General features: G+C 72.1%; 49 protein-coding genes, 1 tRNA gene and 1 pseudogene (2 of these 51 only partly in view). 30 read left to right on the top strand and 21 right to left on the bottom strand.

Annotated features, from left to right (window positions below):
• From Cs7R123_RS10935 to Cs7R123_RS10920, 4 genes are all read left to right on the top strand, one after another.
• Positions 1–867, top strand: partial view of an LLM class flavin-dependent oxidoreductase gene (locus Cs7R123_RS10935; RefSeq protein ID WP_212825720.1) — the 3' portion only. Its footprint begins 27 nt before the window's first position; the window shows 867 of its 894 coding nt (coding positions 28–894); its start codon lies off the left edge, out of view; its stop codon occupies positions 865–867.
• Between the two features lie 55 nt (positions 868–922).
• Positions 923–2,356 carry a pyruvate kinase gene (pyk, locus tag Cs7R123_RS10930; protein ID WP_212825718.1) on the top strand — a complete coding sequence of 478 codons (1,434 nt, stop codon included), beginning with the start codon at positions 923–925 and terminating at the stop codon, positions 2,354–2,356.
• A 34-nt stretch (positions 2,357–2,390) separates the two neighbouring features.
• Complete coding sequence (locus Cs7R123_RS10925; protein WP_212825716.1) at positions 2,391–3,269, top strand: acyl-CoA thioesterase II; 879 nt, start codon at positions 2,391–2,393, stop codon at positions 3,267–3,269.
• 357 nt (positions 3,270–3,626) lie between these two features.
• Positions 3,627–4,061 (top strand): Rrf2 family transcriptional regulator, encoded by a 435-nt coding sequence (locus Cs7R123_RS10920; protein ID WP_212825714.1) that lies wholly within the window; start codon positions 3,627–3,629, stop codon positions 4,059–4,061.
• A gap of 134 nt (positions 4,062–4,195) precedes the next feature.
• Here Cs7R123_RS10920 and Cs7R123_RS10915 read toward each other — a convergent pair whose 3' ends face one another.
• Positions 4,196–4,945 (bottom strand): transcriptional regulator, encoded by a 750-nt coding sequence (locus tag Cs7R123_RS10915; RefSeq protein WP_212825712.1) that lies wholly within the window; start codon positions 4,943–4,945, stop codon positions 4,196–4,198.
• Between the two features lie 32 nt (positions 4,946–4,977).
• Positions 4,978–5,060: transfer RNA gene (locus tag Cs7R123_RS10910), tRNA-Leu, on the bottom strand.
• 71 nt (positions 5,061–5,131) lie between these two features.
• Between Cs7R123_RS10910 and Cs7R123_RS10905 the strand changes: the two genes are divergently transcribed.
• The 12 genes from Cs7R123_RS10905 (at position 5,132) to polA (ending at position 18,124) form a co-directional block, all read left to right on the top strand.
• The gene (locus tag Cs7R123_RS10905; RefSeq protein WP_212825710.1) at positions 5,132–5,746 is read left to right on the top strand and encodes an ANTAR domain-containing response regulator; all 615 of its coding nucleotides are present in this window, start codon (positions 5,132–5,134) and stop codon (positions 5,744–5,746) included.
• Between the two features lie 32 nt (positions 5,747–5,778).
• Positions 5,779–7,044 carry a hypothetical protein gene (locus Cs7R123_RS10900; RefSeq protein ID WP_212825708.1) on the top strand — a complete coding sequence of 422 codons (1,266 nt, stop codon included), beginning with the start codon at positions 5,779–5,781 and terminating at the stop codon, positions 7,042–7,044.
• A 199-nt stretch (positions 7,045–7,243) separates the two neighbouring features.
• Positions 7,244–8,407: a branched-chain amino acid ABC transporter substrate-binding protein gene (locus tag Cs7R123_RS10895; protein ID WP_212825706.1), complete on the top strand. Its 1,164-nt coding sequence runs from the start codon at positions 7,244–7,246 to the stop codon at positions 8,405–8,407.
• A gap of 105 nt (positions 8,408–8,512) precedes the next feature.
• A complete protein-coding gene (locus Cs7R123_RS10890) occupies positions 8,513–9,463 on the top strand; it encodes a branched-chain amino acid ABC transporter permease (RefSeq protein WP_212825704.1) in 951 nt (316 codons plus the stop codon).
• Positions 9,460–10,629 carry a branched-chain amino acid ABC transporter permease gene (locus Cs7R123_RS10885; RefSeq protein ID WP_212825702.1) on the top strand — a complete coding sequence of 390 codons (1,170 nt, stop codon included), beginning with the start codon at positions 9,460–9,462 and terminating at the stop codon, positions 10,627–10,629. The genes Cs7R123_RS10890 and Cs7R123_RS10885 overlap by 4 nt, the downstream gene beginning before the upstream one ends.
• On the top strand, positions 10,622–11,401 hold the full coding sequence (locus tag Cs7R123_RS10880; protein WP_212825700.1) for an ABC transporter ATP-binding protein: 780 nt from the start codon (positions 10,622–10,624) through the stop codon (positions 11,399–11,401). The genes Cs7R123_RS10885 and Cs7R123_RS10880 overlap by 8 nt, the downstream gene beginning before the upstream one ends.
• Complete coding sequence (locus Cs7R123_RS10875; RefSeq protein WP_212825698.1) at positions 11,391–12,101, top strand: ABC transporter ATP-binding protein; 711 nt, start codon at positions 11,391–11,393, stop codon at positions 12,099–12,101. Before Cs7R123_RS10880 ends, Cs7R123_RS10875 begins: the two co-directional genes overlap by 11 nt.
• A gap of 119 nt (positions 12,102–12,220) precedes the next feature.
• The gene (locus Cs7R123_RS10870; protein ID WP_244871753.1) at positions 12,221–13,099 is read left to right on the top strand and encodes an ABC transporter substrate-binding protein; all 879 of its coding nucleotides are present in this window, start codon (positions 12,221–12,223) and stop codon (positions 13,097–13,099) included.
• A 6-nt stretch (positions 13,100–13,105) separates the two neighbouring features.
• Positions 13,106–14,089, top strand: coding sequence for an amino acid ABC transporter permease (locus tag Cs7R123_RS10865; RefSeq protein ID WP_212825697.1), 984 nt, complete (start codon positions 13,106–13,108; stop codon positions 14,087–14,089).
• Positions 14,090–14,124: 35 nt separating this feature from the next.
• Complete coding sequence (locus Cs7R123_RS10860) at positions 14,125–14,877, top strand: amino acid ABC transporter ATP-binding protein (protein ID WP_212829076.1); 753 nt, start codon at positions 14,125–14,127, stop codon at positions 14,875–14,877.
• Between the two features lie 144 nt (positions 14,878–15,021).
• Positions 15,022–15,417 carry a PPOX class F420-dependent oxidoreductase gene (locus Cs7R123_RS10855; RefSeq protein WP_212825695.1) on the top strand — a complete coding sequence of 132 codons (396 nt, stop codon included), beginning with the start codon at positions 15,022–15,024 and terminating at the stop codon, positions 15,415–15,417.
• A gap of 37 nt (positions 15,418–15,454) precedes the next feature.
• Positions 15,455–18,124: a DNA polymerase I gene (polA, locus tag Cs7R123_RS10850; protein WP_212825693.1), complete on the top strand. Its 2,670-nt coding sequence runs from the start codon at positions 15,455–15,457 to the stop codon at positions 18,122–18,124.
• A 284-nt stretch (positions 18,125–18,408) separates the two neighbouring features.
• Here the strand turns inward: polA and Cs7R123_RS10845 are convergent, their stop codons facing one another.
• The 4 genes from Cs7R123_RS10845 to Cs7R123_RS10830 all read right to left on the bottom strand — a co-directional run bounded on the left by Cs7R123_RS10845 (position 18,409) and on the right by Cs7R123_RS10830 (position 24,294).
• On the bottom strand, positions 18,409–18,912 hold the full coding sequence (locus tag Cs7R123_RS10845; protein WP_244871752.1) for a gluconokinase: 504 nt from the start codon (positions 18,910–18,912) through the stop codon (positions 18,409–18,411).
• A 142-nt stretch (positions 18,913–19,054) separates the two neighbouring features.
• Complete coding sequence (locus Cs7R123_RS10840) at positions 19,055–20,518, bottom strand: amino acid permease (protein ID WP_244871751.1); 1,464 nt, start codon at positions 20,516–20,518, stop codon at positions 19,055–19,057.
• 116 nt (positions 20,519–20,634) lie between these two features.
• Positions 20,635–23,316 (bottom strand): alanine--tRNA ligase, encoded by a 2,682-nt coding sequence (alaS, locus tag Cs7R123_RS10835; RefSeq protein ID WP_212825691.1) that lies wholly within the window; start codon positions 23,314–23,316, stop codon positions 20,635–20,637.
• 141 nt (positions 23,317–23,457) lie between these two features.
• Positions 23,458–24,294: a class I SAM-dependent methyltransferase gene (locus Cs7R123_RS10830; RefSeq protein ID WP_374706986.1), complete on the bottom strand. Its 837-nt coding sequence runs from the start codon at positions 24,292–24,294 to the stop codon at positions 23,458–23,460.
• 491 nt (positions 24,295–24,785) lie between these two features.
• On the opposite strand from Cs7R123_RS10830, the gene rpsA reads away from it, so the two are divergent.
• Both rpsA and coaE read left to right on the top strand, forming a co-directional pair.
• Positions 24,786–26,267, top strand: coding sequence for a 30S ribosomal protein S1 (rpsA, locus tag Cs7R123_RS10825; RefSeq protein WP_212825688.1), 1,482 nt, complete (start codon positions 24,786–24,788; stop codon positions 26,265–26,267).
• 88 nt (positions 26,268–26,355) lie between these two features.
• Positions 26,356–26,940, top strand: a pseudogene (gene coaE, locus Cs7R123_RS10820) (dephospho-CoA kinase); the annotation flags it as partial.
• A gap of 202 nt (positions 26,941–27,142) precedes the next feature.
• On the opposite strand, the gene Cs7R123_RS10815 reads toward coaE, so the two are convergent.
• Positions 27,143–28,756 (bottom strand): hypothetical protein, encoded by a 1,614-nt coding sequence (locus Cs7R123_RS10815; RefSeq protein WP_212825684.1) that lies wholly within the window; start codon positions 28,754–28,756, stop codon positions 27,143–27,145.
• A gap of 617 nt (positions 28,757–29,373) precedes the next feature.
• On the opposite strand from Cs7R123_RS10815, the gene uvrB reads away from it, so the two are divergent.
• On the top strand, positions 29,374–31,518 hold the full coding sequence (gene uvrB, locus Cs7R123_RS10810) for an excinuclease ABC subunit UvrB (protein ID WP_212825682.1): 2,145 nt from the start codon (positions 29,374–29,376) through the stop codon (positions 31,516–31,518).
• Positions 31,519–31,584: 66 nt separating this feature from the next.
• Here uvrB and Cs7R123_RS10805 read toward each other — a convergent pair whose 3' ends face one another.
• From Cs7R123_RS10805 to Cs7R123_RS10790, 4 genes are read right to left on the bottom strand one after another with little or no spacing between them, the layout of a single operon-like run.
• A complete protein-coding gene (locus Cs7R123_RS10805) occupies positions 31,585–32,220 on the bottom strand; it encodes a hemerythrin domain-containing protein (protein ID WP_212825680.1) in 636 nt (211 codons plus the stop codon).
• Between the two features lie 39 nt (positions 32,221–32,259).
• Complete coding sequence (locus tag Cs7R123_RS10800; RefSeq protein ID WP_212825678.1) at positions 32,260–32,907, bottom strand: DUF2238 domain-containing protein; 648 nt, start codon at positions 32,905–32,907, stop codon at positions 32,260–32,262.
• A gap of 49 nt (positions 32,908–32,956) precedes the next feature.
• The gene (locus Cs7R123_RS10795) at positions 32,957–33,697 is read right to left on the bottom strand and encodes an alpha/beta hydrolase (protein WP_212825676.1); all 741 of its coding nucleotides are present in this window, start codon (positions 33,695–33,697) and stop codon (positions 32,957–32,959) included.
• Positions 33,697–33,993 carry an antibiotic biosynthesis monooxygenase gene (locus tag Cs7R123_RS10790; RefSeq protein WP_212825674.1) on the bottom strand — a complete coding sequence of 99 codons (297 nt, stop codon included), beginning with the start codon at positions 33,991–33,993 and terminating at the stop codon, positions 33,697–33,699. The genes Cs7R123_RS10795 and Cs7R123_RS10790 overlap by 1 nt, the downstream gene beginning before the upstream one ends.
• Positions 33,994–34,049: 56 nt before the next feature.
• On the opposite strand from Cs7R123_RS10790, the gene pnuC reads away from it, so the two are divergent.
• From pnuC to Cs7R123_RS10775, 3 genes are all read left to right on the top strand, one after another.
• Positions 34,050–34,685, top strand: coding sequence for a nicotinamide riboside transporter PnuC (gene pnuC, locus Cs7R123_RS10785; RefSeq protein WP_212825672.1), 636 nt, complete (start codon positions 34,050–34,052; stop codon positions 34,683–34,685).
• The gene (locus Cs7R123_RS40710; RefSeq protein WP_280517288.1) at positions 34,682–35,761 is read left to right on the top strand and encodes an AAA family ATPase; all 1,080 of its coding nucleotides are present in this window, start codon (positions 34,682–34,684) and stop codon (positions 35,759–35,761) included. The genes pnuC and Cs7R123_RS40710 overlap by 4 nt, the downstream gene beginning before the upstream one ends.
• A 237-nt stretch (positions 35,762–35,998) precedes the next feature.
• A complete protein-coding gene (locus tag Cs7R123_RS10775) occupies positions 35,999–37,003 on the top strand; it encodes a TerC family protein (protein ID WP_212825670.1) in 1,005 nt (334 codons plus the stop codon).
• Here the strand turns inward: Cs7R123_RS10775 and Cs7R123_RS10770 are convergent.
• The 3 genes from Cs7R123_RS10770 to Cs7R123_RS10760 form a co-directional block, all read right to left on the bottom strand.
• Complete coding sequence (locus Cs7R123_RS10770; RefSeq protein ID WP_212825668.1) at positions 36,987–37,721, bottom strand: C40 family peptidase; 735 nt, start codon at positions 37,719–37,721, stop codon at positions 36,987–36,989. The genes Cs7R123_RS10775 and Cs7R123_RS10770 overlap by 17 nt on opposite strands.
• A gap of 25 nt (positions 37,722–37,746) precedes the next feature.
• The gene (locus Cs7R123_RS10765; protein ID WP_212825666.1) at positions 37,747–38,823 is read right to left on the bottom strand and encodes a mandelate racemase/muconate lactonizing enzyme family protein; all 1,077 of its coding nucleotides are present in this window, start codon (positions 38,821–38,823) and stop codon (positions 37,747–37,749) included.
• 107 nt (positions 38,824–38,930) lie between these two features.
• The gene (locus tag Cs7R123_RS10760) at positions 38,931–39,761 is read right to left on the bottom strand and encodes a serine hydrolase (protein ID WP_212825664.1); all 831 of its coding nucleotides are present in this window, start codon (positions 39,759–39,761) and stop codon (positions 38,931–38,933) included.
• A gap of 61 nt (positions 39,762–39,822) precedes the next feature.
• On the opposite strand from Cs7R123_RS10760, the gene Cs7R123_RS10755 reads away from it, so the two are divergent.
• The gene (locus Cs7R123_RS10755; RefSeq protein WP_212825662.1) at positions 39,823–40,290 is read left to right on the top strand and encodes a hypothetical protein; all 468 of its coding nucleotides are present in this window, start codon (positions 39,823–39,825) and stop codon (positions 40,288–40,290) included.
• A gap of 94 nt (positions 40,291–40,384) precedes the next feature.
• Here the strand turns inward: Cs7R123_RS10755 and Cs7R123_RS10750 are convergent, their stop codons facing one another.
• The 3 genes from Cs7R123_RS10750 to typA all read right to left on the bottom strand — a co-directional run bounded on the left by Cs7R123_RS10750 (position 40,385) and on the right by typA (position 43,958).
• Positions 40,385–41,278: an IS982 family transposase gene (locus Cs7R123_RS10750; protein ID WP_212825660.1), complete on the bottom strand. Its 894-nt coding sequence runs from the start codon at positions 41,276–41,278 to the stop codon at positions 40,385–40,387.
• A 76-nt stretch (positions 41,279–41,354) separates the two neighbouring features.
• The gene (locus tag Cs7R123_RS10745; protein ID WP_212825657.1) at positions 41,355–42,020 is read right to left on the bottom strand and encodes a lysoplasmalogenase; all 666 of its coding nucleotides are present in this window, start codon (positions 42,018–42,020) and stop codon (positions 41,355–41,357) included.
• Positions 42,021–42,095: 75 nt separating this feature from the next.
• Positions 42,096–43,958 carry a translational GTPase TypA gene (gene typA, locus Cs7R123_RS10740; RefSeq protein WP_212825655.1) on the bottom strand — a complete coding sequence of 621 codons (1,863 nt, stop codon included), beginning with the start codon at positions 43,956–43,958 and terminating at the stop codon, positions 42,096–42,098.
• Positions 43,959–44,090: 132 nt separating this feature from the next.
• Between typA and Cs7R123_RS10735 the strand changes: the two genes are divergently transcribed.
• The 4 genes from Cs7R123_RS10735 (at position 44,091) to Cs7R123_RS10720 (ending at position 52,693) form a co-directional block, all read left to right on the top strand.
• A complete protein-coding gene (locus Cs7R123_RS10735) occupies positions 44,091–45,197 on the top strand; it encodes a glucosaminidase domain-containing protein (protein ID WP_212825653.1) in 1,107 nt (368 codons plus the stop codon).
• 664 nt (positions 45,198–45,861) lie between these two features.
• Positions 45,862–48,903, top strand: a complete 3,042-nt coding sequence (locus Cs7R123_RS10730; protein ID WP_212825651.1) for a hypothetical protein — start codon at positions 45,862–45,864, stop codon at positions 48,901–48,903.
• The gene (locus Cs7R123_RS10725; RefSeq protein WP_212825649.1) at positions 48,900–51,863 is read left to right on the top strand and encodes a hypothetical protein; all 2,964 of its coding nucleotides are present in this window, start codon (positions 48,900–48,902) and stop codon (positions 51,861–51,863) included. Before Cs7R123_RS10730 ends, Cs7R123_RS10725 begins: the two co-directional genes overlap by 4 nt.
• Positions 51,860–52,693, top strand: a complete 834-nt coding sequence (locus tag Cs7R123_RS10720; protein ID WP_212825647.1) for an ABC transporter ATP-binding protein — start codon at positions 51,860–51,862, stop codon at positions 52,691–52,693. The genes Cs7R123_RS10725 and Cs7R123_RS10720 overlap by 4 nt, the downstream gene beginning before the upstream one ends.
• Here Cs7R123_RS10720 and Cs7R123_RS10715 read toward each other — a convergent pair.
• Genes Cs7R123_RS10715 through Cs7R123_RS10705 form a run of 3 tightly spaced genes read right to left on the bottom strand, consistent with a single transcriptional unit; the run spans position 52,665 to position 54,431 of the window.
• On the bottom strand, positions 52,665–53,315 hold the full coding sequence (locus Cs7R123_RS10715; protein WP_244871750.1) for a nucleotidyltransferase domain-containing protein: 651 nt from the start codon (positions 53,313–53,315) through the stop codon (positions 52,665–52,667). The genes Cs7R123_RS10720 and Cs7R123_RS10715 overlap by 29 nt on opposite strands.
• A gap of 32 nt (positions 53,316–53,347) precedes the next feature.
• Positions 53,348–53,554, bottom strand: coding sequence for a DUF397 domain-containing protein (locus Cs7R123_RS10710; RefSeq protein ID WP_212825645.1), 207 nt, complete (start codon positions 53,552–53,554; stop codon positions 53,348–53,350).
• A gap of 19 nt (positions 53,555–53,573) precedes the next feature.
• The gene (locus tag Cs7R123_RS10705; RefSeq protein WP_212825643.1) at positions 53,574–54,431 is read right to left on the bottom strand and encodes a helix-turn-helix transcriptional regulator; all 858 of its coding nucleotides are present in this window, start codon (positions 54,429–54,431) and stop codon (positions 53,574–53,576) included.
• Between the two features lie 188 nt (positions 54,432–54,619).
• Here Cs7R123_RS10705 and Cs7R123_RS10700 point away from each other — a divergent pair, with 188 nt between their 5' ends.
• On the top strand, positions 54,620–54,817 hold the full coding sequence (locus tag Cs7R123_RS10700; protein ID WP_212825641.1) for a hypothetical protein: 198 nt from the start codon (positions 54,620–54,622) through the stop codon (positions 54,815–54,817).
• 186 nt (positions 54,818–55,003) lie between these two features.
• Positions 55,004–56,065, top strand: a complete 1,062-nt coding sequence (rsgA, locus tag Cs7R123_RS10695) for a ribosome small subunit-dependent GTPase A (protein ID WP_212825639.1) — start codon at positions 55,004–55,006, stop codon at positions 56,063–56,065.
• A gap of 40 nt (positions 56,066–56,105) precedes the next feature.
• Here the strand turns inward: rsgA and Cs7R123_RS10690 are convergent, their stop codons facing one another.
• A complete protein-coding gene (locus Cs7R123_RS10690) occupies positions 56,106–56,777 on the bottom strand; it encodes a hypothetical protein (protein ID WP_212825637.1) in 672 nt (223 codons plus the stop codon).
• A gap of 409 nt (positions 56,778–57,186) precedes the next feature.
• Here Cs7R123_RS10690 and uvrA point away from each other — a divergent pair, with 409 nt between their 5' ends.
• Positions 57,187–57,671, top strand: partial view of an excinuclease ABC subunit UvrA gene (gene uvrA, locus Cs7R123_RS10685; RefSeq protein WP_212825635.1) — the start only. It continues 2,425 nt past the right edge of the window; the window shows 485 of its 2,910 coding nt (coding positions 1–485); its start codon is at positions 57,187–57,189; its stop codon lies beyond the right edge, outside the window.

Here is a 57,671-nt window from a genome sequence, read left to right as displayed (position 1 = left end):
ATCTACCCCTGGCGCGAGGGCCGCCACATCTGGCGCGAGGCCGAGGACCTGGGGTTCCACGCGGCGTACACCTACGATCACCTGTCCTGGCGGGACTTCCGGTTCGGGCCGTGGTTCGGGGCCGTACCCACCCTGACCGCCGCCGCGGCCGCGACCGGGCGGCTGCGCCTGGGCACCATGGTCACCTCGCCCAACTTCCGCCACCCGGTCACCCTGGCCAAGGACCTGATCGCCCTCGACGACGTCTCCGACGGCCGGATCACCGTCGGCATCGGGGCGGGCGGCATCGGCTTCGACGCCACCGTGCTCGGGCAGGAGCCCTGGTCCACCGCCGAGCGCACCGAGCGGTTCGAGGAGTTCGTGCCGCTGCTGGACCGGCTGCTCACCGACCCGGTCACCACCCACCACGGCAAGCACTACAGCGCGTACGAGGCCCGCATGGTGCCGGGATGCGTGCAGCGGCCGAGGCTGCCGCTGGCCGTCGCCGCCACCGGCCCGCGCGGCCTGGCCCTGGCCGCCGCCCACGGGCAGGCCTGGATCACCACCGGCCCGGCCCGCAAGGGCGACGAGACCGACCCGGCCGAGATCCCGGGCATCCTCGCCGGGCAGCTCGCGGCGCTGGACCGGGCGTGCGCGGCGGTCGGGCGCGACAGCGCCGAATTGTCCAAGATCTTGCTCACCGGATTCACTCAGGAAGCACCTTTGGAGTCGGTCGACGCATTCACCGACTTCGCCGGACGGTACGCCGAAATGGGCTTCGACGAGATCGTCGTGCACCGTCCCGTGCCCGGGACCTGCTTCGATGCCGGACAGGGCGTCTGGGGGAAACTTCCGTCCGCGGTGAGCGCGATACCCCGAAATTGTTGAGACAGTGTTGCCCCGTTGCAACGTAAGTCACATCGGAGGACTAGGCTTGCCGGTCGTGACACGCCGCGCAAAGATCGTCTGCACTCTCGGTCCGGCCACCTGGTCTCCCGAGCGCCTCCGGGGGCTCATCGAGGCCGGCATGGACGTCGCCCGCATGAACTTCAGCCACGGCTCCCACGCCGACCACGAGCAGGCCTACCTGCGCGTGCGCGAGGCGTCGGCGGCGGCCGGCAAGGCTGTGGCGACGCTGGCCGACCTCCAGGGTCCGAAGATCAGACTTGGCAAGTTCGCGGACGGCGCCGTCGAATGGCGTACAGGTGACAGTGTTGTCATCACCAGCGACGACATCCTCGGCACCGCCGACCGCGTCTCCTGTACCTACCGCAAGCTCCCGGCCGAGGTCAAGGTCGGCGACCGCCTGCTCATCGACGACGGCAAGGTCGCCGTCGAGGTGACCGGCGTCGACGGGCCCGACATCCGCTGCCTCGTCGTCGAGGGCGGACCGGTCTCCAACCACAAGGGCGTCTCGCTGCCGAACGTCGCCGTCTCGGTGCCCGCGATGTCCGAGAAGGACGCGGAGGACCTGCGCTTCGCGCTCGAACTCGGCGTCGACCTGATCGCGCTGTCGTTCGTGCGCTCGCCCGAGGACATCAAGCTCGTCCACGCGATCATGCACGAGGTCGGCGTCGTCCGCCCCGTCATCGCGAAGATCGAGAAGCCCGAGGCGGTCGACAACCTCGAAGCCATCGTCGACGCCTTCGACGGCCTCATGGTCGCCCGCGGCGACCTCGGCGTCGAGATGCCGCTCGACCAGGTCCCCCTGGTCCAGAAGCGCGCCGTCCAGCTCGGCCGGGAATACGCCAAGCCGGTCATCGTGGCCACGCAGATGCTCGACTCCATGATCGAGAACTCGCGCCCGACCCGCGCCGAGGCCTCCGACGTCGCCAACGCCGTCCTCGACGGCGCCGACGCGGTCATGCTCTCCGGCGAGACCAGCGTCGGCAAGTACCCGGTGCTCACCGTCTCCACCATGGCGAAGATCATCGCCACCACGGAGGCCGGCCAGCTCTCGGTGCCCCGCCTGCAGCACGACCCCCGCACCCGCGGCGGCGCGCTCACCGTGGCCGCGTCCCAGATCGCCCGCGCCGTCGGCGCCAAGGCCCTGGTCGCGTTCACCGTCACCGGCGACACCGTGCACCGGCTCGCCCGCCTGCACTGCGAACTGCCCCTGCTGGCCTTCACCCCCGAGCGGGCGACGCGTGACCAGCTCGCGCTCTCCTGGGGCGTGGAGACCTTCCTGATGCCGTTCGTGCACCACACCGACGACATGTTCCGCCAGGTCGACGAGCAGCTGCTCAGCCTCGGCCGCGCCAACGTCGGCGACTACGTCGTCGTCGTGGCGGGCAGCCCGCCCGGCACCCCCGGCTCGACCAACACCCTGCGCGTGCACCAGCTCGGCTCGCTCGCCGTGCCGAACCGGAGCGCGTGAACACCCGCCACCAGCTCAACCTAAGCTCAGTGCCATGACTGAGCCCCTGACCGGCCAGGCCGCCGTCGACAGCCTGGTCGAGCTGCTGGACCTGGCCCCGGTGGACGACCTCGTCTTCCGGGGCCAGAACCCTCCCGTCGGCCCGCCCCGCATCTACGGCGGCCAGGTCGCCGCCCAGGCCCTCACCGCCGCCGGGCGCACCGTCGACCCCGCCCGCACCGTGCACTCGCTGCACGGATACTTCGTGCGCGCCGGGGACATGACCGAACCCGTCGACTACCACGTCGAGCGCATCCGCGACGGCCGCTCCTTCTCCGTCCGCCGCTCCGTGGCCAGGCAGCGCGGCAAGGAGATCTTCGTCATGTCCGCCTCGTTCCAGGTACGCGAGGAAGGGCTCGACCACCACGACCCCGCCCCCGACGACGTGCCCGGCCCCGACCAGGTGCCGACCATGACCGACCGGCTCGCGCCATACCCGGAGCGCCTCGGCATCTGGAAGCTCATCCCGCGGCCCATGGACGTCCGCTACCTCGGCGAACCCGGCTGGGTCCGCCCCGGCACCCGCGAAGCCGACCCGCGGCAGCGCGTCTGGATGCGCCTGGACGGCAAACTGCCCGACGACCCGCTGCTGCACGCCTGCGCCCTGACCTACATGTCCGACCTCACCCTGCTCGACGCCGTGCTGTCCGTGCACGGCGAGGTGTGGGGACCCGGCGGCGTCATCGGCGCCAGCCTCGACCACGCGCTGTGGTTCCACCGGCCCTTCCGCGCCGACGAGTGGTTCCTGTACGACTGCGCCAGCCCGTCCGCCTCCGGCTCGCGCGGCCTGGCCACCGGCCGCATGTTCACCCGCGACGGCCGGCACATCGCCACCGCGGTCCAGGAGGGCCTGCTCCGCCGCGTCGGCGGCTGACATCCGCGCTGCCCGGCGGACCGGTGCGGCTCGCCGCCGCCCCGCCGGGCGGTTCGCGCCGTGCGGGGCGGGGCTCGCGCCGGGCGAGGCGCCGTGCGGCTCGCGCTGGGCGGGCGGGGCGGGCGGGGCGAAGATCGCGCTTTCCGGTCCGAAAGCGCAGCCTGACCTGACCCGCCGACCGCAGACGCCGATCTTCGCAGCGGGGCCCGCGAGCATCGGCGTTGGAGATCGCGGGTTTCGGTCATGGGGTGCCGTCGAGGGGCATTTGTTAACCGGAAGCGGCGATCAAGACCGGCGGCGGGGCGGTCGGGCAGCAACGCGGTGGGGGAGGTGATCTTTTTGAGCGATAATCGCGTCATGCGACTTTCCGCCCGCGTCGACTACGCGCTGCGCGCCGCCATCGAACTCGCGACCGGCGGCGGCGCGCCGATCACCGCCGAGCGCATCGCCCGCGCGCAGGAGATCCCGCCGAAGTTCTGCGAGAGCATCCTGCTGCAGCTGCGGCGCGGCGGCATCGTCTTCGCCCAGCGCGGGCCCGAAGGCGGATACTGGCTGGCCCGGCCTGCCGAGCAGATCACGCTCGTCGACGTCATCGAGGTCATCGACGGTCCGCTGGGCTCGCCGCGGGCGGGCGGCGCCGACACCCCGCTCGGCGCGGCGGCGGCGTTGCAGCAGGTGTGGGGTGCGGTCGAGGAGTCCGAGCGGCACATCCTCACCCAGGTCACCATCGCTCACGTGGTCTCCGGCGTCCTGCCGGAGGCGGTCACCCGCTTCAACCCGGCCGTGGTCTGACCCGCCGCCGCCCCGGCCTCCGCTAGGGCGAACGTCTTGTTAAATCCATGGGAAATCATGCCGGTCGAGGTGCGGGGCTGGGTTCCTAGGACGGTGTACGGGATGTGTGCCGCGCCTCGGATCAGGCGGCCTGGTCAGGACTTCGGGCCGACGTGCAGGTCCAGGTGGGCGACGGCGTCGCGGCGGGCCACCGACAGGCTGTTGCGGCGGTTGGGGCGCCACGCGATGCCGAGCCGGTCCAGGGCCGCGCCGCACAGGGCGAGGATGTCGGCGGACTCGTTGGCCAGCAGGTAGCGCGGGTACTCGTAGACCCGGCCCGCCTTGGTGACGCGGTTGGTCGTACGGCAGCCGTCGGAGTGGAACAGGCCGCGGACGAACGCGCCCGGGTGGGCCGCGACGACCTCTTCCTGCCACGGTTCGAGCACGATCGGGCGCTCATGCTTGCGCCCCGGCCCCGCCTGCGGAAACAGACACGGCCAGTGCTTGGAGTAGCTCTGCACGGTGGTGCAGTTCTTCCCGGAGATCCGCTGGACGCTGTTGGCGAGAACGGCCAGCATCGCGCCGCCGACCGCATCCATGATCGCCGGGTATGCGTCGGCGCAGTACACGCGCAGCACCGGCACCTTCGCCCTCAGTACGAGATGTCCATCACCCAGATAGGAGCCGAGAAGGTAGGCGTACTGCTCGCCGGCGCCGGGCGTGCTTGGGGGCTGGAGACAGCGGGGGCATCTGGCCTCGGTGAACCGGCGCTCGTCGGCGACCTTGCGATGGCACCAGTTGGCGACCGTCTGATAGGGGATGTTCAATGCCAGGGCGATCGTGCGGACCGAACTGCCCTGGGCGAAGAGTTCTCGTGCGTGCGATCTGACGGCGAGTGGATGCACGAGGGCGATTTTGGTACAGCCGTACGACGCTGTGCCGGGAGCGGGATTCGAACCCGCACGCCCTTTCGAGCAATCGCTTTTGAGGCGATCGTGGCTGCCCTTACACCATCCCGGCGAACTTGGGACACTGTACCCGACTAGGCTTCTGGTTAAGTAACAGCGTTCTGGTGTGGGGGTAGTGTTCCGGTGACCGAGGTGCAGGCAAGTTCCGCGCGCAAGCGGGTGCTGATCGCGGAGGACGAGGCGCTGATCCGGCTCGACCTTGCCGAAATGCTCGGCGAGGAGGGCTACGACGTGGTCGGCGAGGCGGGTGACGGGGAGACCGCCGTTAAGCTCGCCGAGGAGCTGCGGCCCGACCTGTGCATCCTTGACATCAAGATGCCGATCATGGACGGTCTGGCGGCGGCGGAGAAGATCGCGGGGGCGCGAATCGCGCCGGTGATCATTCTGACCGCGTTCAGCCAGCGCGACCTGGTCGAGCGCGCCCGCGCGGCCGGTGCGATGGCATACCTGGTGAAGCCGTTCCAGCAGAGTGACCTGGTGCCGGCGATCGAGATCGCGCTGTCCCGCTTCGCCGAGGTGGCGGCGCTGGAGGCCGAGGTCGCCGGGCTGAACGACCGCCTGGAGACCCGCAAGGCGGTTGAGCGGGCCAAGGGCGCGCTGATGACGCAGTACGGCATGAACGAGCCGCAGGCGTTCAAGTGGATCCAGCGGACCGCGATGGACCACCGCCTGACGATGCGCGAGGTCGCCGAGCGGATCATCGTCGAGGCGGCCGACGCGGCGGCGTCGGAGGAGTAGCCACAATGGACTGCGGCTCCTAGAATCGCCGGATGCGCACTGGTCACGGCGTGTTCACGAGCCGCAGGTCCATCGACGGTGACAGCGGCTCCAGCGGGCGGCCGGGCCGACCCGGCCGCAGCAGGGTCACGGCGGTCGCCGTGCTGGCCGCGCTGCTGGCCGGCGGGGCCGCGGCGGGCTGCACCGGCGGCGGTCAGGCGTCCGCGCCGCCGTCCCCGGTGCCCGCGCTGAGCCCGGCCTGGCAGGCGGTGACGCTGCCGGTCCCGCCGGGCGGCCCGGGGCGGCTGATGGTGCGCGACGCGACGGTGTGCGGCGGGCGATGGGTGCTGGTCGGGGCGGTGGCCGCCGCCGACGGCGGGACCCGCCCGGCGGCCTGGACCGCGCCCGACGGCCAGGCCTGGCAGCCGGTGGCGCTGCACCCGAAGACCTTCTACGGCGAGCAGGACGTCCTCTACTCGGTGGGCTGCGCGGGCGACCGGGTAGCGGTGCTGGGTGCCAAGAGCGGCGGCGCGCACGGCAACCCGCGGGTGAGCAGCTGGTATTCGGCGGCAGACGGCTCGCTGGTCGAGGTGACCGCCTACTTCGAGCTGTACGGCGGCAACGACGCGGTGAACGTGGCCCGCGTCCGGGGCGGGCAGCGGGGGTTCGCGATCGCGGGCAACCGCAAGTCCGGGGCGGCGGTGTGGCTGTCGCCGGACGCGACCGAGTTCACCCTGCTGGAGGGGGCGCCGCAGCTGGCCTCCGACGACGGCGGCCGGACGGTGGCCAACGACGTGACGGCGACGGCCGACGGCTGGCTGGAGGTGGGCGCGGTGACCCCGGCGGGGCGCATCGACCGCGATCCGCTGGCGTGGACGTCGGCCGACGGCAGGTCGTGGCAGCGGGTGCCGGGCCCGGCGACCTCGGCGTACGAGGAGTTCGGGCGGGTGGTGACCGCCGCCGGGGTGCCGGTCGCGGTGGGGCTGCGCGGGGACGTGTTCGGTGCGTGGCGGCTGGTCGGCGGTGCCTGGCAGGACGCGGGCGGGTTCGACCGTACGGACGGCCCGACGGCGTGGGTGCCGGCGGTGGCGGCGGCTGGGCCGGCGGTGCTCGCGGTGGTGTCGGACGCGGTGGATTTCCGGCTGTGGCTGTCGCCGGAGGCGGGGCGGTGGGCGCCGGTGACGCTGCCGGCGGCGCTGACGGCCAAGGGCGACGCGGCGGCGGGGGTGGCGGCGGCGGGCGGCCGGATGGTGCTGCTGGCCGATGACGGGACGGCGGGCCGGGTGTGGCTGGCCGACCTGCCGATCCGGGTCGGGTGACGGGCCGCCACCTGGGCGGGTGACCTCGCGCGGCTGGTCAAGTAACGGTTGGGTCAACCCTTCAGCGAGGTCTTACTACTTCGGCGCCGGTTGGGATAACGTCCCAGCCCAGATCGTGGTACACGGTCTGGTCCGGTGCCCGGTCGCCGCCAGGCGGCGGTGGATCGACCCGGATCTCGGATGGAGGAGGGTTCCAGCCTTGAGGCAGCAACTCGCACGGGTGCTCGGGGGCGTCGCCATTCTGGCGCTCGTCGCCGGCGGCGCCGCGGCATGCAAGAAGGACGACGCCGGCACCCCTGGCGCCGGTTCGAAGGTGTGCGACCTGAAGCTCGGCTTCTTCGGCGCCCTGACGGGCGACGCGGCCGGTCTCGGCATTCACATGCGCAACGGCGTGAAGCTCGCGCTTGAGCAGTACAACAAGGACCACGCGGACTGCAAGGTCCTGCTCGAGGAGTACGACTCCCAGGGCGACCCGGCCAAGGCCCCGGCGCTGGCCACCAAGGCCGCCGGTGACACCAAGGTCATCGGCATCGTCGGCCCGGCGTTCTCGGGTGAGACCGAGGCGAGCCTGGACACCTTCAAGGGTGCCACCCTGCCGATCATCACGCCGTCCGCGACCCGTCCGAGCCTGAGCGACAAGGACTGGGGCGTGTTCCACCGTGGCGTGGGCAACGACCTGGCCCAGGGCCCGGCCGCCGGCCGCTACATCAAGGACGTGCTGAAGGCTGAGAAGACCTACGTCGTGGACGACCAGTCCGCGTACGGCGCCGGTCTGTCGGTCGAGGTCGTCAAGGTGCTGGGCACCGTCGCCGGCCAGGACAAGGTCCAGGTCAAGCAGACCGACTTCGCCGCCACCGTGGCCAAGGTCAAGAGCAGCGGCGCCACCGCGCTGTTCTACGGCGGTTACTACACCGAGGCCGGCCTGCTGCTCAAGCAGCTGCGTGCCGCCGGCTGGACCGGCACCATGGTCGCCGGTGACGGCGTCAACGACGCCAACTTCGTGAAGGTCGCGGGCGACGCGGCTGCCGAGGGCACCGTCCTGACCTGCCCCTGCGCCCCGGCCACCGCGGCCAAGGGCACGTTCGTGGCCGACTACAAGGCCCTGAACGGCGCCGAGCCGGGCACCTACGCCGACGTGTCGTACGACATCGCCAACATCTTCCTCGCGGGTATCAAGGCCGGGAAGACCACCCGCGCCGACATGCTGGCCTTCATCGACGGCTACAACGCCGTCGGTTCGGCGACCGGTGTGACCTACAAGTTCGAGAAGAACGGCGAGCTCGACCCGACCCAGGTGCTGGTGTGGGCGTTCGAGGTCAAGGCCGGCGCGGTCGTTCCGAAGGTCGAGATCCCCAAGGGCTGATCTGATCGCATGATCAGTTCGCGTACCGCGGATTCGTGATCTGTCGTGGCCGGGAGCAGCTGGCTCCCGGCCACGACCCTTAGGCCCTCTCACCAGGAGCACCACGTGGATTTCTCCGAGCTGTTCCGGAATTTCTCGGAACTGACCACCACGGGGCTGACCCAGGGCGCCATCTACGCACTCGTCGCCCTCGGCTACACCCTCGTCTACGGCGTCCTGCGCCTCATCAACTTCGCCCACTCCGAGGTCTTCATGGTGGGCACCTTCGCCGCCATGTACGTCTGGCAGTGGATGGGCTACGACCAGAACCACAACCCGGTCGGTGTCCTCACCTGCATCGGTGTGGTGGTCCTCGGCCTGATAGCGGCGACCGCGGCCTCGTCGGTGACCGCCGTGGCAGTGGAACTGGCCGCCTACCGCCCGTTGCGGCGGCGGAACGCCCCACCCCTGGCGTTCCTCATCAGCGCCATCGGCGCCTCGTACGTGATCATGGAGTCGGTCGGCATCTACACCGACCGCGCCCCCTTCGGCATGCCGGAAGTGGTGTCGAACAAGGTCCTGTTCAAGGTCCTCGGCGCTGAGATCACCACGGTCCAGATCGTCATCGTGGTGGGTGCGCTGCTGATGATGGTCGGCCTGGACTGGTTCATCAACAAGACCCGGATGGGCCGGGGCGTGCGCGCGGTGGCGCAGGACCCGGACGCCGCGGCGCTGATGGGCGTGAACAAGGGCCGCATCATCGGCCTGGTGTTCCTCATCGGCGGTGTGATGGCCGGTGTCGGCGCCGTGTTCGCCAACATGAAGTACGGCTTCACCAAGTTCAACGTGGGCTTCCTGCTGGGTATCAAGGCCTTCACCGCGGCGGTGCTGGGTGGTATCGGCAACCTGCGCGGTGCGCTGCTGGGCGGCCTGCTGCTCGGTGTGGTGGAGAACTACGCCTCGGCGCTGTTCGGCTCGAACTTCCGTGACCTGGTGGCCTTCGTCGCGCTGATCGCGCTGCTGATGTTCCGGCCGACCGGCATCCTGGGTGAGTCGCTGGGGAGGGCACGCGCATGAGCGGCAACGAGAACGGGGTCACCCCCGGCAACGGCAACGGCAAGGCGAAGGCGCGGGGCTTCTCGGCCCGGCTGCGCGCGCTGCCGGCATGGCAGCGGTGGCTGGCCATCCTCGCCCTGGTGACGTTCTTCTACGCGGTCCCGCTGGGCTGGTTCGCCGACCCGCCGGCCTTCTACAACCCGCTGGTGACGTACAGCTCGGACTTCAGCACCGTGATGTTCGACGCCTCGATCTACGTGCTGCTGGCCGTGGGCCTCAACGTGGTGGTCGGCTTCGCGGGCCTGCTGGACCTGGGCTACTTCGGCTTCTTCGCGGTCGGCGCGTACACCATGGCGCTGTTCACCTCGCCCGCCAGCAAGCTGATCACCGAGTACCACTGGTTCGACAGCCCGCTGCCGTGGCTGCTGGTGCTGCCGCTGGCGGTGCTGGTGACGCTGTGCACGGGTGTGCTGCTGGGCTGGCCGACGCTGCGGCTGCGCGGTGACTACCTGGCGATCGTGACGCTCGGCTTCGCCGAGATGATCCGCGTGATCGCGATGCAGTCGGACTGGGTGATGAACGGTGACCGGGGCATCTCGAGCATTCCGCACCCGCCGGGCGAGATCGGCGGTGAGCCGATCTTCGGCTTCGTCGACCCGAAGCCGTACTACTGGCTGGTCCTGACGGTGATCATTATCGTGGTCCTGGGGATCCGCAACCTGCAGAACAGCCGGGTCGGCCGGGCCTGGGTCGCCATCCGCGAGGATGAGGACGCCGCCGAGCTGATGGGCGTGCCGACGTTCAAGTTCAAGATGTGGGCGTTCGCGATCGGTGCCTCGGTCGGCGGCCTGTCCGGCGCGCTGTGGGCCAGCAAGGTCAATTTCATGAACTCCACCACGTTCGGCCTGGAGAACTCGATCCTGGTGTTGGCCGCGGTGATCCTCGGCGGCGCCGGCAGCATCCCGGGTGCCGTCCTGGGCGGCTTCCTCGTGATCTACGTGCCGGAGTGGATTCGCGGCCTGGGCGACCTGGTGGGCGTGGACATCAACACGACCGAGTACCGCTACCTGGTCTTCGGCCTGGTGCTGATCATCATGATGATCTTCCGGCCGCAGGGCATCTGGCCCAACCGGGCCCGCGAGGCCGAGTACAAGGATCGGCAGAAGGAGGTGGCCGTCGGTGAGTGAGCGCAAGCCACTGCTGGAGGTCGACAACGTCACGCTCCGCTTCGGCGGCGTGGTGGCGCTGGACAAGGTCGACTTCGCCATCTACGAGGGCGAGATCCTCGGCCTGATCGGCCCGAACGGCGCCGGCAAGACCACCTGCTTCAACGCCATGACCGGCGTGTACCTGCCGACCGAGGGCGACATCCGGTTCCAGGGCAAGCGGGTGCCGGGCCAGAAGCGCAACCGGATCACCAAGATGGGCATCGCCCGCACGTTCCAGAACATCCGTCTCTTCCCGGAGATGACGGCGCTGGAGAACGTGCTGGTGGGCGCGGACGCGCACCACAAGACCAGCGTGCCGAGCGCGCTGCTGCGGCTGCCCCGGTTCTGGAGCGAGGAGCGCAGCGCGGTCAAGCGGGCGCACCAGCTGCTGGATTTCGTCGGCATCACCGCCCGGTCCAGCGACCTGGCGCGCAACCTGCCCTACGGCGACCAGCGGCGGCTGGAGATCGCCCGGGCGCTGGCCACGAACCCGACGCTGCTGTGCCTGGACGAGCCGGCCGCCGGCTTCAACCCGTCCGAGAAGGTCGCGCTGCTGGAGCTGATCCGCAAGATCCGCGACTCGGGTGTGACCGTGCTGCTCATCGAGCACGACATGCGCCTGGTCATGGAGGTCACCGACCGGATCGTGGTGCTGGAGTTCGGCAGGAAGATCGCCGAGGGCACCCCCGCCGAGGTGCGGGACAACCCGAAGGTGATCGCTGCGTACCTGGGAGTCCCCGATGCTGCTTGAGATCGACAACATCACCCTGCTGTACGGGCGGATCCAGGCGCTGCACGGCATCAGCCTGCACGTCAACGAGGGTGAGATCGTGGCCCTGATCGGCGCCAACGGCGCCGGCAAGTCCACCACGATGCGGGCCGTCTCCGGTCTGCGGCCGATCGCCTCGGGCGCGATCCGCTTCAACGGCGAGGACATCTCCAAGCTGCGCGCCGACCTGCGCGTGGTGCGGGGCATCTGCCAGTCGCCGGAGGGCCGGGGCGTGTTCCCGGGCATGACGGTCAGGGAGAACCTGGAGATGGGCGCGTACATGCGACGCGACGCCGCCGGGATCGCCGCCGACATGGAGCGGGTGTTCGGGCTGTTCCCGCGGCTCCAGGAGCGCATCAGGCAGCAGGGCGGCACCCTGTCCGGCGGCGAGCAGCAGATGCTCGCGGTGGGCCGGGCGCTGATGGGCCGGCCGAAGCTGCTGCTGCTCGACGAGCCGTCGATGGGCCTGGCGCCGATGCTGATCCAGCAGATCTTCAACATCATCACGGAGATCAATAAGCAGGGTACGACCGTGCTGGTGGTGGAGCAGAACGCGCAGCAGGCGCTGTCGCGGGCGCACCGGGCGTACGTGCTGGAGACGGGCAGCATCGTCAAGGAGGGGACGGGCGCGGACCTGCTGCACGACCCCGCCGTGAAGGCCGCCTACCTCGGCGTCGCCTGACACTGGACGCCGACTGCGCGGAAGGGCCCGGTTTCGCCGGGCGCTTCCGCGCAGTTGCGTTTACGGGGTCTCACTTTGCGTTACCGTGAATCTACATACGGTACGCAAAGGGGATCTACGTGCTCAAGAGACTGATTCCGGTCGGCGTGGTGGCCGCCCTCGCTCTCGGATTGAGTGCCTGCGGCGGCGGATCGGAGAGCCCGAGCGGGGCCGCGCCCAGCGTGTCGGCCGACGCCGCGCTGGCCGCCAAGGTGCCGGACTCGGTCAAGTCCGACGGCAAGATCCTCGTCGGCACCGACGCCACCTACCCGCCGAACGAGTCCCTGGCCGCCGACGGCAAGACCGTCCAGGGCTGGGACGTCGACCTGTTCAAAGCCGTCGCCGCCAAGCTCGGCCTCCAGGCGGAGTTCCAGCCGGCCACGTTCGGCGACATCATCCCCGGCGTCGGCTCCGGCAAGTACGAGGTCGGCGTCTCGTCGTTCACCATCAACCCGGAGCGCGTCAAGCAGGCCCTGATGGTCAGCTACTACAACGCGGGCACCCAGTGGGCGACGAAGAAGGGCAACCCGGCCGGGATCGACCCGAACAACCCGTGCGGCAAGCGCGTGGCGGTGCAGCGCGACACCGTGCAGGCCGAGGACATCGCCAAGAAGAACGACGCCTGCAAGGCGGCGGGCAAGCCCGAGATCACCATCGAGCCGTACCCGGGCCAGGACGCGGCCGCCGCCGCGGTGGTCTCCGGCAAGGACGACGCGATGCTCGCCGACTCCCCGGTCGCGGCGTACGCGGTGAAGCAGTCCAACGGCCAGCTGGAGCTGCTCGGCGACATCTACGACGCCGCGCCCTACGGGTACGTGGTGCCCAAGGAGCAGCAGCAGTTCGCCGAGGCGGTGCAGGGTGCCGTGGACGCGTTGATCAAGGACGGCACGTACCAGAAGATCCTGGACCAGTGGGGCGTCGCGGGCGGCGCGGTGCCGAGCTCCCAGATCAACCCGTAGCGCGCCATGTCCACGCCGTCGCCCTCGTCCTCGCCGGTCCCGCTGCCGGCGCCGCGCCCGCCCGACCCCATCAAGGCGATCCCGGTCCGGCACCCGGGCCGGTGGGTGGCGATCGGGGTGATCGCTCTGCTCGTGGCGATGTTCCTGCACCTGCTGCTGACCAACAGCGCCTTCCAGTGGCAGTTCATGTTCTCGAACATGTTCACGCCGCCGGTGCTGCGGGGCCTGTGGGGCACGGTCTCGATCACGGTCTGCTCGATGATCATCGGCGTGGTGCTGGGCATCCTGGTGGCGGTGGCGCGGCTGTCGGAGAACCCGATCCTGCGCGGCACCTCGTGGGCGTACACGTGGTTCTTCCGGGCCGTGCCGCGGCTGGTGCTGCTGGCGGTGCTGGGCAACCTGGGCATCCTGTGGCCGCGGCTGGAGTTCGGGGTGCCGTTCGACCGCTGGATCGGCGGCCTGTTCGGCATCGAGAACGCGACCTGGCGGGTGGGCGGTGTCGAGACCCGGGCGCTGCTCAGCGGCTTCGTCGTCGGCATCCTGGGCCTGGCGCTGTCGGAGGCGGCGTACATGGCCGAGATCGTGCGGGCGGGCATGCTGTCGGTCGACCCGGGCCAGCAGGAGGCGGCGACGGCGCTGGGCATGAGCCGGTTCCAGGCGCTGCGGCGGGTGGTGCTGCCGCAGGCGATGCGGGTGATCATCCCGCCGACCGGCAACGAGACGATCGCGATGCTCAAGGACACCTCGCTGCTCATCGTCGTACCGGTGACGACCGAGCTGTTCTTCCAGCTCGACGCGATCGGCAAGCGCACCTTCCAGATCTTCCCGATGTACGTCGCCGCGATCCTCTGGTACCTGTTCCTGGTCAGCCTGCTGCTGATCGGGCAGTACTTCCTCGAACGCCACTTCGGGCGCGGCTACGGCCGCGCCGGGCAGGCCAAGCTCAAGCTCAAGGGCCTGGCCGCCGAGCACGGTGGGGAGCCGATGTGAGCCACGCCGCCGAGACCCGGGCCGCCGAGGAGCCGATGGTGCGCACGGACAACGTGCACAAGGCGTTCGGGCACGTGGAGGTGCTGCGCGGCATCGACGTGACGGTCCCGCGCGGCACGGTCTGCGTCGTGCTGGGCCCGTCCGGCTCCGGCAAGTCGACGTTCCTGCGCTGCATCAACCACCTGGAGAAGATCGACTCGGGCCGGATCTGGGTCGACGGCAGGCTCATCGGGTACGAGCAGCGCGGCGACAAGCTCTACGAGCTGCACGACAAGGCCGTCGCCGCGCAGCGCCGCGAGATCGGCATGGTGTTCCAGCGCTTCAACCTGTTCCCGCACATGTGCGCGCTGGAGAACGTGATGGAGGCGCCGTCCACGGTCAAGGGCCGCGGCAAGGACGAGTGCATGCGCAACGCGATGGAGCAGCTCAAGCGCGTGGGCCTGGCCGAGAAGGCGGGCAACTACCCGGCGCAGCTGTCCGGCGGCCAGCAGCAGCGCGTGGCCATCGCCCGCGCCCTCGCCATGGACCCCAAACTGATGCTGTTCGACGAGCCCACCAGCGCCCTGGACCCCGAACTGGTCGGCGACGTCCTCGACGCCATGAAGGACCTCGCCCGCTCCGGCATGACCATGGTGGTCGTCACCCACGAGATCGGCTTCGCCCGCGAGGTAGGCGACCAGCTCATCTTCATGGACGGCGGCGTGGTGGTCGAGTCGGGCACCCCCCGCGAGGTCCTCGCCAACCCCCAACACCCCCGCACCCGCGACTTCCTCAGCAAGGTCCTCTGACCGCCCCGTCCCCGCTCCTCGCCCCGCCCCTCATCCCGCCCCTCATCGCCGCGTCGATCATGAACTTATGGCGCGGCTCGACGGTGTGTCGGGGGCACAGCTTCCTGATCGACTCGCGGAAAGCGGGGCGGTAGGGTGCCGGGTATGCCGAGCGTCGCGGATCTGCCTTTCGGGAACTACCTGCTGCTGACCACGTTCCGTCGGGACGGGCGGGCGGTGCCGACGCCGGTGTGGGCGGTGCGCGACGGGGCCGACATCGTCGTGTGGACCGTGTCGGACAGCGGCAAGGTCAAGCGGCTGCGGCGCAGCAGCAAGGTGACCATCAGCGACTGCGACGTACGCGGCAAGGTCACCGGGCCGACCATCCCGGCCCGCGCCCGGCTGATGGACGCGCCGGCCACCGCCGCCGTCCGCGAGCTCCTGATCAAGAAGTACGGCCTGCTCGGCCGGATCACCCTGTGGGGCAGCCGGGTCCGCCGGGGCGTGGACGGAACCGTGGGCGTGCGCATCACCGACCCGGCCGCGCCCCGGACCCCGTAGCGGCGAACACGTCAGAGGCAGGGCATAAGCTCGTCGGGTGACCGAGACCCTGCTGCTGCTCGACGGCCACTCGCTGGCATACCGGGCCTTCTTCGCCCTGCCCGTGGAGAACTTCTCCACCAGCACGGGCCAGCCCACCAACGCGGTGTACGGCTTCACCTCCATGCTGATCAACGTGCTGCGCGACGAGCGGCCCACCCACATCGCCGTCGCCTTCGACGTGTCGCGCCAGTCCTTCCGCACCGAGCAGTACGCCGAGTACAAGGCGGGCCGCGCCGAGACCCCGAGCGACTTCAAGGGCCAGGTCAGCCTGGTGCAGGAGGTGCTCGACGCGCTGCGGGTGCGCCACGTCGAGCTGGCCGGGTTCGAGGCCGACGACATCATCGCCACGCTGGCCCGGCAGGGCCGCGAGGCCGGGATGCGGGTGCTGATCTGCACCGGTGACCGCGACGCGTTCCAGCTGGTCACCAAGGACGTGACGGTGCTGTACCCGAAGAAGGGCGTCTCGGACCTGGCCCGGATGGACCCGGCCGCGGTGACCGAGAAGTACGGCGTCGGTCCCGACCGCTACCGCGACCTGGCCGCCCTGGTCGGCGAGTCCAGCGACAACCTGCCCGGCGTGCCCGGGGTCGGCCCGAAGACCGCCGCGAAGTGGATCACGCAGTACGAGGGCCTCGACGGCGTCATCGCCCACGTCGACGAGATCAAGGGCAAGGCCGGCGAGAGCCTGCGCGAGCACCTGGCCGGGGTGATGCGCAACCACCAGATCAACAAGCTGCGCGACGACCTGGAGCTGCCGCTGCCGCTGGACGAGTCGCAGTGGACCAGCTGGGACCGCGAGGCGGTGCACCAGGTCTTCGACACGCTCCAGTTCCGGGTGCTGCGCGACCGGCTCTACCAGTACCTCGACACCGCCGAACCGGAGGCCGAGGCCGGGTTCGACCTCGACGGCACCGTGCTGGAGGAGCCCGGTGCGCTCGCGGCCTGGCTGGAGGAGCACGGCCGGGGCACGGTCGGCGTCGCGGTCAGCGGCACCTTCGGCCGGGGCACCGGCAACCTGACCGGCCTGGCCCTGGCGGCTGAGCAGGCGGCGGCGTGGTGCGACCCGACCGGGCTGGACCCGGCCGACGAGACGGCCCTGGCGGCCTGGCTGGCCGACCCGCACCGGCCCAAGGTGGTCCACGACGCGAAGCCGGCCATGCTGGCCTTCCAGGCCCGGGGCTGGGCGCTGGACGGGCTGGCCAGCGACACCGCGCTCGCGGCGTACCTGGCCCGGCCGGACCAGCGCTCCTACGACCTGGCCGACCTGGCGCTGCGCTACCTGCACCGCGAGCTGCGCACCGAGGCGCCCGCCGGCAACGGCCAGCTGACCCTGGACTTCGGCGACGCCGCCCCCGACCGGGCCGCGGAGGAGGCGCTGATGCTGCGCGCCCGCGCCACGCTCGACCTGGTCGACGCGATCGGGGCCGAACTCGGCCCTGACGGCGGCGAGCGGCTGCTGGCCGAGCTGGAGCTGCCGCTGGTGGAGGTGCTCGGCGCGATGGAGCGCATCGGCATCGCCGCCGACACCGACTACCTGTCGGAGCTGGAGGCGACGTTCGCGGCCGAGGTCAAGGCGGCGGCGCAGGCGGCGTACGCGGAGGTGGGGCGCGAGTTCAACCTCGGCTCGCCCAAGCAGCTCCAGGAGATCCTGTTCGGCGAGCTGAACCTGCCCAAGACCAAGAAGATCAAGACGGGGTACACCACCGACGCCGACGCGCTGGCGTGGCTGCACCAGCAGAGCGAGCACCCGGTGCTGACGCACCTGCTGCGCCACCGGGACGTGGCCAAGCTGAAGTCGACCGTCGACGGCCTGCTCAAGTCGGTCAGCGACGACGGCCGCATCCACACCACGTTCTTCCAGACCGTGGCCGCGACGGGCCGCCTGTCCAGCACCGACCCGAACCTGCAGAACGTGCCGATCCGCACCGAGGAGGGCCGCCGCATCCGGCGCGCCTTCGTGGTCGGCTCCGGGTACGAGTCGCTGCTGACGGCCGACTACAGCCAGATCGAGATGCGGATCATGGCGCACCTGTCCGGCGACGCCGGGCTGATCGAGGCGTTCGCCTCCGGCGAGGACCTGCACACCACCGTCGCGTCGAAGGTGTTCGCCACCGACGAGGTCAGCGCCGAGCAGCGCCGCCGCATCAAGGCCATGTCGTACGGCCTGGCCTACGGCCTTTCCGCGTACGGACTGTCGCAGCAGCTGGGCATCTCGACCGCCGAGGCGACCGGGCTGATGGAGGACTACTTCGCCCGCTTCGGCGGGGTGCGCGACTACCTGCACGAGGTCGTCGACCAGGCCCGCAAGGACGGCTACACCGCCACCATCCTGGGCCGCCGCCGCTACCTGCCCGACCTGACCAGCGACAACCGGCAGCGCCGGGAGATGGCCGAGCGCATGGCGCTCAACGCCCCGATCCAGGGTTCGGCCGCCGACGTGATCAAGCTGGCCATGCTGCGGGTCGACAAGGCCCTGAAGGCCGAGGGCCTGGTGTCGCGGATGCTGCTCCAGGTCCACGACGAGCTGGTGTTCGAGGTCGCGCCCGGCGAGCGGACCGCGCTGGAGGCACTGGCCCGCCGCGAGATGGCCGGCGCCGTAGACCTCTCGGTCCCCCTGGAGGTCTCCGTCGGCTCCGGCCCCGACTGGAACGCCGCCGACCACTGACCCACCCGTCCCACCGCGCCCCGCCCCGCCCCACGGCGGGCGGGCGCGCCCCTTTCCCGTCGATCATGAACTTATGGCACGGTTCGACGGCGTGTCGCGGGCACGGCTTCCTGATCGACACCGGTCGCGCCGTGGGCTGCGCTCGGAAGAGTGCAGTTTCGGGGAAAGTGTAGGAATCCGGAGCGCTTTACCGGCAGTTTCCCCGAAACTGCTGGCATTCGCGGCGACTCGCAGCGACTCGCGGCGACTCGCGGCGACTCGCGGCGCGGGGCGGCCGGGGCGGGTCAGGTGGTCAGGGCTGCGGTGGCCCGGTCGACGAGGTCGGCGGGGGACAGGGAGATCGGCAGGGCGATCGAGTGCTCGTCCGGACCCGGGACCTCCAACTCGGCCAGCTGCGAGTCGAGCAGCACCGGGTTGAAGAAGTGCCCGGGGCGGTGGCCCAGGCGGGCGGCGAGCAGATCGCGGTCGCCGTCGAGGTAGACGATCCGCAGGCCGGGCGCGGCGGCGCGCAGCACGTCGCGGTAGTGGCGCTTGAGCGCCGAGCAGGCCAGGACGGCGGGCCGGCCGTCTCCCGCCTGCGCGGCCAGCCACTGGGCGCAGGCGCGCAGCCAGGGTTCGCGGTCGGCGTCGGTGAGCGGGATGCCGGCGTGCATCTTCTGCTTGTTGGCGGGCGGGTGCAGGTCGTCGGCGTCCTGGAAGGCCGCGCCGAGGCGCAGCGCCAGGTCGGTGCCGATGGTGGTCTTGCCGCTGCCGGAGACCCCCATGACCAGTACCGCGGTATCACTCACGCGCCTGAGCCTACCCACCCCCGTGCGCCCACTCGGCGCATGAACGCCGAAGATCGCCGTCTTCGGTCATCCGGTGCAGTCCAGCTGCACGTCGCGACCGAAAACGACGATCTTCGCCAGCCAGCCCCGCGAGAGCGCGAGGTCAGTCGTAGGACGGGGTGGAGGAGCGGGCCAGGCGGCTGTGGCGGCGGCCGTACGGGAAGTACAGCGCCAGGCCGATCAGCATCCAGATCACGAACCGGATCCACGTGTCCACGGGCAGGTTCAGCATCAGCCACAGGCAGGCCAGCACCGCCACGATCGGCAGGAACGGCACCCACGGCACCCGGAAGCTGCGGTGCAGGTCGGGCCGGGTTCGCCGGAGCACGACCACGCCGATCGACACGACCACGAACGCGAACAGCGTGCCGATGCTGGTCAGCTCCGACAGCTTGGTCAGGTCGAGGAACGCGGCCAGGATCGCGATGATCACGCTGGTGACGATGGTGATGATCCACGGCGTGCCGTAGCGCGGGTGCACCGCGGCCAGTTTCTCGGGCAGCAGCCGGTCGCGCGACATGGCGAACAGCACCCGGGACTGGCCGAGCATGAGCACCAGGACCACGGTGGTGATGCCGCAGATCGCGCCGAGCGAGATGAGCTTGGCGGCCCAGTCCTGCCCGACCAGCTCGAACGCCAGCGCCAGCGGGGCGCCGGTGTCCAGCTGCTTGTAGTTGGCCATGCCGGTGATGACGAACGAGACGGCCGCGTACAGGATCGTGCAGATGACCAGGGAGCCGATGATGCCGCGGGGCAGGTCGCGCTGCGGGTTCTTGGTCTCCTCGGCGGTGGTGGCGACGATGTCGAAGCCGATGTACGCGAAGAACACGATCGAGGACGCGGCCAGGATTCCCCACAGCCCGTAGTGCTGCGGGGTGATGCCGAGCAGGAGCTGGATCAGGGGCGTGGCACCGCCCTCCTCCACCTTCGCGGGCACCGCCGGCGGGATGTACGGCGAGTAGTTGGCGGCCTTGATGAAGAAGGCGCCGAGGGCGATCACGAACAGCACCACGGCGATCTTGATCGCGACCAGCACGGCGGTCACCCGGCCGGAGATCTTCGCGCCGACCACGCCCAGCGCCGCGCACACCGCCACGATGAAGATCGCGCCGAAGTCGGGGATGGCCTTGTCGCCGGCCAGCCAGTCCGGCAGGTTGAGCAGCGAGTGCAGGTAGCTGGACCAGCCGCGGGCCACCACGGCGGCACCCAGGCCCAGCTCCAGCGCCAGGTCCCAGCCGATGATCCAGGCGATGAACTCGCCCAGGGTGGCGTAGCCGAACGTGTACGCCGAACCGGCCACCGGGACCGTGGAGGCGAACTCGGCGTAGCACAGCGCGGCGAGCCCGCAGACGATCGCGGCGAGGATGAACGAGATCACGATCGCGGGGCCGGCGTTGATCGCGGCCTGCTTGCCGGTGAGCACGAAGATGCCCGTGCCGATGATGACACCGATACCGAAGACCGTGAGGTCGAATACGGTCAGTTCCTTCTTGAGGCGGTGACCGGGTTCGTCGGTCTCGGCGATGGACTGCTCCACCGACTTCGTCCGAAATATGCTGTTGCTCACGTTTTGAGCGTACGCGCGTACGGACTCCCCGCTGGACGTGATCGCTCAACTTGATCGGCTCCAAGAAGCAGGGGCGGCACCCGTCCGGGTGCCGCCCCTGCTAGGGAGTGTCCGCGTCAGTGCGACGCCGCGTGCTGGCCCACCGTGCGCTCGATCTCGCCGAGCGCCTCGGCGATCGCCGAGACGTTGGTGCCGCCGCCCTGCGCGACGTCGTCGCGGCCGCCGCCACCGCCGCCGAGGATCTTCGCAGCGGTACGGACCAGCGCGCCCGCCTTGATGCCCAGGTCGCGGGCGCCCTCGTTGACGGCCACCACGACCACCGGCCGGTCACCGGAGACACCGGAGACGGCGACCACGGCGGGGCGGGCCGACAGCCGGTTGCGCACGTCGAGCGCGAGCGTGCGCAGGTCGTCGGCGTTGTCGGGCTCCGGCAGGTGCCGGACCACGACGGCGACGCCGTTGACGTCCGAGGCGCCGTCGGCGATCGCGCCGGCCGCCTGGAGCACCTGGGCGGCGCGCAGGCTCTGGATCTCCTTCTCGACCTCGCGCAGGCGGCTGACCATGCCCGCCACCCGCTCCGGCAGCTCCTCCGGGCGCACCTTCAGCGCGTCGGTGAGCTGCGCGACCAGGGCGTGCTCGCGGGCCAGGAACCGGTACGCGTCGGTGCCGACCAGCGCCTCGACGCGGCGTACGCCCGAACCGATCGACGCGGCGCTCAGCAGCTTGATCACACCGAGCTGGCCGGACCGGTTGGCGTGCGTGCCGCCGCACAGCTCGCGCGAGTAGTCGCCGACGGTGACCACGCGGACCTGCTCGCCGTACTTCTCGCCGAACATGGCCACGGCGCCGATCTCCCGGGCCTGCTTGATCGGCATGACCTCGGCGTGCACCTCCAGGTCGGCGATCAGCACCTCGTTGATGCGCTGCTCGACGTCGTGCAGCACCGACGGGGCCACGGCACCCGGGGTGGTGAAGTCGAACCGGAACCGGCCGGGGCCGTTCTCCGAACCGGCCTGCGCCGCCGACTCGCCCAGCGCGTCGCGGAACGCCTTGTGCACCAGGTGGGTGGCGGTGTGCGAGCGCGAGATGGCCCGGCGCCGCTCCAGGTCGATCTGGGCCTGCACGTCGGCGCCCACCGCGACCTCGCCGCTGATGACCCGGCCGCGGTGCACCACCAGGCCGTCGATCGGGGTCTGCACGTCGTCGACGTGGATCACCGCGCCGCCGCCGAGCTCGATGATGCCCTGGTCGGAGAGCTGGCCGCCGCCCTCGGCGTAGAACGGCGTGCGGTCCAGGATGATCTCGATCTCCTGGCCCTCGTACGCGGCCTTGGCCGGGCTGCCCGCGACCAGCAGGCCGCGGACGCTGCCCTCGGCCGAGGTCTGCGTGTAGCCCAGGAACTCCGAGCGGCCCGCGCCGTTGAGCACCTCGCGGTACGCCGAGACGTCGACGTGGCCGGTCTTCTTGGCCTTCGCGTCGGCCTTGGCCCGGTCGCGCTGCTCCTTCATCAGGCGGCGGAAGCCGTCCTCGTCCACGGCCAGGCCCTGCTCGGCCGCCATCTCCAGGGTGACGTCGATCGGGAAGCCGTACGTGTCGTGCAGCTGGAACGCCTGGTCGCCTGAGATGCTGTTCAGGCCCTTCGTCTTCGACTCGGCCGCGGCCAGGTCGAAGATCGAGGTGCCGGACTTGAGCGTCTGGAGGAACGCCGCCTCCTCGGCCACCGCGATGGTGTCGATGCGCTTGCGGTCGGTCTCCAGCTCCGGGTACTGCGGGCCCATGATGCCGATGGTCTTGCCGACCAGCTCGTGCATGGTGGGCTGGTGCGCGCCGAGGATGCGCAGGTTGCGGATGGCGCGGCGCAGGATGCGGCGCAGCACGTAGCCGCGGCCCTCGTTGCTGGGCACCACGCCGTCGGCGATGAGCATGGTCGCGGTGCGCACGTGGTCGGCGATCACGCGCAGCGAGATGTCGCTCTTGTGGTCGGCGCCGTAGCGGCTGCCGGACAGCTGCGCGGCCAGGTCCAGGATCGGGCGGGTGGTGTCGATCTCGTACAGGTTGTCGACGCCCTGCAGTAGCGTGGCCAGCCGCTCCAGGCCCAGGCCGGTGTCGATGTTCTTGCTCGGCAGGTCCCCGACGATCGGGTAGGCCTCCTTGGAGGACCCCTCACCCCGGATGTTCTGCATGAACACCAGGTTCCAGATCTCCAGGTACCGGTCGCCGGCGGTGTCCTTGAGCGGGCCGCCCTCCGGGCCGAACGACGGGCCGCGGTCGTAGTTGATCTCCGAGCACGGGCCGCACGGGCCGGGCACGCCCATCGACCAGAAGTTCTGCGCCATGCCGAGCCGCTGGATCCGGTCCTTCGGCACGCCGACCTGCTTGTGCCAGATGTCCTCGGCCTCGTCGTCGTCGAGGTACACCGTGATCCACAGGCGGTCGGGGTCCAGGCCGTAGCCGCCGTCGGCGGTGGAGCCGGTCAGCAGCTCCCAGGCCATCGGGATGGCCTTCTCCTTGAAGTAGTCGCCGAAGGAGAAGTTGCCGCACATCTGGAAGAACGAGTTGTGCCGGGTGGTCTTGCCGACCTCTTCGATGTCGGTCGTCCGCACGCACTTCTGCACGCTGGTCGCCCGCGGCCACGGCGCCGGGATCTCACCCAGGAAGTAGGGCTTGAACGGCGCCATACCAGCGTTGATCAGCAACAGGGTGGGATCGTCGGCGATGAGCGACGCCGACTCGACCACCTGGTGGCCGCGCTGCTCGAAGTAGCTGAGCCAACGCTTGCGGATCTCTGCCGATAGCATGGAAACGGCCTTCCGATCGTCAGGTACGAATATGGCGAGGTGGGCAAACACCTCGTGCGAATCAACTTGCCATGCTACCGCCGGGCCTATTAGCCCCCGCGAACCGACACCGGTCCGGGGCCGCGCCCGCGGACGCCGTGGTCAGGCCAGGTGCGCGAGGAAGACGGCGGTGCCCGGGATCAGCCGCCCGCGCAGCGGGGACCAGCCGCCCCACACGTGCTCGTTGTCCTGCGGCCACTCCGGCTCGACCAGGTCGTCGAGCACCAGCCCGGCCGCGCCCAGCAGCCGCACCCAGTCCCCGACGGTGCGGTGGTGCTCCACGTAGGTCGGCACCCCGTCGTCGTCCTCCTCGACGTAGGCGCGGCGGTCCCAGTACGGGTGCACCGCCACCAGCCCCGACTCGGTCGGGTCGTCGAGGAACGACCAGCGCAGCGGATGCGTCACCGAGAACGCCAGCCGGCCGCCGGGGCGCAGGACCCGGGCGGTCTCGCGCAGCACCGAGGCGGCGTCGGCGACGAACGGCAGGGCGCCGTACGACGAGCAGACCAGGTCGAACGTGCCGTCGGCGAACGGCAGGGCCTGCGCGTCGGCCTGCACCACGGGCAGGGGCGTCCCGGTGCGCTCGTCGAGGCGGCGGGAGTGGTGCAGCTGGCGGCCGGACAGCTCCAGGCCCACGGCGTACGCCCCCTGGCCGGTCAGCCAGCGCCCGCACTGCCCGGCGCCGCACCCGAGCTCCAGCACCCGCAGGCCCTTGACCTCGCCCAGCAGTCCGGCCTCGGCCTCGTCCAGGCCCTCCGGCCCCCACACGAACCGCGACCCGCCCAGGAACGGCCCGTGCTCAGCCTGGTACGCGTCGGCCGCGCCGTCCCACCAGCGCAGATTGGCCCGCACGCTCTCACCCCGCGCGGCGGGGCGGCGCGACACCTGCGCGGTGTCGTCGGGGTAGTCGGGTTCGTCCGGCTCACGGTGGTGATCGATCGTCACCGGGAGATTGTCGCCGACGGGGTGCCGACGATCACACGCCGCCTCGCCCGGCTCGCTCGCGCCCGCCCCGCGCCCGCCCCGATCAGGCTGCGGTTTCAGGGAAACCGCGCGATTCCAGGCTGGTGCGGCTGCGCTTTCCCCGAAGGCACGGCCTCCCGCGAGGGGTGCGCGGGGCACCGGAGGGAAGGGGCTGAGGGTGTGATGCGCGTGACAATCTGGCCGGAATCCCTACGCACTCCCGCGAATCAGGAAGAGGGGAGCGTCACGGGAGGGGTGGGGTTGCGTCGTGTGGTAATGGGCACGGTAAGCTGTTCGATGCACTCGCACGTCCGCGGTTCTCGGCATGGAGCAGACCCGCTGTCGCGACGGACGCCCGGTTCCCGGACACCCGGAGCCCCGGACGTCCGCAGCGTAGACGAGCGGGTGCGGCAGTGGAACCACCACTGGGTCACACTGAACATCCATCCGACGGAGCAACAGTCCACATGACGAGCAGCATCGAGGCCACCTCGAGCGCCAACAAGGTCACCTTCGACGATCTCGGCTCGGACGAGGCATTCCTCGCCGCGATCGACGAGACCATCAAGTACTTCAACGACGGCGACATTGTCGAAGGCACCGTTGTCAAGGTCGACCGGGACGAGGTCCTGCTCGACATCGGCTACAAGACCGAGGGCGTCATCCCCTCGCGCGAGTTGTCGATCAAGCACGATGTGGACCCTGCTGAGGTCGTCACCGTCGGTGATCACATCGAGGCCCTGGTCCTCCAGAAGGAGGACAAGGAGGGGCGTCTGATCCTCTCCAAGAAGCGCGCGCAGTACGAGCGGGCGTGGGGCACCATCGAGAAGATCAAGGAGGACGACGGCGTCGTCCGCGGCTCCGTCATCGAGGTCGTCAAGGGTGGTCTCATCCTGGACATCGGCCTGCGGGGCTTCCTGCCGGCCTCGCTCGTCGAGATGCGCCGCGTCCGTGACCTGCAGCCGTACGTCGGCCGCGAGCTCGAGGCGAAGATCATCGAGCTGGACAAGAACCGCAACAACGTGGTGCTGTCGCGTCGCGCCTACCTCGAGCAGACCCAGTCCGAGGTGCGCACCGAGTTCCTGAACAAGCTGCAGAAGGGCCAGGTCCGCAAGGGCGTCGTGTCCTCGATCGTCAACTTCGGCGCGTTCGTGGACCTCGGCGGCGTGGACGGTCTGGTGCACGTCTCCGAGCTGTCGTGGAAGCACATCGACCACCCGTCCGAGGTCGTCGAGGTCGGCACCGAGGTCGAGGTCGAGGTTCTCGACGTGGACCTGGACCGCGAGCGCGTCTCCCTGTCGCTCAAGGCGACGCAGGAGGACCCGTGGCGCCAGTTCGCCCGCACCCACGCGATCACGCAGATCGTGCCGGGTAAGGTCACCAAGCTGGTTCCGTTCGGTGCGTTCGTGCGTGTCGAGGACGGCATCGAGGGCCTGGTCCACATCTCCGAGCTGGCCGAGCGCCACGTGGAGATCCCGGAGCAGGTCGTGCAGGTCGGCTCGGACGTCATGGTCAAGGTCATCGACATCGACCTCGAGCGTCGCCGCATCTCGCTGTCGCTGAAGCAGGCCAACGAGGGCTTCGTCGAGGGCGAGGAGCACTTCGACCCGACGCTGTACGGCATGGCCGCCACGTACGACAACGAGGGCAACTACATCTACCCGGACGGCTTCGACCCGGAGACGGGCGAGTGGCTCGAGGGCTTCGAGAAGCAGCGCGAGCAGTGGGAGCAGCAGTACGCTGACGCCCGCACCCGCTGGGAGGCGCACACCAAGCAGGTCCAGACCTCCCGCGCGGCCGACGCCGCCGCGGCGAGCGAGGTTCCGAGCGGCAACGTCTCCACCTCGACCCCGGTCCCGGCCAAGGCGGCGGAGGAGCCCAGCGGCACCCTCGCCACCGACGAGGCCCTGGCCGCGCTGCGCGAGAAGCTCGCCGGCGGCAAGGCCTGAGGTAGGCAGTAGCCACACCGCCGGTGGCCCCCGACTCCACGGAGCCGGGGGCCACCGGCCTTTTCCGTACCCGTGCGACCATGGGCGCGTGCGATGGGTGGGACTGACCGGGGGTATCGGCTCCGGCAAGAGCGCGGTGGCGGCCCGACTGGCCGAACGGGGCGCTGTGGTGATCGACTCCGACCGGATCGCCCGGGAGGTGGTCGCACCCGGCACCGACGGGCTGGCCGAGGTGGTGGCCCGGTTCGGGCCGGGCGTGCTGGCCGCTGACGGGTCGCTGGACCGGCCCGCGCTGGGGAAGCTGGTCTTCGGTGACGAGGCGGCCCGGCGGGACCTGGAGGCGATCATCCATCCCCGGGTGCGGGCGCGCACGGCCGAGCTGGCCGCTGCGGCGCCGCCGGACGCGGTGGTCGTGAACGACGTGCCGTTGCTGGTGGAGGCGGGGCTGGCGCCGACGTACGAGCTGGTGATCGTGGTGTTCGCCGACGAGGTGACCCGGGTCGCGCGGCTGGTGCGGGACCGGGGGATGGCCGAGGCGGACGCGGCCGCCCGGATCGCCGCGCAGGCGACTGACGAGCAGCGGCGGGCGGTGGCCGACATCGCGATCGTCAACGAGGGCAGCATCGCCGACCTGCACGCCGCCGTCGACGAGATCTGGCCCCGGCTGCGTCCGGAGTGACCGCGGGGCGGGAGCACGCGGCGGGCCGCTGCCACCCCGCCCCGCCGTCACCCCCCGCCCCGCTGCCACACTGCCCGCCGTCACGCCGCCCCGCCTAGCATTGACGCTGGCCTATCTAGAGGACGGATCTTGGAGAATCGTCCTCTAGATAGGCCAGCGTCAGTGGAAAGCGGGCGCGGCGCCGCTGCCGCCGCGGTCAGTAGACGCGCGGGGGCAGGGCGGGCAGCGGGTCGCTGAGGTCGAGGTCGAGCTGTGCGAACCCGCCGGTGGCGGTCCGCAGCTCCAGCCGCTGCAGCACGCCGGAGTTGTCCACCCAGTACCGCATCCGCGCCATCCCGGCCGGCACGTTCACCTCGACGGCCGTGGGCAGCTCGAACACGCCCACCGGCACCCCGCGCAGCACGTCGACGCGCAGCCGCCGCCCGTGCTGGCGGATGTGGGCGGCATCGTCGGGCGTGCCCGCGGCCAGCGACATCGCCTCGTGGACCAGGTAGTCCAGGTCGGTGATCTCGGTCTTGGTGCCCAGGTCGGCCCACTCGGCCCGGTCCCAGTCGCCCTTCGGGGCGGGCAGCGGCGGGACCTCGGTGGCCTTCTTGCCGGTCTTGCGGGTGGCGACACCGGTGCGGTCGGCGTGTACGAGCACGTCGTAGTCGGTGTCGTCGGAGTCGTGCACGGCCAGGTAGCTCAGGTGCCGCTGCCAGTCCAGCCAGCCCGTGCCCAGCCGCAGCGTGCCGGGCAGCACCGGCATGGTCAGGGTGACCTTGCCGCCGCGGGCGCGCAGGTTGCGCTGGCGCAGCCGGGACAGCATCTCGGCTTCCTTCTCGGTGATCTTCGTGGGGTTGTTGGGCTGCCCGCCCAGCACCGCGGTACGGGTGAACTCCTGCTGCTGGTCGCGCAGCAGGTCCACGGTGGCGGGCAGGCCGGTGGCCAGCACCGTCTCCAGCCGCCGCAGCGCGCCCTTGTCGTCGAGCCAGTAGCCGACCGCGCCGCCGTGCGCCTCCAGCGAGTCCGGCGCGTACGAGGGCTCGGGGCTGCCGGAGGGAGCGGCCGAGGCGGCCATGTTCGCCTCGTCGAGCGTGCCGTCGTCGGGTTCGGTGTCGGCGGCCGAGTTGCTCGACGCGGTCGGGGTCAGCCCCGGGGCCGCCGACGGTGCGGCGGGTCCGGTCTGCGGCAGCAGCGCCGGGCCGAGCAGCACGTCGACCGGGGTGCCTTCGAAGGCGTCGCGGCGTACGTACTGGTTCTTCAGCGTGCCGAGCAGGTCGGCGGGGTCCCGGTCGGGGCGGGCCAGCAGGAAGAGGAACGAGACGAGGTTGTCCAGCGGGCGCTGCTCGTCGCCGCCGAGCTGGATGGGGCGCGCCCGCCAGCCGTCCTCGGGCGGGTCGACCGGGGGCAGGCCGGGCGCGGCCGCGTCGGAGTCGGGGCCGGTCGAGGCCGACGCGGGACCGACCGGGCCGGTACGCACCGCGAGCACCCCGGGCACCGCCTGCACCAGCGCGGTGCCGCCCTCGGGGTCGGTGACCGACAGGTACACCACCTCGCGGCGCCAGTCGATCCAGCCCGCGACCCGGGTCTTGCGGCTGGCCGGCCCGACGGTGCCGCGCAGGCCGACGCGGGCGTCCTCGTAGTTGACCACCCGCATCCCGGCCAGGCGCTTGAGCTCGCCGTCGGCCAGCGGCCGCGTGCTCTCGGCGACCGGCTTCTTGGCGGTGCAGGAGGCCAGGCCGGTGCTCAGCCCGGCGGCGAGGCCGAGCACGAGCCCGGCGCTGGCGATGACGTTGACGACGCGGCGGCGGCCGGAGGTGACACCCACGGCAGGTGCAACGTGAAGGGGGCGTACGAGGTGACGTTCGCGGGGGAGGGCGGCGAAGTTCGTGCAGTTTCGGGGAAAGTGCTCGAATTCGCCCCGAGATTCCAGCAGTTTCCCCGAAACTGCACGCACGCGCCCGCCACGCCCGCACGCACGCGCCCGCCACGCCCGCACGCACACGCGCGTACGCCCGCACGCGCCCGCGTGCGGGAAGGGTCGGTCGGGGAAAAGGTCAGACCGTTCGCGGCGGCCGGTCGGCGCACACATGGTGCGCGACCGCAGCGGTGCGCTCACGATCCTGCGGTGGGGCGGATCGGGGCTGCTACCGGTGCGCCGGGGGTGGTAACCGGCCGGTGTGGAGGTCCGGTCTCCCCGGTACGGCCGCCGCGAGCGGCCTACTCCATGACGTTAACGCCGTGATTGATGACACACAATCGCAATATTGGAGCCGGTCACTTACTAAGGGTCACCCGCTGTCACCCGTGCGCGACGGGGGTGGAGAAGTTGCCTGGCCAAGGGACCTGCCGTGATCGTCCTCGGCCGCGCCGCCGCCCGGTTGCCGCAGCGTGATCAGCGTCACCTTGCGTGGCATGTCGGAGGTTGAGCGTAGGTTTGGCGGCATGAGCCAGCAGATCCCGCGCCTGGATGGCACGTTTCAGGTAATCAGTGAGTTCACGCCTGGTGGCGACCAGCCCGCGGCGATCGAGGACCTGGCGCGGCGGGTGCGCCGGGGCGACCGGCACACCGTGCTGCTGGGCGCGACGGGCACCGGCAAGTCGGCCACCACGGCCTGGCTCATCGAGCGCCTCCAGCGGCCGGCGCTGGTGCTGGCGCCCAACAAGACGCTCGCCGCCCAGCTGGCCAAGGAGTTCCGCGAGCTGATGCCGCGCAACGCGGTCGAATACTTCGTCAGCTACTACGACTACTACCAGCCCGAGGCGTACATCCCGCAGACGGACACCTACATCGAGAAGGACTCCTCGATCAACGAGGAGGTGGAGCGGCTGCGGCACTCGGCGACGATGTCGCTGCTGACCCGCCGGGACGTGATCGTGGTGGCGACCGTCAGCGCCATCTACGGCCTGGGCACGCCGCAGGAATACCTGGAGCGCGCGGTCAAGGTCAGCGTCGGCGAGGAGCTGGACCGCGACAAGCTGCTGCGCCGCCTGGTCGACATCCAGTACGCGCGCAACGACATCGCGTTCAACCGGGGCACGTTCCGGGTGCGCGGCGACACGCTGGAGATCATCCCGGCGTACGAGGAGCTGGCGCTGCGGATCGAGTTCTTCGGCGACGAGATCGAGCGCCTGTCCTACCTGCACCCGCTGACCGGCGACGTGGTGCGCGACGTGCAGCAGATGCTGATCTTCCCGGCGACCCACTACGCGGCGGGGCCGGAGCGGATGGAGCGCGCCATCGGCGGCATCGAGGCGGAGCTGGAGGCGCGCCTGGCCGAGCTCGACCGGCAGAACAAGCTGCTCGAAGCCCAGCGCCTGCGCATGCGCACCACGTACGACCTGGAGATGATGCGGCAGGTCGGCTTCTGCAACGGCATCGAGAACTACTCGCTGCACATCGACGGCCGCGAGCCGGGCAGCCCGCCGCACTGCCTGCTCGACTACTTCCCCGACGACTTCATGACCGTGATCGACGAGTCGCACGTGACCATCCCGCAGATCGGCGGCATGTACGAGGGCGACGCCTCGCGCAAGCGGGTGCTGGTCGAGCACGGCTTCCGGCTGCCCAGCGCCCAGGACAACCGCCCGCTGCGCTTCGACGAGTTCCTGGAGCGGGTGGGGCAGATGGTCTTCCTGTCCGCCACGCCGGGCCCATGGGAGCTCAAGCAGGCGGGCGGCGAGTTCGTCGAGCAGGTGATCCGCCCGACCGGCCTGGTCGATCCGCAGGTGGTGGTGAAGCCGACCAAGGGCCAGATCGACGACCTGATGCACGAGATCCGGGTGCGCACTGAGCGCGACGAGCGGGTCCTGGTCACCACGCTGACCAAGAAGATGGCCGAGGACCTGACCGACTACCTGCTGGAGAACGGCATCCGGGTGCGCTACCTGCACTCGGAGGTCGACACGCTGCGCCGGGTGGAGCTGCTCAAGGAGCTGCGCATCGGCGAGTTCGACGTGCTGGTCGGCATCAACCTGCTGCGCGAGGGCCTGGACCTGCCCGAGGTGTCGCTGGTGGCGATCCTCGACGCCGACAAGGAGGGCTTCCTGCGCAGCGGCACCTCGCTGATCCAGACGATCGGCCGCGCGGCCCGCAACGTCTCCGGCGAGGTCCACATGTACGCCGACAAGATCACGCCGTCGATGGCGTCGGCGATCGAGGAGACCGACCGGCGCCGCGCCAAGCAGGTGGCGTACAACGAGGCCAACGGGGTCGACCCGCAGCCGCTGCGCAAGAAGATCCACGACATCCTCGACGACATCTACCGCGAGGCCGAGGACAGCGAGCTCGCGATGGCCGCAGCCGGGGGCGGGCAGCTGATCGGCGGGTCCGGCCGGCAGATGTCGCGGGGCAAGGCGCCGGTGCCGGGGACGAAGTCCAAGGGCCGCGGCACCAGCGGCGAGCGGCGGGGCACCATCGTGGCCGAGAGCGCGGGCATGGCCCGAGCTGAGCTGGTCAAGCTGGTCGGCGAGCTGACCGACCAGATGCTGACCGCGGCGGGCGAGTTGCAGTTCGAACTCGCGGCCCGCATCCGCGACGAGATCAGCGAGCTCAAGAAGGAGCTGCGCCAGATGGACGTCGCGGCCTGAGCCGAGAAGCGACCGGGGCACGCCGCCCGCGCGGCGTGCCCCGGCTGCCTGGCATCGGGTCTGCGGTCACAGCTGTTCCGGGTACGTCGACCGCCCGGTCAGCGCGTCGCGGAGCTTGTCCGCCGCGCCCAGCAGCGGGTCGGTCAGCCGGTTCCACGGGGGCGTGGACGGGGCGCCCGGGTGCGGCCGGGTGGTCGCCGCCTCCTCCGCGATCGCGGCCCGGTTGCCCAGCCGGATCAGCTCCTCGTCGGTGGCGGCCTGCGCCAGGCGCATGTGGATGCGGCGGTCGGCGGTGTGCTTGTGGCGGCGCAGCTGCTGGTCCACCTCCAGGGCCAGCTCCTGGAACTTCTCGTCCTCCGGCGGCACGGTCTGGAGAGTCTGCAGCATCTGGCGGATCGCGCCGTCCTCGGCCAGCTCGCGGCTGGCCAGGTCGTCGCCGTCGGGCAGGTGCCGGCGCACCGCGGGCAGCAGGTACTGCTCCTCGGCGGCCAGGTGGCGGCTCACGACGGCGGTCACCACGTCGGCGACCTGCTTGCGCCGCGACGGCGAGGCTGAGGCGGCCTCGACGGCGAGTTCGGCCGACAGCCTGGTGATCTGGCGGTGCTCCTCGGCCAGCATCTCGACGATGCTCTGGCCTGCGGGCTGGTAGTTCTGCTCAGCCTCGTCGGACAACGGGGGAAGCGGGGGCAGGTCAGTAGTCATGCCATCGAGCTACCCGCCACCCGTTGGGGGTAAACAGCCTCATCCGTTCGGATGATGTCGCGCCGGTCGCAGTACCGCGACCGCACCGCCGAGCAGCGCACCGAGCAGCGCCAGGGCCATGTCGGCGTGCGCGTCCCACATGTCACCCTGCTGCCCGTTGTACGCCTCGGCCGCGCCGGGGGCCAGCGTCAGCGCGATCGCCCACTCGAACAGCTCGTAAAGCGCGCCGGTGGCCAGGACCAGCTCGGCCGCGCGCAGCCAGGCCCGTCCGCGCGGCACCCCGCGCTCACGCCAGAGCCGCACCAGCACCGGGGCCAGCAGCAGCCCGTATCCGAAGTGGACCAGCCGGTCGAAGTTGTTGCGCTGCCAGCCGAACCGCTCCGACAGCGACCGCCCGGTCAGGGCGGCGACCCACTCGTCGTACGGCACGTACGAGTAGATCCAGCGCGCCGCGATCGTGTGCAGCGCCAGGAACACCACCAGCAGTACGAACGAGCTCAGCGGCAGCCGCAGCCGGTGCTGCGCCCACAGCAGGGCGGCGACCGCGACCACGGTCAGGCTGTGGTGCAGCGCCTGCTCGGCCGGCCAGCGCGGGTGCCACCACGACACCGCCACCAGCAGCGCGAACGCCGCCAGCACGAGCCGGTGCCCGACCGGCAGCCACATCGACGTAGGTGAGGGGGCCATGCCCGTGAATGGTGCCAGTGCGAACGCGTCGCCGCCGATCAGGGGGCGGTCAGTGGGCCGGGGCGTGGGTGGTCAGCCAGGTGGCGATGCGGGTGAGCAGCTCGTCGGAGGCCGCGTTCTCGGCGTGGCCGAAGCCGGGCTCCAGCCACAGCTCCTTGGGTTCGCCGGCCGCGCCGTAGATCTGGTGCGCGTGCTCGACGGGGAAGTACGCGTCGGCGTCGCCGTGCACCACCAGCAGCGGGATCGGCGAGATCAGCGGCGCTGCGGCGTACGGCGGCAGCGGCTCTTCGGCCCAGCCGCCCGAGGCGATCCGGGTCTTCAGCGCGACCCGCCCGACCAGGCGGCCGAGCCGCCGTTCCAGCACCCAGTGCACCCGCCGCATCGGCGGGGTGCCCCGGTAGTACCAGCGGGCCGGGCCGCTGACCGCCACGATCGCGTCGACGCCGCGCAGCAGGCCCGCGTGCCGGACCGCGACGCAGGCGCCCATCGAGAAGCCGACGGTGACGACGCGGCGGTAGCCGAGCTCCCGGGCCCAGGCCACGGCCGCTTCGAGGTCGTGGATCTCCAGGTCGCCGACGGTCGACTTGCCGCCGGAGGCGCCGTGGCCGCGGAAGTCGAAGCTGATCACGCCGCCGGACCGGCCGAAGACGGCGGCGGCGCGGCGTACGGCCGGGCGCTGCCAGGAACCGGTGAAGCCGTGCGCGACCACCACGGCGAGGGCGGCGTCACCCGGGTCGTGGTGGGCGTCGACCAGCACCCCGTCCGAGGTGGTCAGGCTGCGGCGCGGCATCAGGCGTGCGGGACGTCCGCGAAGTGCTCGACCACGGGCGGGGCGGCGAAGAACGGGCCGATCAGGCCGCGCCAGGTGGTGAACCGCTCGGTGGCGCGGAAGTTGTCCTCGTGCGCGGCGACGTTCTCCCACTCGACCAGCAGCACGAACCGCGACGGCGACTCGATGCCGCGGGTCATCCGCACGCTCAGGCAGCCCGGGGTGCCCGCGAGCACCTCGTGCCCCTTGGCGTAGGCGGCGGCGAACTCGTCCTCCCGGCCGGGGAGGACCTCGATCAGAGCGACTTCGAGGACCATGAGGCGATCCTCGCACGGCCTTGGCCGCCCAGGTGGCCGGGTCCTAGGGTGTCCGCATGCTGCACCACCTCGCCGACCTGCTGCTGCACCCCGCGCTGACGCTGGGGACCACCGTGGTGACCTGGGCGGAGGTGCTGGGCTTCCTCACCGGAGTGGTGAACGTGTGGCTGCTGGTGCGCGAGCACGTCGCGAACTGGGCGGTCGGCATCCTCAACGTGGCGCTGCTGCTGGTGGTGTTCTGGGACTCCGCCCTGTACGCCGACGCCGGCCTGCAGCTGGTCTACGTGGTGCTGGGCCTGTACGGCTGGTGGCACTGGCTCTACGGCCGGGGTCGGCGGCGGGAGCTCGCGGTGTCGCGCACGTCGGCCGCGGAGTGGGCCTGGCTGGCGGCCGCCTCGGCGGCCGGCACGCTCGGGCTGTGGCTGCTGTTGACCCGGGTCACGGACTCGACGGTGCCGTGGGCCGACGCGGTGACCACGGTGCTGTCGCTGGCGGCGACCTACCTGCAGTGCCGCAAGAAGGTGGAGAGCTGGTGGGTGTGGATCGCGGCCGATCTGGTCTACATCCCGCTGTACCTGTACAAGGACCTGTGGCTGACCGCGGTGCTGTACGTCGTGTTCCTCGGCCTGTGCGTCGCGGGCCTGGCGGCCTGGCGGGGTGCGCTGCGCCCGGCGGCCGCGGTGCCCGCGTGAGCAGGGGTTTCGGCCACGGGATGGTGGTGGGCAAGTTCTACCCGCCGCACGCCGGGCACCATCTGCTGATCCGCGCCGCCGCGGCGGCGTGTGCCGAGGTGACCGTGGTGGTGGCGCCGTCGCGGTCCGAGTCGATCCCGCTGGAGCTGCGGCTGGACTGGCTGCGCGCCGAGCACGCCGACACCCCGTGGGTGCGCTTCGCGGGCCGCTACGACGACGTCCGCGTCGACTACGGCGACCCGGACGTCTGGGACGCGCACTGCGCGGTGTTCCGCGACGCCGTCGGCGGCCGCCGGGTGGACGCGGTGTTCAGTTCGGAGGGGTACGGCGCGGAGCTGGCGCGCCGGTTCGAAGCCGTACACGTCGCGGTCGACCCGGCCCGCGCGGCGGTGCCGGTGTCCGGGACGGCGGTGCGCGCCGATCCGGTGGCGCACTGGGACCGGCTGTCGGCGTCGGTGCGGGCCTGGTTCGCCCGGCGGGTGGTGGTGGTCGGGGCGGAGTCGACCGGCACCACCACGATGGCGGCAGCGCTGGCCGGGCACTTCCGTGCCCGGGGCGGGGTCTGGGCGGACACCCGCTGGGTGCCCGAGTACGGCCGGGAGCTGACCGAGCGCAAGCTCGCCGTGCTGCGGACGGCCGATCCGGCGGCGACCGTGTTCGACGTGGTGTGGGAACGGGCCGACTTCGTCGAGGTGGCGCGGGCGCAGTCGGCGGCTGAGGACGCCGCGGCCGGGCAGGGCTCGCCGCTGCTGTTCTGCGACACCGACGCGCGGGCGACCGCGCTGTGGGAGGAGCGCTACCTGGGCGGCGCGTCCGAGCAGGTGCGGGCCCTGGCCCGGCGCCCGGACCTCTACCTGCTGACCTCCGACGCCGGGGTGCCGTTCGACGACGACGGCCTGCGTGACGGAGAACACCTGCGGTCGTGGATGACGGGACGGTTCCGCGAGCTGCTGGTGGAGTCGGGGGTGCCGGTGGTCGAGCTGGCCGGGCCGCATGAGCGCCGTCTGGAGGTCGCCGTGGCCGCCTGTGAAAACGTGCTGGACACGGGGTGGGTCCTTACCAATCCACTTGGTTGACCAATAGGCTGAGCTGCATCATCGTCCGTACGGGCGACCCGACAGGCTTTGTGCCCGCGCGTGATAGACAATAGGGAAGAGCGGGAGGGGAGTATTCCCTCGCGACGGTGTCGTCAACACGGCTCCCCCTGGGCATTGCGCCTGGTGTGATCCCGGCGCCGTCGGTCGTCGGCCGGGTCACCGGCCACGGCGGGAGAGACCTCCGGGGCAAAACTGTGCCGACCGGAGGTCTGTCTTGTGAATGTGTCCGCGTGGGTCTGGGCGGCGACGCTGGTCGGGTTGACCGCACTCCTCATGGTCGACTTGTTGATCATCGGGCGGCGCCCGCATGAGCCGTCCATGAAGGAGGCGACCGGATGGGTCGTCTTCTACGTCCTGTTGGCGTGCGCCTTCGGCGGCTGGATCTTCCTCACCTACGGTTCCCGGTACGGGCAGGAGTTCTTCGCCGGGTGGGTGACCGAATACAGCCTGTCCGTCGATAACCTGTTCGTCTTTGTGATCATCATGAGCCGGTTCGCGGTGCCGCGGATATACCAGCAGAAGGTGCTGCTGATCGGCATCGTGCTCGCGCTGCTGATGCGCGGCGCGTTCATCGCCGCCGGCGCGGCGCTGGTGACGCGGTTCGTGTGGGTGTTCTATCTGTTCGGCCTGTTCCTGATCTACACCGCGTGGCAGCTGACCCGGCACGGCGAGAGCGACGAGTCGGACTTCAAGGAGAACCTGCTGATCCGGTGGAGCCGCCGGGTGCTGCCGATCAGCGAGGGCTACGACGGCGCGCGGATGACCACGCACGTCGGGGCCAAGCGGATGTTCACGCCGATGCTGGTCGTCATGATCGCGATCGGCACCACCGACCTGATCTTCGCGCTCGACTCCATCCCGGCCATCTTCGGCCTGACGAAGGAGCCGTACCTGGTCTTCGCCGCGAACGTGTTCGCGCTGATGGGCCTGCGCCAGCTGTACTTCCTGCTCGGCGGCCTGCTGGACCGGCTGGTCTACCTGTCGCTGGGGCTGGCCGCCGTGCTCGGGTTCATCGGGGTGAAGCTGATCATGGAGGCGCTGGCGGGCAACAACGTCCCGTTCATCAACGGCGGTGAGCCGATCACCGCCGTGCCGCACATCAGCATCGGCGTCTCGCTCGGGGTGATCGTGGCCATCCTCGGCATCGCCACCGTGGCCAGCCTGATCAAGTCCTCGCGCGAGCCGAAACCGACGGAGCGTACGCCTACGCCGGTGGGCTGAGGCGCACCCGGCCCGCCCCGACCAGCGTCGCGACGCGCGAGGCGGGCATGAACTCCTCGACCACCCGGCCCCCGTCGCCGCATGCGTGCAGCATGCGGCGACGGCCGTCCGGCAGCGGTGCGGCGGTCACGAACCCGACGTGGGTGATCGCCGACCGCCCGCCGCCGGCGCGGCCGAAGAAGTACAGGTCGCCCGGCTGCTCCCGGTCGGCCTCCACCGGCTCGGCGACGGCGAACTGGTCGTCGGCGTCGCGGGGCAGGGTCACCCCGACCTGCCGGAACGCGATGTGGATCAGCCCCGAGCAGTCGATGCCGTACGGCGACATCCCGCCCCACACGTACGGCACGCCCAGCCAGGCGCGGGCCACCGGCACGGCGGTCGCCGGGTCGAACGCGGACTCGGTCTCGGCCCCGTCGCGGACGGTCAGCTGGTCCAGCGGCAGCCAGCCGGGGTAGCCGCGGGGGTCGAGCTTGGCCGCGGGCTGCGCGGTGGCGACCACCCGGGCCCAGCCGTCGCGGACCTCCTCGATCAGCACCGGCTCGCCGTGCAGCAGCTGGGTCAGGATGCCCGTGTACATCCGCCCGGCGTCGTCGAGCCCGTCCACCCAGGACCGCGGGCTGCTGCACGGGCCCAGGGCCGCCGTGTCCACCCCGGGCCGCGGGGAGTCCGGTCGCGCCCACAGCGTCGCCACCGGGGCTGCCACCGTCGCGTTGATCATGCCGCCACCTCGAATCGACTCGTCGTCACTGCGCCGCGCCGGACACGCCTAGTCCGGGGGCATCGGGTAGTACCACAGTGGCACCGTCGTAGCGGGGACCGCCAGTGACCGGGCTTTCGGCCAGCCACCACGCGGCGTCCAGGTCGCTCACCACGGTCGTCGGATGCGCCGCCACCAGGCTCGCCGCCGCGCCGATGCCGACCGGACCCTCCATCATGGACCCGACGCAGGTGCCCAGCCCGTGCGCGGCCGCCAGTTCCAGCAGCGTACGGGCGGTGCTGAGGCCGCCGCACTTGGCCAGCTTCACGTTGACCAGGTCGGCGGCGCGACGCCGGATCACCTCGACCAGGTCCCGTACGCCGAAGACGGACTCGTCGGCCATGATCGGCAGGTCGGCGCGGGCGCTGACCCAGGCCAGCCCGTCCAGGTCGGCTCGCGCCACCGGCTGCTCGACCAGCTCGACCGGCAGCTCCTCGGCGGCGATGCGGTTGATGATGCGCACCGCGTCGCGGGGGGTCCAGCCCTGGTTGGCGTCCAGGCGCACCTTCACGCCGGGGTCGACGGCGCGGCATACGGCCCGGACCCGGGCCAGGTCGCCCGCCGCGTCGGTGCCTACCTTCACCTTGATCACGCCGAAACCCTCGGCGGTGCGCTGCTTGGCCGTCTCGGCCAGGGCGGCCGCCTCGCCCGCCGCCAGGGTCACGTCGGTGGGCACCCGCAGGGCGGTGCCGCCGAGCAGCCGTACCAGGGGAATGCCCAGGCGGCGCGCGGCCAGATCGTGCAGCGCGACGTCGACGGCCATCTTGGCCGCCTCGTTGCCGACGACCGCGCGCGCGGTCTCGCGGCAGCGGGCCGCCAGGTCGTCGGGGTCGCGGCCGGTCAGCAGCGGCCCGAGCACCTGCTCCACGCACGCCTGCGACCCGGCGATGCTCGCCCCGGTCACCGCCCACACCTGCGGCGCCTCGCCGAACCCGCTGTTGCCGTCGCTGTCGACGATCTCCACCAGGAGCGTCTCGACGGACGTGGCGCGGCGCAGCGCCGTCACGAAAGGCGTGTGCAGCGGCGCCGAGATGGTGCGGGTGCGGACCTCGATGATCGACACGTCCCAGACCTTAACCTGCGGGCTGCCTGTGCGAAAGAATTCTTCGGTAACGACTCGTGCGAGGAAAGGCTCCTTTGCGTACGGGAGCCTTTCCATCGACGTCGCTGCTAGCGGCGCTGGGCCCAGCTCGCCGCGGCGATGCGGCCCAGCAGGTCGCACGCCTCCAGGTCGGTGAGATCGCCGGTCGTGCACACCGCCAGCAGGTACGGCGCCGCGTCGGCCGGATACACGATCGCGCTGCTGTGCCGCTCGCGCGGCACCCAGCCGTTCTTCAGCGCCACCCGGGCGTCGGCGGGCAGCCCCAGGTGCAGGTCGTCGCGGCACTCCTGAGCGGTCAGGATGTCGACCATCTGGGCGGAGCCGGCCGGTGCGGCGAGCAGGCCCGCCTCCAGCGCGCCGAACAGCGCGGCCAGGTCGGCGGCGGTCACCTCGTTGCTGATCCCGGCGTCGCGGGCCGGGTAGTCCTCGATGCCCCGGTCGGTGTGCGCGCCGACCGCCCCGGCCAGCCGCCACACCTCGTTGACCTGCGCGAAGGCCTTGTCGTTGGGGCCGAGCGCGCCCAGCACCAGGTTGGTGGCCAGATTGGACGACTTCACGATCATCCGGGTGGCCAGCCAGCGCAGCGGCGCGTGCTCGCCCAGCCGGGCCCAGACCGCCTCGTCGCTGTCGTACTCCGGGTCGTTGTGGTAGGCCGGCGCGCCGGGCGCGGTGGAGACGTGATCGTTGTGCACCAGCACGGGGGCGTCCAGGTCGAGGCCGCCCGCCTCGGCCGCGCGCCACGCGGCGACCATGACGCCGACCTTCATCGTGCTGGCGGCGTAGTGGCGGGCGTGCTCGGCCCGCGCGTACACGGCCGGGCCGCCGACCGGCCCGAACCAGACCGAGGCCGTCCCGGGGAACGCGGCGAGCTCCTGCTCGAACGACTGCACAGAGGACATCCTCGGAGCTTACTGAGAACGGGGCGGCACGTGCCCGGCACGGCTTGTAGAGTGCGCCGCCGTGACCGAGTTGATCCCTCCGTACCTGTCGGCCCCGATGGCGGCCGTAGACCGTACCCACGCCTGCGAGAACTGCGGTTGCAGCCCCGCGGCGCAGCTGACCTTCCGCGGCCACCGGGGCATGGTGGTCGTGATGCAGTTCCTCAAGAACCGCGGCGTCTACTGCCGCGACTGCGGCCTGGCGGTCTTCCGCACCATGACCAGCCGCACCCTGGTGCAGGGCTGGTGGGGCTACGCCTCGTTCGTCATCACGCCGTTCATCCTGCTCTACAACGTGTTCGGCCGGCTCAAGCTGGACAAGATGGGCGATCCCGTCCCGCCGCCCGAGGGCATGTGGCGGGCGCCCTGGTCGCCGGGCCGCCCGGTCTACCTGCGCCCCACCATCGTCGGGCTGGCGGTGCCGCTGGCCGTGGTCGGCCTGATCATCGCTGCCGTGGTGAGCAGCGCCCTCTCCAGCACCGGCGGCTGAGGGACGGTGCGCCTCCCCGTGGTCGGCCAGGCTCGGCCTGGGACCACGGGGGAGGGCGCTGATCGGCGAGGCCTCCCGGCTAGATGACTGATTCCTAATGGTCGTACGCGGTCAGTGATCGTTTCTCGGGTGCGTCGGTCAGCCAGTTGTGCCAGATCACGGCTGCGAGGGCGGCCAGGCGTTGTGCGATGCGGGCGTGCACCCCTGCGGGTGTGCGCCCGCCGTGCTGTTCGAGGCTGAGCTGACCTTTCAGGGTGTCGAAGATCGATTCGATGCGTTGACGGACCGGGGCCAGGTTGCCGTGGCGTCGGGCTTCGTCGCGGCGGTCGGGGCGTATGAACACGATTTTCAGGTCGCGTGTCTGTTGCTCGAACGCGCGGCCGGCGAAGCCCTTGTCACCGATGAGCACGACTCCGGCGGGTAGGAGGCCGTGGTCGCGGGCGTGTTCGAGCAGTTCGGCGGCGACTTCTCGTTCGCCCAGGCTCGGGGTGGCCAGGCACCAGGTGACCGGTGTGCCGTCCAAGGCGGTGACGAGGTAGAGCTTCAGGCCCCAGATCCAGCGGGAGTGCGATCTGCAGTAGCCGTACCCGGCCCATCCGGCCAGGGCCGAGCCGATCGCGGTCTGGCGGGACATCCCGCACGGGATCACGGTGGCGTCGATGAGGCGGATGCCGTCGTGGCCGGCCGGGGTCTGGGCGGCCAGGCGTGTGATGACGGTGGTGATCAGCGGCGCGGCCGCGGTGACGCGTTTGTGGTAGCCGGCCTGTTTGGGCAGGTACGGGAACATGCGGCCGAGCCTGCCGTAGCAGAACCGCAGCCAGTGGTGCTGCGACGGGAACCCGAGCAGGACCTGCGCCACGGCCAGGCAGACCAGCTCGGCGTCGGTCAGCTTCTTCGGGCGTCCGGGACGGCGCCGGGACGCGGTGATGACATGGTCATCGACGAACACGTACAGTGCCGTCAGAAGGGTATCGAGGTCTGTCTTCACACACTGACATCGATACCCTTCCCCATACCCGCGTCAAGACCACGGACCAAACCAACCCTGATTAGGAATCAATCATCTAGGCGGCGGTGCGGGACTGCCGGTCCAGCCAGCCCCACGCGAGCAGGAACTGCGCCAGGGCGTAGGTGAGCATCACCCAGATCGGCGGCCCGGGGATGGTGAACGCGTCGGCGACGCGTACCGCGATCAGCAGGTCGGACAGCAGGAACAGGCCGCCGCCCAGCGCGCTGCGCCAGCCGAACGCCGACGACAGGGCCGCGGTGCCGGTCAGCGCCAGCCCGTACCCGGCCATCGGCACGGCCAGGCCGACCTCGGTCAGCGCGGGCCACAGCCAGGTCAGCGCGGCGACCAGGAAGACCAGGTAGCCCACCGGCACCAGCAGCATCGGCATGGCCCGCAGCCGGGTCAGGGCGCCGTTGCGCACGAACGTGGTGATGAAGCAGACGTGCGCGCCCAGGAACAGCACCATGCCGCTGATGAACCACAGCGTGCCCTCGTTCTGCAGGGCGATGTCACCGGCGGTGGAGAAGGCCATCGCGGCCAGGATGCCCGGGGTGGCCTTGCGGCCCTGCTGCCGGGACGCGAACCAGAACCACAACGCCAGCAGCGGGATCAGGATGGGCTTGGTGGCCCAGTCCAGCGCCTTGTTCTCGGTGCCCGCGGCGATGATGTTGAGCGTGGCGTCCACGCCGAAGAGGGCGAGGACCAGCCGGTCAGCGCGCATGTGGATCTCCAAAGGAAAGGGGTGCCGCAGCCTAGCAGCACCCCTTCGCCTTCAGGAAGATCCTGACCTGGTAGGTCAGGCGTGCTTGCGGCGGGCCGCCAGGCGGCCGCGCTGGGTCTGGTCGAGGATGACCTTGCGGATGCGCACCGCGGCCGGGGTGACCTCGACGCACTCGTCCTCGCGGCAGAACTCCAGCGCCTGCTCCAGCGACAGCTTGCGCGGCGGGATCAGCTTCTCGGTCTCGTCGGAGGTCGAGGCCCGCATGTTGGTGAGCTTCTTCTCCTTGGTGATGTTGACGTCCATGTCGTCGGAGCGCGAGTTCTCGCCGACGATCATGCCCTCGTACACCTCGATGGTCGGCTCGACGAACAGCGTGCCGCGCTCCTGGAGGTTGGTCATCGCGAACGCGGTCACCACGCCGGAGCGGTCGGCCACCAGCGAGCCGTTGTTGCGGGTGCGCAGCTCGCCGAACCACGGCTCGTACTTCTCGAAGACGTGGTGCAGGATGCCGGTGCCGCGGGTGTCGGTCAGGAACTCGGTCCGGAAGCCGATCAGGCCGCGGGCCGGGACCAGCCACTCCATCCGGATCCAGCCGGTGCCGTGGTTGACCATCTGCTCCATCCGGCCCTTGCGGGTGGCCAGCAGCTGGGTGATCGCGCCCAGGTACTCCTCCGGCGCGTCGATGGTCAGGCGCTCGACCGGCTCGCACAGCTTGCCGTCGATGTCGCGGGTGACCACCTGCGGCTTGCCGACGGTCAGCTCGTACGACTCGCGGCGCATCTGCTCGACCAGGATGGCCAGCGCCAGCTCACCGCGGCCCTGCACCTCCCAGGCGTCGGGGCGCTCGGTCGGCAGCACCCGCAGCGACACGTTGCCGACCAGCTCCTTGTCGAGCCGGTCCTTGACCATGCGCGCGGTGACCTTGGCGCCCTTGACCCGGCCGACCAGCGGCGAGGTGTTGGTGCCGATGGTCATCGAGATGGCCGGCTCGTCCACGGTGATCAGCGGCAGCGGGATCGGGTTCTCCGCGTCGGCCAGCGTCTCGCCGATCATGATGTCGGAGATGCCGGCGACGGCGACGATGTCACCGGGGCCCGCCTCCTCGGCCGGCTTGCGCTCCAGCGCCTCGGTCATCAGCAGCTCGGAGATGCGCACGTTCTGCTGGGTGCCGTCGGTCTTGCACCAGACCACGGTCTGGCCCTTGCGGATGGTGCCCTGGCGCACCCGGCACAGCGCGAGCCGGCCCAGGAACGGCGAGGCGTCGAGGTTGGTGACGTGCGCCTGCAGCGGCGCGTCCTCGATGAAGGTCGGCGCCGGGATGGCGTCGAGCAGGGTCTGGAACAGCGGCTGCAGCGAGTCGCTGTCGCCGGGGACCTTGCCGTCCTCCGGCTGGGTGAGCGAGGCGATGCCGTCGCGGGCGCAGGCGTAGACGATCGGGAAGTCGATCTGGGACTCGTCGGCGTCGAGGTCGAGGAAGAGCTCGTACGTCTCGTCGACGACCTCCTTGATCCGGGCGTCGGGCCGGTCCACCTTGTTGATGACCAGGATGATCGGCATGCGGGCCTTGAGGGCCTTGCGCAGCACGAACCGGGTCTGCGGCAGCGGGCCCTCGGAGGCGTCGACGAGCAGGACGACGCCGTCGACCATGGACAGGCCGCGCTCGACCTCGCCGCCGAAGTCGGCGTGGCCGGGCGTGTCGATGATGTTGATGGTGACCTGGTCGCCGTCGGCGCCGACGTACTTGACAGCGGTGTTCTTGGCGAGGATGGTGATGCCCTTCTCCCGCTCAAGATCACCGGAGTCCATCACCCGGTCGGCGACCTCGGCGCGGGCGTGGAAGGCGCCGGCCTGCTTGAGCATGGCGTCGACGAGCGTGGTCTTGCCGTGGTCGACGTGGGCGACGATCGCGACATTGCGGAGATCGGGGCGGGTCTGCATGCCTCTATTCTCCGGCAAGCTTGATCAAATACCGTGCTCGGGGGGCATCGCGTGTCCGAGGTCACCGTTCGGGCGACCCCTGGCGGGGGGACACCAGGTGGCCGGGCGGCCCGGACCGGGGTTGTACCGGACATGTCGGCCAAAACCCTCCGGATCCGGCTCCTGCTCGGTCTGCTCGCCTCGGCCCAGCTCATGCCCGCCGTGGCCCACGCCGAACCCGCCCCGTCCGCCGTCCGCGCACCCGCTGAACCCGTCGTGCCCGCCGTCCGCGCACCCGCCGAACCCGTCGTGCCCGCCGCCCGCGTGTACGCCGAGGGCGGCGTGCTCGCCGTCCGCACCGGTCCGGGCGTGCACCGGCCCGTCGTCGCCCGGCTGGCCGACGGCACCGCGCTCGCGCCCCGCTGCCGGGTCTGGGGCCAGGAGCTGACCGGCCCGCTGCGCCGCAGCCCGTACTGGGTGCGGGTGGACGGCGGGCTGGTGCCCGACGCGTTCCTGGCCTGGGCGCCCGGCCGCGGGGGAATGCCGCCGGGGCTGGCCTGGTGCGCGGACTCCGGCGATCCGGCCACCGCCCGGGTCGCGGCGGGCGGCAGCGGCCTGAACCTGCGGAGCGGTCCCGGGACGGGACACGACCGTGTCGGTGCCGCCGCCGACGGCGCCCGCCTGGCGGTGCGCTGCCTGGTGTGGGGGCAGGCGGTCGGGGACCGCCGACGCGACCGGGTCTGGCTGCGGCTGGACAGCGGGCGGTACGTCGCCCAGGCGTACGTGCGCTGGTCGCCGGGCCCACCCCGGCTGCCCTGGTGCGGCCAGCAGCCGCCCCGCCCGCTGCCCGGCGGGGCGCGCGCCTTCGCGCAGGCGCTGGCCGGGCCCGCCCGCGCGGTGGCCCGCGCCACCGGAGTGCCCGCCTCGGTGCTGCTGGCCCAGGCCGCCGACGCCACCGGCTGGGGACGGTCGTCCTCGGCGTACGCCGACCACGACCTGTTCCGGCGCGGCTGCGGCGACGGCCCCGGCACGATCGCGCTGGGCTGCCGCGACGGACTGCGCGCCTACCGGTCCGCTGATGACGCCCTGCTTGACCAGGCCCAGCTGCTGACCTCCCGGTACGCCGCCGCCCTGGCGGCCGTCCGCGACCCCGACCGCCTCCCCGCCGCGCTGGCCCGAGCGGGCTACGGCACTCCCGCCCAGGCCGACCACCTCGCCACCCTGATCCGCCGCTACGACCTGCACCGCTACGACCGCTGACAGCCCCGCCCGCCCGACTGGCCGACCGCCTCCCCGCCACGACCGCTGACCCGCCCGCCCTGCCCCGTCCCGCGCCGCCCCGCACCGCACCGCCCTGCCCCGCCCCGCCCTGCCCCGTCCCGCGCCGCCCCGCCCCGCCCCGCCCTGCCCCGTCCCGCGCCGCCCCGCCCCGCCCCGCCCCGTCCCGTCCCGTCCCGCGCCGGGCGCGCGCGGCGCCGATGATCGCCCTCTCCGGTCAAAGAGCGGCCCTGAGCGGCACTTTCCTACCCCAGACACCGATCATGTGCGCGGCACTCGCCAAGATCGCTCTTTCGGGACCACTTCTGCGGGTATGGCCCGCCGAAGCAACCTCCGGCCGCCGCTCGCCCACCCGCGCCGCCGAGATCTTGTGCGTTTTCCGTCGTCCCAGCAGCAGAAAACGCACAAGATCTCGGCGAACCCATCGTGGCGATCACCGGGGGAACGGGGGCGCGGGCGGGTCGGGTGGATGTGATCGGGTGTTCGGGCTATGGGGGATCGGGTGGACGGGCTAGTGACGTCGGCCGGGTGGACATAAACACTCGGCCGGGGTCAACCAAGGCACCCGTCTTGATCGCCTATCGCGGTGACGCGTCGCGCGGCGGCGGTCGCGGCGGGGCTCCGTACGCGGGTGGCAGAGGGTGGCATGGGTCGGCTGATACTGAGCGCGCTGCGGGAACGCCGCGGTGAGGCGGCGCTGCTCGCGCTGCTGGGCATCCTGGTCGTGGCCGCGGCGGCGGCCGGTCCGCTGTACGCCTCGGCCGCCACCGCGCAGGCCGTCGCCGTCGAGGCGGCCAACGCCTCGGCCGCCGAGCACGCCATCACCACCACCGCCGAGATCGACGCCAAACCCGACGCCGCCTCGGCCGCGGGCAAGGCCGCCGGTGAGGTGTCCCCGCTGCTGTCCCGGCCCGGCCTGACCGAGGTGCGCGGCGCCATGGTGACCGGCACGCTCGTGACCGCCCCGGCCCCCGCGGCCCCGGGCGCCTCCGTGCCCGCCGGAGCCGAGCCGGTCGGCGGCAGGGCGGTCGCCGCGGCGCTGGTCGCCCGCGACGGCGCGTGCGCGCACCTGGTGCTGCGCGGCGCCTGCCCCGCCCAAGCCGGCGAGGTGGCCGTGTCCGCCCCGACCGCGCGCGAGCTCGGCATCGACGTCGGCACCGCACTCGCCTACCGCTCGGCCGACCTGCCGCCGGTGCCCGTACAGGTCGTCGGCGTCTACGACCCCGACCGCGCCCCCGGCGGCCGCACCCCGCTGGCCGATCCGTTCTGGGCCGGCCGCGCCGAGCTGACGCCCATCCCGCTGCGGCCGCAGAACCCGGTCTTCACCGTCACCACGACCATCGACCGGCTGGGCCCGGTCACCGTCACCACCACCGTCGACTTCCTCACCCCGGACCGGCTGACCCCGGCGGTGATCGACGAGCTCACCCGCCCGGTCGGGGCGCGCTCGGCGCCCGGCGCCGGGTACACCGTCCGCGACGGGGTGTTCAACCTGGTGCGCCGGGTCCGCGCCAGCCAGGCCGCGCTGCCCGCCCCGGTGCTGGTCGGCGCCGGGCAGCTGGTGGCGGTCGCCTGGGCGGTGCTGCTGCTCGGCCTCGTGTACGCCGCCGCCCAGCGGCGCACCCAGGTCGCCATGGGCGGGCTGCGCGGCGCGCCGCTGCGTACCAGGGTCGCGCTGACCGCCGGGCCGTCCGTGCTGATCCTGCTCGCCGCCGCGCCGGTCGGGCTGGGCCTGGGCTGGCTGCTCGTACGCGGGCTCGCCTGGCTCGTCCTCGACCAGGTCGACAGCGTCCCGCTTGACCCGGCCACGCTGGTCACCGCCGCCGCCGTGTCGCTCGGGGTGCTGGTCAGCGCTGTCGTCGCCGAGCTGCGGGTGCACTCGGGCCCGGTGCTCGACGCCCTGCGCGAGGTGCCCGCCCGCCGCAGCGGCCGGGTCGCGGGCACGGTCGAGGTGCTGGCGGTGGTGCTCGCCGTCGCGGCGCTGACCCAGAGCGGCCCGGCCGCCGACGCCGTCGGCGACGCGGGGCAGGTGCTGCCCGCGCTGGCCGCCGCGCTGCTGGCCGTCGCCGCCGGGGTGCTGCTGGCCCGGATCGTCCGCCCGGCCGCGGCCGGGCTCGGCACCGCCCTGCTGCGCGCCGGGCGCCCCGGAGCCGCGCTCGCCGCGCTGTACGTCGCCCGCCGCCCCGGCACCGACCGCCTGGTGGCGCTGGTCGTCGTCGTGGTGGCGCTGCTCGGGCAGGCCGCGCTCGGCTGGCGCGCCACCCGCGACACCGTCACCGAGCAGGCCCGGATGGAACTGGGCGCCGCCACGGTGGTGACGGTCCGGGCCCCGTCGCGCTCGGCCCTGCTGCACGCGGTCCGCCAGGCCGACCCGGAGGATGGCTGGGCCATGGCCGCCGCCCGCGAGCGCGGCTCGTCCGGCACGACCGTGGCGGTGGACGCCGCGCGGCTGGCCCGGGTGGCGTACTGGCCCGCCGCCGCCTCGCAGCTCGCCGCCGAGGCGGCCGCGCGGCTGAGCCCCCGCGCCAACGACCCGGTCCGGGTCACCGGAGCCGAGCTGGTGCTCGATGTGACCGTCCCGGTCGGCCAGCGCGCCACCGTGCCGGTGACCGTCGTGCTGGAAGGCCCGGCGGGCGAGCAGGTCGCGGTCGTGGCGCGGCTGGACCCGGTGCCGGGCCGCCGCGAGCAGCGGCTGGCCGTGCCCGCCTGCGCCGGCGGCGAGGGCTGCCGGCTGGCCTGGTTCAGCTTCCCGTTCTCGCCGGACGGCATCGTGTTCCACCGCGTGCTCCAGCGCTCTCCGGACGCGGTGGTGCTGGACGAGGCCGGGATGCGCGCCCCGGCCCGCTGGCGCACCGAGGTCGGCGCCGAGAGCGGCGTGATCCTGCTGCCCAGCCCGCAGGGGCTCGGCCTGGTCTACTACCCCGCCGACCCGCGCCACCCGGACCCCGACATCCGGATCCAGGCGTCCGACACGGCGCTGCCGCTGCCGGTGCTGGTGGCCGGGCCGCCCTCGGTGGAGCAGAACGGGACCGTGGTGCGCGCGGACGCGTTCGGCGTGCTGCCCCGCCCGATCGACATCGTGGGCACCGCGCCGGTGCTGCCCGGGGTGGGCGGCGACGGGGTCATGGTCGACCTCGCCACCGCCGACCGGGCCGCCGACACCTTCGACAACATCGCCGACCTCCAGGTATGGCTGTCGCCGGACGCCCCCGCCGACGCGCTCGACCGGTTGCGCGCCGCGGGCCTGGTGACCGTGGGCGAGCTGGCCGCCGACGAGCTCGCCGACCGCGGCCTGGCGCTGCGGACCGGGCCCGGCGCCCGGTTCCACCTCGGCGCGGCGCTGCTGGCACTGCTGCTGGCGCTGGTCGCGGTGGCCATGGTCGCCGCGGTCGACTCCGGCGGGCGGGGTGCGCAGCTGGCCGCGCTGCGGACCCAGGGCGTGGCGCAGCGGGCCGTGCGCGCCGCGACCCGCACCGGGTACGCGCTGGTGGTGGCCGTGGCCGCCCTGGCGGGCAGCCTGATGGCGATCCCGGTATGGCTGGTGCGCCCGCTGCCCGGCGGCCCGCCGCTGGCGGTGGTGCTGCCCGCGGTGCTCGTGCCCGCGGCGCTGGCACTGGCCGCGGTCGCGCTGTGGGTGGGCGGGCGCCTGTCCCGGGTGGACGGGCTCGACCTGGAGGAGGTCCGGTGACCGGGCTGCTGTGGGACATGCTGCGCGAACGCCGCACCGCTGCCCTGATCACGCTGCTGCTGACCCTGGCCGCCGCGGCGGCCGCGACCGGCGGGCCGGTCTACCACGAGGCCGCCGCCCAGGCGCTGCGGGTGGCGCAGGTCGGCGACGCCCCGGTGACCGAGCGGGTGATCACCGGCGCGCGGCTGGTGGACGAGGACGAGCTCAAGGGCACCAGGTCGCCGCAGCTGCCGTACGTGCCGGGGCTGCGTACCGTGACCGGCTTGCAGGTCGTCGGGAAGGCGCTGGTCCAGCCGGCCGGGGCGGCGGATCCGGTCAAGGCCGACGCCTGGCTGGTCTCGCGCGGCGGGGCCTGCCGGGAACTGGTCGTCACCGGCGGCCGGTGCGCGGTCGCCGACGACGAGGTCGTGGTGCGGGACGACCTGGCCGCCCGGCTCGGGCTGAAGCCCGGGGCCACCGTGGAGTTCTCGCCCGGCGACCGGCAGGAGCAGCGGATGCCGCTGGCGGTGGTGGGCACCTTCGCCCCGCCGCCGTCCAACGACCCGTACTGGGCCGGCCGGGCCAGCCTGCTCGGCGGCGAGTCGTCGCCGATGTTCACCACCGAGCGCACGGTCCTGCGCATGGACGGGCTGGTGACCCGCACCGTCGACCTGATCGCCCCGGCCGCGGCGTACGCCGATCCCGACCAGCTCATCGCGGGCCTGAACCAGGCCCGGGTCGAGCTGACCGCGGGCAACTTCGTGACCATCACCGACATCCCGGCCCTGATGGCCCGCATCGCGCAGGGCCAGGACCTGCTGGCCGACAGCGTCACCGTGGCGGCGCTGCCGCTGGTGCTGCTGTGCTGGTTCGTGCTGTTCCTGGTGGTCGCGGCGGCCGTCGAGGGGCGCAGCGAGGAGCTGGGCCTGACCGCGCTGCGCGGCACGCCGTGGCGGCTGCGCTGGTCGCTGCCGTTCGCCGAGGTGGCGCTGCCGGTGCTGGCCGCGGCCGGGCCGGGGCTGCTGCTCGGCTACTACGGCACCAAGGCGGTGCTGGCCGCCGCGATGCCGCAGGCCGAGGTCACCCTGGGCACCCGCTCGCTCCAGTACGCGGCGGTCGCCGTCGTCGGTGCGCTGCTCGCGGGCGCCTTCGCACAGGTCGGCGCCCTGCGTACGCCGGTGCTCGGGCTGCTGCGGCGGCTGCGGGCGCCGCGCCGGGCCGGGGCTGCCGCCGCCGTCGAGGTGGCGGTCGGGGCGCTGGCCGCGCTGGCCGGATACCAGGCCTCGGTCGCGGGCAGCGCGGGCGGGCTGGGCCTGCTCGCGCCGGTCTGCTTCGGACTCGGGCTGGGCCTGGTCGCGGCCCGGGTGCTGCCCGCGCAGGCGGTGCGGCTGGCCCGCGCCTGCCTGCGGCGCGGCCGGCTGCGGACCAGCCTGGGCGCGTTCGCGATCGCGCGGGTGCCGGGCGCGGCGCGCCTGGTCGTGCTGATCACGGTGGCGTTCGGGTTGCTCGGGTTCGTGCTCACCGCGTACGACACCTCGGGCCGGGCCTGGGCCGAGCGGGCGCGGGTGCAGACCGGTGCCGCCCAGGTGGTGACGGTGCAGGACACGACCGCGCCGCTGCTGATGGCGGCGGTGGCCGAGGTGGACCCGCGGGGTGACTTCGCGATGGCGGTGTCGCGCTACCGCAACAGCGGCATGCAGCTCATCATGGCGGTGGACAGCCCACGCCTGCCGAACGTGGCGAACTGGCCGCAGGACGCCGCGGTCGGGGCCGCCGAGGCCGCCCGGCTGCTGCGCCCGGCCGAGCCGGACCCCATGCTGGTGCGGGCGAGCACGCTGGACGTCGACGTGACGGTGGCCTCGCCCGACCCGGAGCTCGCGGTGCAGGTGCGGCTGGTGCTGATCACCGCCGACGCGCTGCGCCGGGTGGAGGTCCGCTTCTCGCAGGTGCGGCCGGGCCGCCACCGGCTGACGATGCCGACCGAGGGATGCGGCCAGGCGCCGTGCCGGATCGACGAGCTGTCGGTGGTGCCCGAGCGCACCGGGCAGACCCGGTTCACGGTGACCGTCGGGACGCTGCGGGACCAGGCCGGCCAGGTGGTGCTGAGCGCCGACGAGCTGTCGCGGCTGGACCGGTGGGTGCAGGCGGAGCCGAGCTCGGCGCGGCCGGTGGCGAAGCTGGCCCGTACCCCCGATGGTCTGTCCATGACGGCCGACGGCGCCGTGCTGCCCGACACCAGGGTGACCGCCGCGGTGATCAAGGGCCCGGTGCCGCTGGTGGTCACGCAGCCGCTGACCGTGCCGGAGTTCACCGGCACCGGTGGGCTGGAGGTGCCGGTGGCGGCCGTGGCCCGCACCTCGTCGGTGCCGCGCTACGGCACCTACGGCGCCCTGATCGACCTGGGCTACGTCGACCAGATGCTGGGCCGGGGTGTGACGCTGAGCGGGACCGAGGTGTGGCTGTCGGCCGGGGCGCCGCCGGACGCGGTCGAGCGGCTGAACGAGGCCGGGCTGACCGTGCTGGGCCACTACACGGTGGGGCAGCGGCGCGACCAGATCAGCGTGGCGCCGCGGCTGGGCCTGTGGTTCGGCCTGGCCGTCTCGGCGATCTCGGTGCTGCTGGCCGCGGCCGGGCTGGCGGCGCTGGCCACGTTCGAGCGGCCGGGCGGCGACAGCGGGCTGTCGGTGCTGAGCCTGCAGGGAGTACGCACCCGGACGCTGCGCGCCGTGGCCACCGGCAGCCGGTGCGCGCTGGCGCTGGTGGCGATGGCGACCGGGCTGGTCGCGGCGGCCGCCGCGTGGGCGCTGGCCCGCGACGTGCTACCGGTCTTCTCCGACGGCGATCCGTCGTTCCCGGCCCCGGCGCTGCCCCGGCCGGGCGCGGTCGCCGGGCCGGTGGCGGCGGCCGCGGCGGTGCTGCTGGTGGGGTGCTGGATCGCGACGCACCTGGTGCGCGCGCAGAGTGAGGGAGCGGACCAGTGACAGGTCTGGCGGTCAGGTGCCGCAGGGTCGTGCACATCTACCGGTCCAGCGGCGGTGACGTGGTCGCGCTGTCCGGCGTGGACCTCGACATCGCGGCGGGGGAGCGGCTGGCGCTGGTCGGGCCGTCCGGCTCGGGCAAGTCCACGCTGATCGCGCTGCTGTCGGGGCTGATGCGGCCCAGCGCCGGGCAGGTGCGCATCGGCGCGACCGACATCGGCCGCATCAGCGAGGCCGAACTCGCCCGCATGCGCGGCACCGACCTGGGCGTGGTGCTCCAGGGCGCCCGGCGCAACCTGCTGCCGTACGCCACCGTCGCCAACAACATCTGGCTGGCGCAGCGGCGGGCCGCGCAGGTGCGCCCGGCCGACCTGGAGCCGCCGGAGCGGATCCTGTCGCTGCTCGGCCTGGTCGGCATGGGCCACCGCCGGGTCCGCGACCTGGCCCCCGGCGCGGCGCAGCGGGCCGCGATCGCGGTCGGGGTGGCCGCCTCGCCCGGTCTGCTGCTGGTGGACGAGCCGACCAGCCGCCTGGACACCGCCGCCCGCGACGAGGTGCTCGACGCCCTCGACACGGTGAACCGGGAACGCGGCACCACGATCGTCGCGGTCACCCACGACCCCGAGGTGGGCGCGCGGCTGGGCCGGGCGGTGACCATCCGCGACGGCCGGGTCGGCGCCGAGGGCCGCGACGGCCGCGAGTTCGCCGTGGTCGCCAGCGACGGCACGGTCCAGCTGCCGCCGGAGGTGCTGGAGACGGTCCCGCCGGGCACCCTGCTCGTCGTCGAGCAGTCCGACAACCGCCTCAGCCTGCTGTTCGACCAGCCGCAGTGAGGGCGGCCAGCCATTCGTGGCCGGGGTGGACGAGGTCCAGCAGGTCGCGCAGGCGGGCGCGCTCGGCGGCCGTCAGCAGCGGGAGCACGCCGGTGAAGTCGGCCTGGTCCTTGGGGCGGCAGGCCTTGGCCTTGAACAGCAGGGCCAGCTCGGGGGCCAGGTAGGGCAGCCCGGCGGCCGTGTGCCGGACGATGTCGGCGTACGGCAGCCGCACCCGCTCGTCGCGGCGGCACACCCACACGTCGCCGTCGTGCCGCTCCCGGAAGACGTCCACCCGGTACACGCTGCCGTCCGGGTCCCAGGCCCAGGTCTGGAAGGTCTCCGCCAGCGCCGCCTCGGTCGGCGGCAGCACCCGCCCCTGCTCGACGGCGTGGAAGGCGTACTGCGGCAGCGCCGCGGCGATGCGCGGGAACGCCGCGCGGGGCACCCCGATCTCCAGATCGTGGTGCGGCCGGGTCTGCTCGCCCCGGTGCAGGTCCAGGGCCCAGCCGGCCGCGACGTACCAGGGGGCGTCCACGTCCGACAGCAGGTCGGCGAGTTGCTCGGGGTGCAGCGGCTGCCAGGGCGCGTCCTCGTCGACCGCCGCCCCCTCGGGCGGCAGGACGGTGCTGATCTCGTTCATTCCACCGTCCTACCGCAACCGGGACGGCCGGGCTACCGGTCGAACTCCCCGGCCTTGGTGCCGGCCACGAAACTGCGCCACTCGTCCCAGGAGAACCGCAGCACCGGCCCGGCCGGGTCCTTGGAGTCGCGCACCGCCACCAGGCTCGGCAGCTCGGCGATCTCGACGCAGTCGCTCACGTTCGGCCCGCTGCGGGTGCTCTTGCGCCAGGTCGCGGTCATCAATTCCACATCGCGCATCGCGCGTGCTCCTTACGCCTTACTCAACGTGATTCTGCGCTATACGGAGCAGCAGCTGCCGTGACGAATGCGGGCTCAATGCCGCCGCGCAGAGATGGTCGAAGACCAGACTATATCGCCGTACGTCGCGAGCGTCGTCAAGGTAGACCGCGCCCGCATATCCCTCCAGATAGACAGTGTCGGGATCGCGCGGATCGGCGAATCGCATCACGCGGAACGAGCCGACCATGGCTTCGTACTCTCCGTGTTCGAACGGCAGCACCTGGATGGTCACGTTCGGCCGGTCGCCCGCCGCGACCAGTGCCTTGAGCTGCTGGCTCATCACGGTGGGCCCGCCCACGCGGCGGTGCAGGGCCGCCTCGTCCAGGATCACCCACAGCTCCGGCGGGTCCGGGCGCAGCAGGATCTCCTGCCGGGTCAGCCTGATCCGGACGCGGCGCTCGACCTCCTCCTCGTCGTCGGGGGCAGCGGTCCTTATGAGCGCCCGCGCGTATTCGGCGGTCTGCAGCAGGCCGGGGATCAGCATCTGATCGGTGCCCCGAATCGAGGCCGCCTCGGATTCGAGTTGAATGAGTTTCAGAAAGGGCGCGGAAAGGTCGCCGTACTTGAGCCACCAGCCGCCGCGGCGTTTGGATTCGCGGGCCAGTTCGGTCAGTTCCTCACGCTGTACGGCGTCGTCGAGGCCGTACAGGTCGAGCAGGGCGAGCAGATCGCCCCGGCGTACCCCGACCTCGCCGTTCTCCATCCGGCTCAGCTTGGACGGCGAGCAGTCCAGGACCGGGCCCACCTGCTGGTGGGTCAGCCCGGCGCGTTCGCGCAGCTCCCGCAGCGCGACGCCCAGCCGGCGGCGGCGCAGTGACGTGCCCGAGGTGGCCATGACCCTCCTTCGACGGCGATCAGTTCCGCCCCAGTCTGGTGCGGCCGCTTCGGACCCGGCAAGACCCGTCCGGCACCGTGCCGGGCCGGGTGTCGGCGACCGGTCGGAGTTGACCCGCCCGCAACCTTGAACCTGAAACTCGCACGTGCGAATCTGGAGTACAGGACGGCGCATCTGGGGAGGCCGACGTGCACAGTGGACGCATCACAGACGCACAGGCTGCGGGTTACCGGCGGATGCTGCGCGACCACACGCCGAACCCGGCGACGCCGGAGGCCGGCTGCCCGATCTGCCACCGGCACCACTGCGCCGACTACCGGTACGCGTTCGGCTCGCTGGCCGTCGCCGGGCGCTCCACCGCGCTCGACGCCCCAGCCGGCGCCTGACCATCGGCGATAATCCGTGGCACCCGGTGCGGGGTGCGCGTAGCGTGGCGGCCAGTACGCGAGACCGGCTCGCCGACGACGGCCTTGAAGGGGGTGGCGCCATGACTGTCGAGGTATCCAGCACGCCACCCGAACGGGTGGCGTGACCCCGCTCCATCCGCACCGGCAAGGCAAGGACATCTGAAGATGACCGTCACGTTGGCGTCCCTCGGCTGGGACGACCGCTTCGCTACCGCATACCCCCTCTTCGACCGGCCCGACCACCAGCCGGGCCGCGTGGTGCGCGCCGACCGCGGCGTCTGCACCGTGCTCACCGCCGACGGCACCGTACGCGCCGGACTCGGCGGCCCGGCCATGATGGCCGCCGCGGCCGACCCCGTCGCGCTGCCCTGCGCGGGCGACTGGGTGGCCCTGCGCCACTGGCCCGACGCCCGCACCACCATCGAGTCGGTGCTGCCCCGCCGCAGCGCCGTGGTCCGCCGCACGGCGGGCAAGGACTCCACCGGCCAGGTCCTGGCCGCCAACCTCGACACCATCGCCGTGGTCGCCTCGCTCGACCCCGGCCCCGAACCGGCCACCGTCGAGCGGCTGCTCGCCCTGGCCTGGGAGTCCGGCGCCCAGCCCGTGCTGGTGCTGACCAAGGCCGACCTGGTCGCCGACCCGGCCGCCCTGGCCGACCACCTCGCCGAACTCGCCCCCGGCGTGCCCGTGCACCCGGTCAGCGCCGAGCACGGCCACGGCCTGGCCGACCTGGCGCCGTACGTGGCGCCCGGCCGCACCCTGGGGCTGCTCGGCCCGTCCGGCGTCGGTAAATCCACCCTGGTCAACGCGCTGCTCGGCGCCACCGTGATGACGACCCAGGCCAACCGGCGGGTCGACGGCAAGGGGCGGCACACCACGACGTACCGGGCGCTGGTGCCGATCCCCGGCGGCGGGGCGGTGCTCGACACTCCCGGCATCCGGGGCGTCGGCCTGCTCGACGGCGAGGTCGGGCTCGATCGCGCGTTCGCGGACGTGCTGGCGGTCATCGCGCAGTGCCGGTTCGCCGACTGCGCCCACGGCGCCGAGCCGGGGTGCGCGGTGCGCGAGGCGCTGGCCGACGGGGCGCTGACCGGGCGGCGCTGGGAGAGCTGGTGCAAGCTCCAGCGCGAGTTGGCGTACGAGTCGCGCCGCCGCGAGGACCGGCTGGCCACCGCGGCACGCCGCCGCGGCCGCCAGTGGGAACCCCCGCCCCGCTTCCGCCTCTGACCTCGGTGTCCTCGGGTGTACCCGGGGTCGGCGCCCGTGCTCAGTGGGCGCCGGCCGCCGGGCTCTCGTCGGTGATGCAGTAGAACCGGCCGCCGTCGATGACATACCCGTCGTACGAGGCGCACCTGGTCCAGTCGGCCACCACCGCCTCGACGCGGGCGTCGTGCATATCGGAGCAGGACACGAAGCGGACCGCGTCGTACATCCCGAGCGGGGTGCTCCGCCGCACGCAGCCGCCCGCCCGGTCGTAGCGCTCGCCGCCCGGCCCCACCACCTGCGGCACCACCGCCACCAGCACCGCGAGCAGTGCCAGCGCCAGCCACGAACCCGGCCGCCGCAGCACGGGACGGCCCGGGACCAGCGGCCGGTGGTTGGGCGCCGCCAGCACCGGGTGCGGCCGGGGCTCGGCCAGGGCGGTGACGGCCCGCCGGGCGGCCAGGTTGCGGGCCACCACCAGCGGCACCAGCACGGGGGCGAGGAAGTGCCAGATTCCGCTGGTCAGCGACCGGGCCGTGGCGTCGCGGAACAGCGTGATGCCGCAGTCGCGGCAGAACGGCCCCTGCTCCCGGCTCCACCGCAGATACACCAGCACGCCGCTGACCTGGTACACGGTCGTGGCCGCGGCCGGCATGTGCTGGCAGAGCACGCAGGTCGGCCCGGTCGTGTCGATCGGGTCGGCGGCGGGCGCTGAGGCGCTGGTCACGTCGGTCACGGGGCGGGATGCTAGCGCGCTCGGCGGTTGTCATCAAAGGAGTGACCCGCGGCCGCGACCGCCGAGATCCACCGAGTTGCCGGGCAATCGGGCACATGAGCGCCACCCATATGCCCGATTGCCCGGCAACTCGGCCAAGGGGTGTGACGGGTGGTGGGGGCGAGACTCGCCGGGGTTAGCACGTGTGTTCGTGGCGCGTGGCGAACTTGTCGGAGGGCGGGGCTAGAGTTGCCCAGGCACTCGACTGCCCTGCTCTGCGCAGGTGCGCGCTGCTGCGCGCGTACTGCTGAGAGCTTTGTCCGGTGCCGTGACTTTGATGCTGTGACTTTGATGCCGTGATTCAGGACGCCCCGTCCGGGGCGCATCCAGTGGAACACTTCCGAGCAACCGTGGTAGGGGAGATCCTTCCGTGAGCGATCGACTGATCATTCGTGGGGCGCGCGAGCACAACCTGCGCGACGTCAGCCTGGACCTGCCGCGCGACGCGATGATCGTGTTCACCGGCCTGAGCGGGTCGGGCAAGTCCAGCCTGGCCTTCGACACGATCTTCGCCGAGGGCCAGCGGCGCTACGTCGAGTCGCTGTCGTCGTACGCCCGGCAGTTCCTCGGCCAGATGGACAAGCCCGACGTCGACTTCATCGAGGGCCTGAGCCCGGCGGTCTCGATCGACCAGAAGTCGACCTCGCGCAACCCGCGCTCGACCGTCGGCACCATCACCGAGGTGTACGACTACCTGCGCCTGCTCTTCGCCCGCGTCGGCCAGCCGCACTGCCCGACCTGCGGCGAGGCGATCAGCCGGCAGAGCCCGCAGCAGATCGTGGACCGCATCCTGGCGATGGAGGAGGGCACCCGGTTCCAGGTGCTCGCCCCGGTGATCCGCGGCCGCAAGGGTGA

It is taken from the genome of Catellatospora sp. TT07R-123 (assembly GCF_018327705.1).
Taxonomy (GTDB): domain Bacteria; phylum Actinomycetota; class Actinomycetes; order Mycobacteriales; family Micromonosporaceae; genus Catellatospora.
This window is presented reverse-complemented; position numbering and strand designations above follow the sequence as displayed.

Coding starts and splice junctions, on each gene's coding strand:
- Cs7R123_RS10860 (WP_212829076.1), top strand. CDS start 14,125: ATGGTGCGCACGGACAACGTGCACAAGGCGTTCGGGCACGTGGAGGTG.
- uvrB (WP_212825682.1), top strand. CDS start 29,374: ATGAGCCAGCAGATCCCGCGCCTGGATGGCACGTTTCAGGTAATCAGT.
- rpsA (WP_212825688.1), top strand. CDS start 24,786: ATGACGAGCAGCATCGAGGCCACCTCGAGCGCCAACAAGGTCACCTTC.
- Cs7R123_RS10745 (WP_212825657.1), bottom strand. CDS start 42,020: ATGCGCGCTGACCGGCTGGTCCTCGCCCTCTTCGGCGTGGACGCCACG.
- Cs7R123_RS10770 (WP_212825668.1), bottom strand. CDS start 37,721: ATGATCAACGCGACGGTGGCAGCCCCGGTGGCGACGCTGTGGGCGCGA.
- Cs7R123_RS10875 (WP_212825698.1), top strand. CDS start 11,391: ATGCTGCTTGAGATCGACAACATCACCCTGCTGTACGGGCGGATCCAG.
- typA (WP_212825655.1), bottom strand. CDS start 43,958: ATGCAGACCCGCCCCGATCTCCGCAATGTCGCGATCGTCGCCCACGTC.
- alaS (WP_212825691.1), bottom strand. CDS start 23,316: ATGCTATCGGCAGAGATCCGCAAGCGTTGGCTCAGCTACTTCGAGCAG.
- Cs7R123_RS10885 (WP_212825702.1), top strand. CDS start 9,460: ATGAGCGGCAACGAGAACGGGGTCACCCCCGGCAACGGCAACGGCAAG.
- pnuC (WP_212825672.1), top strand. CDS start 34,050: ATGCTGCACCACCTCGCCGACCTGCTGCTGCACCCCGCGCTGACGCTG.
- Cs7R123_RS10730 (WP_212825651.1), top strand. CDS start 45,862: ATGGGTCGGCTGATACTGAGCGCGCTGCGGGAACGCCGCGGTGAGGCG.
- Cs7R123_RS10925 (WP_212825716.1), top strand. CDS start 2,391: ATGACTGAGCCCCTGACCGGCCAGGCCGCCGTCGACAGCCTGGTCGAG.
- Cs7R123_RS10900 (WP_212825708.1), top strand. CDS start 5,779: ATGCGCACTGGTCACGGCGTGTTCACGAGCCGCAGGTCCATCGACGGT.
- Cs7R123_RS10735 (WP_212825653.1), top strand. CDS start 44,091: ATGTCGGCCAAAACCCTCCGGATCCGGCTCCTGCTCGGTCTGCTCGCC.
- Cs7R123_RS10800 (WP_212825678.1), bottom strand. CDS start 32,907: ATGGCCCCCTCACCTACGTCGATGTGGCTGCCGGTCGGGCACCGGCTC.
- Cs7R123_RS10715 (WP_244871750.1), bottom strand. CDS start 53,315: ATGAACGAGATCAGCACCGTCCTGCCGCCCGAGGGGGCGGCGGTCGAC.
- rsgA (WP_212825639.1), top strand. CDS start 55,004: ATGACCGTCACGTTGGCGTCCCTCGGCTGGGACGACCGCTTCGCTACC.
- Cs7R123_RS10705 (WP_212825643.1), bottom strand. CDS start 54,431: ATGGCCACCTCGGGCACGTCACTGCGCCGCCGCCGGCTGGGCGTCGCG.
- Cs7R123_RS10760 (WP_212825664.1), bottom strand. CDS start 39,761: ATGTCCTCTGTGCAGTCGTTCGAGCAGGAGCTCGCCGCGTTCCCCGGG.
- Cs7R123_RS10795 (WP_212825676.1), bottom strand. CDS start 33,697: ATGCCGCGCCGCAGCCTGACCACCTCGGACGGGGTGCTGGTCGACGCC.
- Cs7R123_RS10805 (WP_212825680.1), bottom strand. CDS start 32,220: ATGACTACTGACCTGCCCCCGCTTCCCCCGTTGTCCGACGAGGCTGAG.
- Cs7R123_RS10710 (WP_212825645.1), bottom strand. CDS start 53,554: ATGCGCGATGTGGAATTGATGACCGCGACCTGGCGCAAGAGCACCCGC.
- Cs7R123_RS10855 (WP_212825695.1), top strand. CDS start 15,022: ATGCCGAGCGTCGCGGATCTGCCTTTCGGGAACTACCTGCTGCTGACC.
- Cs7R123_RS10920 (WP_212825714.1), top strand. CDS start 3,627: ATGCGACTTTCCGCCCGCGTCGACTACGCGCTGCGCGCCGCCATCGAA.
- Cs7R123_RS10790 (WP_212825674.1), bottom strand. CDS start 33,993: ATGGTCCTCGAAGTCGCTCTGATCGAGGTCCTCCCCGGCCGGGAGGAC.
- Cs7R123_RS10865 (WP_212825697.1), top strand. CDS start 13,106: ATGTCCACGCCGTCGCCCTCGTCCTCGCCGGTCCCGCTGCCGGCGCCG.